The 57671-nt window shown below is 38.6% G+C and carries 59 protein-coding genes, 1 other RNA gene and 1 pseudogene (1 of these 61 running past the window's edge); 31 read left to right on the plus strand and 30 right to left on the minus strand.

The features are described 5' to 3' along the window. Window positions 1–190: 190 nt before the first annotated feature. Both istA and istB read left to right on the plus strand, forming a co-directional pair. Window positions 191–1225 carry an IS21 family transposase gene (gene istA / locus I6F53_RS06725; protein ID WP_197238983.1) on the plus strand — a complete coding sequence of 345 codons (1035 nt, stop codon included), beginning with the start codon at window positions 191–193 and terminating at the stop codon, window positions 1223–1225. After that, on the plus strand, window positions 1222–1995 hold the full coding sequence (istB, locus tag I6F53_RS06730) for an IS21-like element helper ATPase IstB (protein WP_089367648.1): 774 nt from the start codon (window positions 1222–1224) through the stop codon (window positions 1993–1995). Before istA ends, istB begins: the two co-directional genes overlap by 4 nt. 12 nt (window positions 1996–2007) lie before the next feature. Here the strand turns inward: istB and I6F53_RS06735 are convergent. Further along, window positions 2008–2387, minus strand: a pseudogene (locus I6F53_RS06735) (transposase domain-containing protein); the annotation flags it as partial. 307 nt (window positions 2388–2694) lie between these two features. On the opposite strand from I6F53_RS06735, the gene I6F53_RS06740 reads away from it, so the two are divergent. The 6 genes from I6F53_RS06740 to I6F53_RS06765 all read left to right on the plus strand — a co-directional run bounded on the left by I6F53_RS06740 (window position 2695) and on the right by I6F53_RS06765 (window position 6288). Beyond that, entirely contained in the window at window positions 2695–3375 is a 681-nt protein-coding gene (locus I6F53_RS06740) for a PspA/IM30 family protein (protein WP_166419383.1), read from the plus strand. Between the two features lie 10 nt (window positions 3376–3385). Then, window positions 3386–3592 carry a PspC domain-containing protein gene (locus I6F53_RS06745; RefSeq protein WP_166419382.1) on the plus strand — a complete coding sequence of 69 codons (207 nt, stop codon included), beginning with the start codon at window positions 3386–3388 and terminating at the stop codon, window positions 3590–3592. A gap of 11 nt (window positions 3593–3603) precedes the next feature. Next, window positions 3604–3930 (plus strand): hypothetical protein, encoded by a 327-nt coding sequence (locus I6F53_RS06750; RefSeq protein WP_010554260.1) that lies wholly within the window; start codon window positions 3604–3606, stop codon window positions 3928–3930. Window positions 3931–4009: 79 nt separating this feature from the next. Further along, complete coding sequence (locus I6F53_RS06755) at window positions 4010–4519, plus strand: copper chaperone PCu(A)C (protein ID WP_024590184.1); 510 nt, start codon at window positions 4010–4012, stop codon at window positions 4517–4519. 8 nt (window positions 4520–4527) lie between these two features. After that, entirely contained in the window at window positions 4528–5514 is a 987-nt protein-coding gene (locus I6F53_RS06760; protein WP_166419381.1) for a DUF2333 family protein, read from the plus strand. Between the two features lie 3 nt (window positions 5515–5517). Continuing rightward, window positions 5518–6288 (plus strand): TIGR04219 family outer membrane beta-barrel protein, encoded by a 771-nt coding sequence (locus tag I6F53_RS06765; protein WP_166419380.1) that lies wholly within the window; start codon window positions 5518–5520, stop codon window positions 6286–6288. A 33-nt stretch (window positions 6289–6321) separates the two neighbouring features. On the opposite strand, the gene I6F53_RS06770 is transcribed toward I6F53_RS06765, so the two are convergent. Together I6F53_RS06770 and I6F53_RS06775 are read right to left on the minus strand one after the other, a co-directional pair. Then, complete coding sequence (locus tag I6F53_RS06770; RefSeq protein ID WP_166419379.1) at window positions 6322–7209, minus strand: TIGR03899 family protein; 888 nt, start codon at window positions 7207–7209, stop codon at window positions 6322–6324. Further along, window positions 7178–7759, minus strand: a complete 582-nt coding sequence (locus I6F53_RS06775) for an SRPBCC family protein (RefSeq protein WP_166419378.1) — start codon at window positions 7757–7759, stop codon at window positions 7178–7180. Before I6F53_RS06775 ends, I6F53_RS06770 begins: the two co-directional genes overlap by 32 nt. A 448-nt stretch (window positions 7760–8207) precedes the next feature. Between I6F53_RS06775 and I6F53_RS06780 the strand changes: the two genes are divergently transcribed. Beyond that, window positions 8208–10385, plus strand: a complete 2178-nt coding sequence (locus I6F53_RS06780) for a YgiQ family radical SAM protein (protein ID WP_007580292.1) — start codon at window positions 8208–8210, stop codon at window positions 10383–10385. A gap of 457 nt (window positions 10386–10842) precedes the next feature. Here I6F53_RS06780 and I6F53_RS06785 read toward each other — a convergent pair whose 3' ends face one another. The 13 genes from I6F53_RS06785 to I6F53_RS06845 form a co-directional block, all read right to left on the minus strand. Continuing rightward, window positions 10843–11400, minus strand: coding sequence for a protein disulfide oxidoreductase (locus I6F53_RS06785; protein ID WP_197238986.1), 558 nt, complete (start codon window positions 11398–11400; stop codon window positions 10843–10845). 56 nt (window positions 11401–11456) lie between these two features. Beyond that, window positions 11457–12815, minus strand: a complete 1359-nt coding sequence (mgtE, locus tag I6F53_RS06790) for a magnesium transporter (RefSeq protein WP_010554268.1) — start codon at window positions 12813–12815, stop codon at window positions 11457–11459. A gap of 130 nt (window positions 12816–12945) precedes the next feature. Next, complete coding sequence (locus I6F53_RS06795) at window positions 12946–13218, minus strand: HPr family phosphocarrier protein (protein ID WP_002957937.1); 273 nt, start codon at window positions 13216–13218, stop codon at window positions 12946–12948. Between the two features lie 42 nt (window positions 13219–13260). Next, window positions 13261–14106, minus strand: coding sequence for an RNase adapter RapZ (gene rapZ, locus I6F53_RS06800; protein WP_010554269.1), 846 nt, complete (start codon window positions 14104–14106; stop codon window positions 13261–13263). An 18-nt stretch (window positions 14107–14124) separates the two neighbouring features. Then, entirely contained in the window at window positions 14125–14577 is a 453-nt protein-coding gene (gene ptsN, locus I6F53_RS06805; protein WP_024594001.1) for a PTS IIA-like nitrogen regulatory protein PtsN, read from the minus strand. A 4-nt stretch (window positions 14578–14581) separates the two neighbouring features. Beyond that, complete coding sequence (hpf, locus tag I6F53_RS06810) at window positions 14582–14869, minus strand: ribosome hibernation promoting factor (protein ID WP_197239024.1); 288 nt, start codon at window positions 14867–14869, stop codon at window positions 14582–14584. Window positions 14870–14895: 26 nt separating this feature from the next. Beyond that, on the minus strand, window positions 14896–16395 hold the full coding sequence (locus tag I6F53_RS06815; protein WP_197238987.1) for an RNA polymerase factor sigma-54: 1500 nt from the start codon (window positions 16393–16395) through the stop codon (window positions 14896–14898). A gap of 69 nt (window positions 16396–16464) precedes the next feature. Continuing rightward, window positions 16465–17190, minus strand: coding sequence for an LPS export ABC transporter ATP-binding protein (lptB, locus tag I6F53_RS06820; RefSeq protein WP_007580304.1), 726 nt, complete (start codon window positions 17188–17190; stop codon window positions 16465–16467). Beyond that, window positions 17187–17732, minus strand: a complete 546-nt coding sequence (gene lptA / locus I6F53_RS06825; protein WP_197238989.1) for a lipopolysaccharide transport periplasmic protein LptA — start codon at window positions 17730–17732, stop codon at window positions 17187–17189. The genes lptB and lptA overlap by 4 nt, the downstream gene beginning before the upstream one ends. After that, entirely contained in the window at window positions 17722–18276 is a 555-nt protein-coding gene (lptC, locus tag I6F53_RS06830) for an LPS export ABC transporter periplasmic protein LptC (RefSeq protein ID WP_149593485.1), read from the minus strand. Before lptC ends, lptA begins: the two co-directional genes overlap by 11 nt. Beyond that, window positions 18273–18824 carry a 3-deoxy-manno-octulosonate-8-phosphatase KdsC gene (gene kdsC / locus I6F53_RS06835; RefSeq protein ID WP_007580311.1) on the minus strand — a complete coding sequence of 184 codons (552 nt, stop codon included), beginning with the start codon at window positions 18822–18824 and terminating at the stop codon, window positions 18273–18275. Before kdsC ends, lptC begins: the two co-directional genes overlap by 4 nt. Then, window positions 18825–19796 carry a KpsF/GutQ family sugar-phosphate isomerase gene (locus tag I6F53_RS06840; RefSeq protein WP_197238990.1) on the minus strand — a complete coding sequence of 324 codons (972 nt, stop codon included), beginning with the start codon at window positions 19794–19796 and terminating at the stop codon, window positions 18825–18827. A 3-nt stretch (window positions 19797–19799) separates the two neighbouring features. After that, window positions 19800–20768, minus strand: coding sequence for a calcium/sodium antiporter (locus I6F53_RS06845; protein ID WP_197238992.1), 969 nt, complete (start codon window positions 20766–20768; stop codon window positions 19800–19802). Between the two features lie 255 nt (window positions 20769–21023). On the opposite strand from I6F53_RS06845, the gene I6F53_RS06850 reads away from it, so the two are divergent. Genes I6F53_RS06850 through murA form a run of 7 tightly spaced genes read left to right on the plus strand, consistent with a single transcriptional unit; the run spans window position 21024 to window position 25688 of the window. After that, window positions 21024–21839 (plus strand): ATP-binding cassette domain-containing protein, encoded by an 816-nt coding sequence (locus tag I6F53_RS06850; protein WP_182702878.1) that lies wholly within the window; start codon window positions 21024–21026, stop codon window positions 21837–21839. Then, window positions 21839–22618, plus strand: coding sequence for a lipid asymmetry maintenance ABC transporter permease subunit MlaE (gene mlaE / locus I6F53_RS06855; RefSeq protein WP_002957949.1), 780 nt, complete (start codon window positions 21839–21841; stop codon window positions 22616–22618). The genes I6F53_RS06850 and mlaE overlap by 1 nt, the downstream gene beginning before the upstream one ends. Window positions 22619–22631: 13 nt before the next feature. Next, complete coding sequence (mlaD, locus tag I6F53_RS06860) at window positions 22632–23180, plus strand: outer membrane lipid asymmetry maintenance protein MlaD (RefSeq protein ID WP_002957950.1); 549 nt, start codon at window positions 22632–22634, stop codon at window positions 23178–23180. 5 nt (window positions 23181–23185) lie between these two features. After that, window positions 23186–23866 (plus strand): MlaC/ttg2D family ABC transporter substrate-binding protein, encoded by a 681-nt coding sequence (locus tag I6F53_RS06865; RefSeq protein WP_197238994.1) that lies wholly within the window; start codon window positions 23186–23188, stop codon window positions 23864–23866. Beyond that, on the plus strand, window positions 23859–24152 hold the full coding sequence (locus I6F53_RS06870; RefSeq protein ID WP_197238995.1) for an STAS domain-containing protein: 294 nt from the start codon (window positions 23859–23861) through the stop codon (window positions 24150–24152). The genes I6F53_RS06865 and I6F53_RS06870 overlap by 8 nt, the downstream gene beginning before the upstream one ends. A 5-nt stretch (window positions 24153–24157) precedes the next feature. After that, entirely contained in the window at window positions 24158–24415 is a 258-nt protein-coding gene (locus I6F53_RS06875; protein WP_002957953.1) for a BolA family protein, read from the plus strand. A gap of 13 nt (window positions 24416–24428) precedes the next feature. Next, complete coding sequence (gene murA, locus I6F53_RS06880) at window positions 24429–25688, plus strand: UDP-N-acetylglucosamine 1-carboxyvinyltransferase (RefSeq protein WP_197238996.1); 1260 nt, start codon at window positions 24429–24431, stop codon at window positions 25686–25688. A gap of 258 nt (window positions 25689–25946) precedes the next feature. Here murA and I6F53_RS06885 read toward each other — a convergent pair whose 3' ends face one another. The 3 genes from I6F53_RS06885 to I6F53_RS06895 form a co-directional block, all read right to left on the minus strand. After that, entirely contained in the window at window positions 25947–27029 is a 1083-nt protein-coding gene (locus I6F53_RS06885; protein WP_165739993.1) for a trypsin-like peptidase domain-containing protein, read from the minus strand. Between the two features lie 103 nt (window positions 27030–27132). Further along, window positions 27133–28485, minus strand: coding sequence for a Do family serine endopeptidase (locus tag I6F53_RS06890; RefSeq protein WP_165739991.1), 1353 nt, complete (start codon window positions 28483–28485; stop codon window positions 27133–27135). Window positions 28486–28616: 131 nt separating this feature from the next. Continuing rightward, entirely contained in the window at window positions 28617–29060 is a 444-nt protein-coding gene (locus tag I6F53_RS06895) for a YhcB family protein (RefSeq protein ID WP_165739989.1), read from the minus strand. A 135-nt stretch (window positions 29061–29195) separates the two neighbouring features. Between I6F53_RS06895 and zapE the strand changes: the two genes are divergently transcribed. The 8 genes from zapE (at window position 29196) to I6F53_RS06935 (ending at window position 35721) form a co-directional block, all read left to right on the plus strand. Further along, the gene (gene zapE / locus I6F53_RS06900; RefSeq protein ID WP_197238998.1) at window positions 29196–30284 is read left to right on the plus strand and encodes a cell division protein ZapE; all 1089 of its coding nucleotides are present in this window, start codon (window positions 29196–29198) and stop codon (window positions 30282–30284) included. Between the two features lie 283 nt (window positions 30285–30567). Continuing rightward, window positions 30568–30996 carry a 50S ribosomal protein L13 gene (rplM, locus tag I6F53_RS06905; RefSeq protein ID WP_007378318.1) on the plus strand — a complete coding sequence of 143 codons (429 nt, stop codon included), beginning with the start codon at window positions 30568–30570 and terminating at the stop codon, window positions 30994–30996. An 8-nt stretch (window positions 30997–31004) separates the two neighbouring features. Then, window positions 31005–31397, plus strand: coding sequence for a 30S ribosomal protein S9 (gene rpsI / locus I6F53_RS06910; protein WP_024595789.1), 393 nt, complete (start codon window positions 31005–31007; stop codon window positions 31395–31397). A gap of 578 nt (window positions 31398–31975) precedes the next feature. Then, window positions 31976–32566, plus strand: coding sequence for a ubiquinol-cytochrome c reductase iron-sulfur subunit (petA, locus tag I6F53_RS06915; protein WP_197238999.1), 591 nt, complete (start codon window positions 31976–31978; stop codon window positions 32564–32566). Next, window positions 32566–33831, plus strand: coding sequence for a cytochrome b (locus I6F53_RS06920; protein WP_024609466.1), 1266 nt, complete (start codon window positions 32566–32568; stop codon window positions 33829–33831). The genes petA and I6F53_RS06920 overlap by 1 nt, the downstream gene beginning before the upstream one ends. After that, a complete protein-coding gene (locus I6F53_RS06925) occupies window positions 33828–34577 on the plus strand; it encodes a cytochrome c1 (protein ID WP_166419367.1) in 750 nt (249 codons plus the stop codon). Before I6F53_RS06920 ends, I6F53_RS06925 begins: the two co-directional genes overlap by 4 nt. Before the next feature lie 80 nt (window positions 34578–34657). Continuing rightward, complete coding sequence (sspA, locus tag I6F53_RS06930; protein ID WP_197179451.1) at window positions 34658–35284, plus strand: stringent starvation protein SspA; 627 nt, start codon at window positions 34658–34660, stop codon at window positions 35282–35284. Beyond that, window positions 35284–35721, plus strand: a complete 438-nt coding sequence (locus tag I6F53_RS06935) for a ClpXP protease specificity-enhancing factor (RefSeq protein WP_197175382.1) — start codon at window positions 35284–35286, stop codon at window positions 35719–35721. The genes sspA and I6F53_RS06935 overlap by 1 nt, the downstream gene beginning before the upstream one ends. A 58-nt stretch (window positions 35722–35779) precedes the next feature. Here I6F53_RS06935 and dolP read toward each other — a convergent pair whose 3' ends face one another. From dolP to I6F53_RS06955, 4 genes are read right to left on the minus strand one after another with little or no spacing between them, the layout of a single operon-like run. Further along, window positions 35780–36346, minus strand: a complete 567-nt coding sequence (gene dolP / locus I6F53_RS06940; protein ID WP_166419365.1) for a division/outer membrane stress-associated lipid-binding lipoprotein — start codon at window positions 36344–36346, stop codon at window positions 35780–35782. Then, window positions 36339–36932: an SIS domain-containing protein gene (locus I6F53_RS06945; protein ID WP_002957968.1), complete on the minus strand. Its 594-nt coding sequence runs from the start codon at window positions 36930–36932 to the stop codon at window positions 36339–36341. Before I6F53_RS06945 ends, dolP begins: the two co-directional genes overlap by 8 nt. 32 nt (window positions 36933–36964) lie before the next feature. Further along, a complete protein-coding gene (locus I6F53_RS06950; protein WP_166419364.1) occupies window positions 36965–37336 on the minus strand; it encodes a YraN family protein in 372 nt (123 codons plus the stop codon). Between the two features lie 24 nt (window positions 37337–37360). Beyond that, window positions 37361–39238, minus strand: a complete 1878-nt coding sequence (locus I6F53_RS06955) for a penicillin-binding protein activator (protein WP_197239001.1) — start codon at window positions 39236–39238, stop codon at window positions 37361–37363. 62 nt (window positions 39239–39300) lie between these two features. Between I6F53_RS06955 and rsmI the strand changes: the two genes are divergently transcribed. The 3 genes from rsmI to I6F53_RS06970 all read left to right on the plus strand — a co-directional run bounded on the left by rsmI (window position 39301) and on the right by I6F53_RS06970 (window position 42642). Next, a complete protein-coding gene (gene rsmI, locus I6F53_RS06960) occupies window positions 39301–40158 on the plus strand; it encodes a 16S rRNA (cytidine(1402)-2'-O)-methyltransferase (RefSeq protein WP_197239002.1) in 858 nt (285 codons plus the stop codon). Between the two features lie 42 nt (window positions 40159–40200). After that, an RNA gene (gene rnpB, locus I6F53_RS06965) (RNase P RNA component class A) lies at window positions 40201–40565 on the plus strand. Between the two features lie 124 nt (window positions 40566–40689). Continuing rightward, window positions 40690–42642 (plus strand): site-specific integrase, encoded by a 1953-nt coding sequence (locus I6F53_RS06970; RefSeq protein WP_197239003.1) that lies wholly within the window; start codon window positions 40690–40692, stop codon window positions 42640–42642. A 97-nt stretch (window positions 42643–42739) separates the two neighbouring features. Here I6F53_RS06970 and I6F53_RS06975 read toward each other — a convergent pair whose 3' ends face one another. Then, complete coding sequence (locus tag I6F53_RS06975; RefSeq protein ID WP_197239004.1) at window positions 42740–43312, minus strand: hypothetical protein; 573 nt, start codon at window positions 43310–43312, stop codon at window positions 42740–42742. A 204-nt stretch (window positions 43313–43516) separates the two neighbouring features. Here I6F53_RS06975 and I6F53_RS06980 point away from each other — a divergent pair, with 204 nt between their 5' ends. Further along, window positions 43517–44671: a hypothetical protein gene (locus I6F53_RS06980; protein WP_197239005.1), complete on the plus strand. Its 1155-nt coding sequence runs from the start codon at window positions 43517–43519 to the stop codon at window positions 44669–44671. A 73-nt stretch (window positions 44672–44744) separates the two neighbouring features. On the opposite strand, the gene I6F53_RS06985 is transcribed toward I6F53_RS06980, so the two are convergent. The 3 genes from I6F53_RS06985 to I6F53_RS06995 are packed head-to-tail and all read right to left on the minus strand — an operon-like array spanning window position 44745 to window position 48664. After that, on the minus strand, window positions 44745–46583 hold the full coding sequence (locus tag I6F53_RS06985; RefSeq protein ID WP_197239006.1) for an ATP-binding protein: 1839 nt from the start codon (window positions 46581–46583) through the stop codon (window positions 44745–44747). After that, on the minus strand, window positions 46583–47746 hold the full coding sequence (locus I6F53_RS06990) for an SIR2 family protein (protein WP_197239007.1): 1164 nt from the start codon (window positions 47744–47746) through the stop codon (window positions 46583–46585). The genes I6F53_RS06985 and I6F53_RS06990 overlap by 1 nt, the downstream gene beginning before the upstream one ends. Window positions 47747–47803: 57 nt before the next feature. After that, window positions 47804–48664 carry a hypothetical protein gene (locus tag I6F53_RS06995; RefSeq protein ID WP_197239008.1) on the minus strand — a complete coding sequence of 287 codons (861 nt, stop codon included), beginning with the start codon at window positions 48662–48664 and terminating at the stop codon, window positions 47804–47806. A gap of 163 nt (window positions 48665–48827) precedes the next feature. On the opposite strand from I6F53_RS06995, the gene I6F53_RS07000 reads away from it, so the two are divergent. The 3 genes from I6F53_RS07000 (at window position 48828) to I6F53_RS07010 (ending at window position 53775) form a co-directional block, all read left to right on the plus strand. Then, window positions 48828–49721 (plus strand): tyrosine-type recombinase/integrase, encoded by an 894-nt coding sequence (locus tag I6F53_RS07000; protein ID WP_197239009.1) that lies wholly within the window; start codon window positions 48828–48830, stop codon window positions 49719–49721. Next, on the plus strand, window positions 49718–51730 hold the full coding sequence (locus I6F53_RS07005) for an AAA family ATPase (protein WP_197239010.1): 2013 nt from the start codon (window positions 49718–49720) through the stop codon (window positions 51728–51730). Before I6F53_RS07000 ends, I6F53_RS07005 begins: the two co-directional genes overlap by 4 nt. Before the next feature lie 512 nt (window positions 51731–52242). Next, entirely contained in the window at window positions 52243–53775 is a 1533-nt protein-coding gene (locus tag I6F53_RS07010) for an anti-phage dCTP deaminase (RefSeq protein ID WP_197239011.1), read from the plus strand. A gap of 182 nt (window positions 53776–53957) precedes the next feature. Here I6F53_RS07010 and I6F53_RS07015 read toward each other — a convergent pair whose 3' ends face one another. From I6F53_RS07015 to I6F53_RS07025, 3 genes are all read right to left on the minus strand, one after another. Further along, window positions 53958–55361, minus strand: coding sequence for a sigma-54-dependent transcriptional regulator (locus tag I6F53_RS07015; protein WP_197239012.1), 1404 nt, complete (start codon window positions 55359–55361; stop codon window positions 53958–53960). Continuing rightward, a complete protein-coding gene (locus tag I6F53_RS07020; protein WP_197239013.1) occupies window positions 55358–57079 on the minus strand; it encodes a transporter substrate-binding domain-containing protein in 1722 nt (573 codons plus the stop codon). The genes I6F53_RS07015 and I6F53_RS07020 overlap by 4 nt, the downstream gene beginning before the upstream one ends. Before the next feature lie 305 nt (window positions 57080–57384). Further along, a protein-coding gene (locus I6F53_RS07025) for a putative porin (RefSeq protein WP_197239014.1) crosses the window boundary here: on the minus strand, window positions 57385–57671 show its 3' portion. It continues 775 nt past the right edge of the window; the window shows 287 of its 1062 coding nt (coding positions 776–1062); its start codon lies beyond the right edge, outside the window — the gene reads right to left on this strand; it ends in the stop codon at window positions 57385–57387.

Genomic DNA, 57671 nt, shown 5'->3' on the forward strand with positions numbered 1-57671 from the left:
CTCAGCTAGAGCCGGTGTATCAGGTGCACGAAATTGCGTTCCATCGACAGAAAATAACCGGAGTCCATACCACGTATCATCAGCATCTTCTTCTTGTGTCCAATGTGTTACCAGCAATGCAAAAATGATCCACTTCAACAATTGAAATCTGATCCAGTTAACTTAACACTGGTGCTTTTCGGTAAGCACCATGATTTCAAAAGAAGAGTTCATGAAAATAAAAGTCTTAGCCATGCAAGGCATGTCTCAACGAGCCACTGCTAAACAGTTAGGCATATCGCGTAACACCGTTAAAAAATACCTTCAAGGTGATTTTGACGAGCCGCATTATGCTACTCGTAAAACGGGTATTTCAAAATTAGAGGCCTTTAAACCGTATTTGCATTCTCGGTTAGCTAAAGCTGCTCCAATACACTTATCAGCCGTTGTTTTACTGAGAGAAATTAAAGAGCAAGGCTATACCGGAGAAATATCGTTACTACGTCAATACCTGCATCAATATCGAGGTAGCGTTGAACCCCAACCCATTATTCGCTTTGAAACCGAAGCAGGTAAACAAATGCAAGTTGATTGGGGGCAAATGCGCGGAGGAAAGTCACCTCTGCATGCCTTTGTCGCTGTTTTAGGCTATAGCCGTGCATTGTTTGTCGCGATTACTGACAACATGCGCTATGAAACGCTCGAAGCATGTCATCGCCAAGCCTTTGAGTATTTTCAAGGCATTCCACAGCAAATATGGTATGACAATATGAAAACCGTTGTTATAGAGCGTGATGCTTACGGTGAGGGTAAGCACCGCTTTAATCAGCATTTTTACCAATTTAGTAAAGAAATGGGATTCATTCCAAAGCTATGTAAACCCTACCGCCCGCAAACAAAAGGTAAAGTAGAGCGAATGGTACGCTATGTGCGCGATAACTTTTATCAGCCATTGGCCACTAAATTATCCGCCCTTGAACTTACTTTGGACGTTGAAACTGCCAATGTTGAAGTCATTAACTGGTTAAATACGGTTGCTAACCAGCGCATTCACGACACAATAAAAGTAAAACCTGCAGATAGATTAAAAGAAGAGCAAACATACCTGCAATCTTTACCCCCGCTCCAACCTGTTGCACCACCACAGCCGGCAGAAGTGAGCATGCCTTTATTTGATATGTCCTTCGAGACTCAACCGTTACATCATGATTTAAACATTTACGCGCAGTTTTCGGAGGCTTTATGAACTTACAATTAGCACGTTTGCATGAGCTAACAGAGGAGCTTCAACTCGCTGGTGTTGAAACGAACGCAACAGCGCTAGCGCAGCAAGCAGCAAAAGAAGAATGGGATTATTTACAGTTTCTAGAACGCATACTGCAAAGCGAGCAGAAGCACCGGCATCAACGTAAACAGGTTATGTTTACACGTATGGCTGGGTTTCCGTCATTAAAATCGCTCGAGGAGTTTGATTTTACGTTTGCCACTGGTGTGCCCAAAAAACAGGTTAACGAGCTTGCTACACTCTCGTTTATTGAACGAAAAGAAAACATCGTTCTGCTCGGGCCATCTGGTGTAGGCAAAACACATATTGCTAGTGCACTAGGTTACAAGGCAGTACAAGCAGGCTTGAAAACCCGCTTTATTAGCGCGTCTGATTTAATATTACAATTAACCACCGCTCAACGACAAGATAAGTATAAACAAGTGATGCAGCGGTCAGTTTTGGCACCCAGGCTACTAATAATTGATGAAATAGGTTATTTACCGTTTAGTGCTCAAGAATCCAAGTTATTGTTTGACGTCATTGCAAAGCGTTATGAAAAAGGAGCAATAATACTCACAAGTAATCTCCCATTTGGACAATGGGGAAGCATTTTTGCGAATGATACAGCGTTAACATCAGCGATGTTAGATAGAATTTTACATCACTCACACATTGTTCAAATTAAGGGGGAAAGTTATAGAATCAAAGAAAAGAAACAAGCAGGGTTAATGGAAAACCTTAATAAATAGTGGATCATTATTCAAATGGTGGAGTGGATCACTTTTCGGTTGTTGTTGACCCAATGGGCTGCACATAGGTGAAATAAGGCTTGGATGGGGTCGCTACTGAGGCGCTGTCTCGCTTGAGGAATAGCACTTGGAGCAACCGTATCGCCCAGGGTATCAGTGAGTGTTAAATCTAACTTCTCAACAACGTCACTAATAGAGCGGTCGCGAAAAAGACCCATTGCAATGATAAGCCAGACGACAAGCTCAGCAGGTAACTTACGTTTGCGAATACTTGCTTTATCGGTCTGCTCGAGCACATTAGAAATCCACTCAAGAGGGATATGTTTCTGAAATGTAGATAAAGAGTCAGGAGTGGCGAATATATCCGTATCAAGTAACCAATGACTAAGCATAAAAATACCCTCATAATCAAAAGATGATAAGGGTATTGTGAAGCAACCAAAAGATCGGTCAACCGATCAAAAATACCTTAACTGATCGGTGTTAACTTTCGAGTGGCTTTTTTGATCCTAAAAATTAGTCAAAAGCATAATTTATTGGCCAATTACACTCTATTATGTTCAGCTGGAAGTCACTAAGTTCTTAAGTGTTTTTAATTCATCTCATTGATATAAAATAGTTTATTTTAGTTTTTATGGACTTGGCACAACTCTTGGAATCCTCTTGTTGTAATCAATTAAAAATTAACAGGAGAATACCATGGGAATATTTAACCGCGTAAATGATGTTATTCAATCAAACATTGTCGCCATGCTTGATAAAGCAGAAGACCCTGAAAAGCTTTTAAACCTAATGCTTACCGACATGCAAGATGCATTAAATAAGTGTCGTACTACAGCTGCCGCTTTATTGTGTGAAGAAAAAATAATTAATCGTCAAATTGATACTAAAAAAATAGAATTAGCAGCTTGGCAAACTAAAGCAGAGCATGCGATTAAAAAAGGCAATGATGACCTTGCTAAGTCTGCCTTACTTGAAAAGCAACGTGTTAGCGAAAGCATTGTAAATAGGCAAACGCAATTAGAAACTTTGCAAGAGTCTATCGCAAAAATTAAAGCTGATTGCGAGCGCTTACAGCAAAAAATGACTATGGCTAAAACTAAGCAAGCTCAATTGATGCAGCGTCATAATGTTGTTATTGCTAGAGGGCGAATCAGTACACAATTACAAAGCGATAAAGTAGCTCATGCACTATCTCGATTTGATCAGGTAGAGCAGCGTGTAGAAAGTATTGAAGCGCAAATAGAAGCATATGAGTTAACTGACTCTGCAAATACGACGGCTTCACAAATTGAAACTTTAGTTAAAAATGAAAAAATAGATGCTGAGTTAGCCCAGTTAAAAACAAGTTTAAAAACTGATTTAAAACAGACTGCTTAAGGGGAATATTATGAATAGCTTTAATCGTCAACGAGGTTGGTATAAAGATACTCTGAATAAAAAAATATCGGGTGTTTGTAGTGGTTTAGCTCATCGATTGGATTTTCCTGTATGGGCAACACGTGTAGTTACTATTTTATTATTTTTGAGTTTTCCGTTTGCAATTGCACTTGGTTATTTTATAGCGCATTGCTGTCTTGAAGACAAAGTATATTAAGGAGTATCACCATGAAAGCCTTAGCTGTCTGCGTAATTATCTATTTATTACTGTTTACTGATTTAATAACGTTTGTGCAGATTGATTCTTGGCAGTTGCCGTTATGGATTGCTGATATTAGCTGGGCAGGGCTCGAGCTTGTAGGTGCTTTGGCCGCAATTGTTGCTGTGGTTGCGGTAGTGGCTTTAATTACTATGGGATTAGTTGGAGCGGGTGTTGTGGCATTAGCAGGGACTGTTTTAGCGCTTTTATTCGGATCTATAATGATTGCATGGCCGTTACTATTTGTTGCAGTGTTGTGTTGGCTTGTTGCCGATAACAAAAAAGTAGCCTCTTAATCCTTAATTTGACTGACTATTATAGGTTAACTATGTTAAATTTAGCCTGTAATTTAAAGTTTTTATAAGGATAAGAATGATGACGAAACTATGTTTTTCGATGGCTTCTGCATTAATATTTAGTTTTTTTTCGTCATCGTTGGCGGCGCACTCAGGGCACGATCATGGTTCTGATGTGGCTGTGCTCGAAGTAACTAACGCGCAAATTAGAGAGTTTTTACCTGGCAGTACTTCAACTGTAGGTTATTTAACGCTAATAAATCACAGTGGAGCCGCAGCAACTTTAACTAAGGCAACTATTGATGGCTTAGGCCGTGTTGAAATACACGAGCATTCACATGTAGACGGCATGATGAAAATGCAACAAGTTGAATCAGTTGAAATTAAAGCGCACGAAAGTGTCAGTTTTCAACCTGGCGGTTATCATTTAATGGTATTTGAACCACAAGAGCCATTAAAAGTAGGGCAAGAACGCAAACTCACGCTATATTTTAGTGACGGTAATCGCTTGTTCACTAATGCTCAAGTCGTATCGCTTGAAGCGCAAGCTACGCAGTCAAAACCATCTACTCAACACGCTCATCACTAGGAGTACACATGTCGCAACACAAAGGAAAAATAGCAGGAATAGTTGTTTTACTGCTTATTATATTTTACGCAATTGCTGTTTATTGGAGCACAGAGCCTGCACGTTTCGATGTTGTTGCAAACGCGAAAGAGCAAGCGCAGCTTCATAATGAAAAAATAGTAACGGGTTATGTAACTACATCAACGCTTATTACAGTTGCTAGCACTTTGCTTGATAAACCAGGTGGCTACTTATCAAATGATGTGATACCGCCAAGTATTATTATGGATGATATGCCAGCGTGGGAATATGGCGCACTTGAAATGGTGCGTGATTTATCGCTTTCTATGCGTAAAGATTTTAGTCGTTCGCAATCACAATCAACTGAGCATGAAGCACTTAAAAAGGCACAGCCACAGTTTAATATAAGCTCTGAAGCATGGGCGTGGCCAAGCGCTGAAGGTGAGTACCAAAAAGGTATTGATTATTTAATGGTATATCGTGGACAAATTGCTAATGAACATGAACGCGATAGCCAGTTTTACGCACGAGCAGATAACTTACGTAGTTGGCTTAAAGAAGCTGAAAAACGTTTGGGTAGCTTAAGCCAGCGTTTAAGTGCCAGTGTAGGCCAAGAAAAAGTGAATACCGATTTAGCGGGTAACTCATCTAATAAACAAGCAACTCTTGCGCCGTTACAGCAGCAAGTAAGAACACCGTGGTTAGAAATTGACGATGTGTTTTACGAATCGCGCGGCGCTACTTGGGCGTTACTGCATTTTTTACAAGCGATAGAGTATGACTTTAATGATGTGCTTGAAAAGAAAAATGCACGTGTAAGTGTTCAGCAAATTATACGTGAGCTTGAGGCAACCCAAGAAACAGTGTGGAGCCCACTTATTTTAAACGGGAATGGTTTTGGCTATGTGGCTAACCATTCTTTAGTTATGGCAAATTATATTTCTAGAGCCAATGCGGCTTTAATCGAACTTAGCGAGCTATTAGCTCAAGGATAAAAAATGAAAAAGTATTGTTTAGCAGCAGCCCTTTCAATGGCATGTTTAGCACCCGCAGCGCAAGCTGACACTCTACTAGGTTTATACGTAGGTGTTGATGGGTGGAAGTCAGATAACGATGGTCAATTTTCTTATAAAGATAAATCATCTCAAGATTTTGATTTTGAGGATGAGACTTTTGTAAGTTACTACGCGGCACTTGAGCACCCAGTGCCACTAGTTCCAAACATTAAACTAAAGTATACAGAGCTTGAGCTAAATGGTTCTGCACAGCTTACAGATACATTTAGCTTTAATGGCTCTGATTATGTTGTGGGTTCTACTGTAAATACAGTTAGTGATTTAACGCATATTGATTACATCTTTTACTACGAGATTTTCGATAACGATTTAATCTCGATTGACTTAGGTTTAAACGTTAAACAATTTGATGGTGATATTGTTGTAAGTGGCACTACCCAAAATGGTGGCACTGACTTTACCGAAACCAAAGACTTCTCTGGTTTTGTTCCTCTTGCATATGGCCGTGCTGAAGCAGGCTTACCGTTTACTGGTTTAAGTGTATTTTTTGAAGGTAGCTTTTTGGCTATTGACGATAGCAAAGTACAAGATTATCAAGTCGGCGTAGCGTATGAACTTATTGATAATTTAGCGGTAGATGTTGCAATTAAAGCAGGTTACCGCTCTATGATATTAGAACTTGATGATGTAGATGATATTACTACTGATATTGATGCATCTGGCCCATTTGCGGGTATTCAGGTTCATTTTTAATTAGTTACCTCTAATTGAACAAAGCGTGGCATATTATTTTATAGCGTGCCACGCTAAATCAAACTCTCCTTCCAACGCATTATTAATCAGTTGCTTATAGACCTTATTTACTGGGAAGTTAATAAGTTTAGATAGCTCATCACCTGTTTGAGTAAATTTGTAATAGCTTAATACCAAATCGCTACTCTTTGCTTTTAACGTTACTTTTTGCGATAAAAATGAAAGCGTAAGTTCTTGCCCTGCTTTAAGCACTGCAGATTCAATCTCTTTTCTATACAGTAAATTAAGATCCATGAGCGTTAAAATATCAGGAAAGCTAATACCTGTTTTTCCTAAATTTAGAGATACTTTATTGCCTTTTCGTAGTAAATCGAACAAAGATGGTTTTTTATAAAAGCCGAGTAAAATGAAGTGACTATCGTCTTTTTCGTTGTAACCTGAAAGCGAAACACACTTTTGTAAAGAGTCCGCTTCTCGCTGTGTCATGTGCTTTAACGTTTGCAGGCTTTTAATTGAAAACGTCCCCGGGTTAAGCGTTTCTCCCGTTAAAATTTTAGCCCATAAAGTTTGCATTGACTCATTTGAAGTATCTTCACACAGCGCTATAAAATGCTCTACCCAATCTACATCAGGTTGTTTACTACTTGCTACATCAGGGCAAAACCCCATAGCCATTGCTAAAATTGACTCTATATTTTGTTGCTGTTTTATTAGTAGCAAATCTTGGCGCTTTTGGGCGCGAGCTAAAACAGAGTTTTCACTGTTGATATGATAAAGCGGTTTAATTTGGCCTTTAATATCGTAACTTTGCTCGTTAGTAGGTAGCACGCCGTTACTTCCTACTTTAGTTATAGGATAGCCAAGTAAGGATTCAATGATGTTGGCAAGGTTAATTCTCGCTTGTGCTGTTTTGACTGTCATGACTTTGCATTATCCTTTGTGGATCACTAAGTTGTGCAACGGTTTGAAGGTTATTTAATCCCAGCGAAACTGTATTACGCAGCACATACTCGCTCAAAATTGCGGTGTAGCCAGATATCAAAGGAGCGGTTGTTTGCCCTTCAATATTACATATTAAAGTAACAATACCGTTTTGCTCACTAAAATTAAATGTTCCTCTGATAATATGTTCAGCATTTAAAAGTATGTTAAAGCTGACCTTATTTTGACTTATCGACGTTATGATCATTTCACCATAACCCCATTTCCCTTTCCAAGACTGATGAGCCCCTAAGCCAGAACTAGGTTCGCCTAGAGTAAAGCGTATGCTGGAGTCTACCTTTTCCCACGGAGACCATTTTTGCCATTGACTAAAGTCGGTGACAAGCGGCTTTACTACTTCTATATTTGCATTGATTTCAATTGTTTTATTCACACTATAACTTTGAGGGAGTATCAGTCCTATCAGTACGAGTACTAATAGTAATAACAGTACGCCTTTAATTAATATTTTTAATAGCTTAATAAGCACACCTTTATTCGTTTTTTGAGCTGAAATACAACAACTTTTATTAATGGACTATAGTATGAATTAGATTATAAACCAAAAATAATTTATTAATTGTTACTTAGTTGCATGAATACCGTTAGAGCTATATTTTTAATGAAGCTATAAAATAAATACACTTGTTGAAAGTTTTGATTCTACATTTCTTGGTTTTGTAAAATGAACCAATAAGATGTTGAAGCATAGAATCAGTAAAATTGCTTAAAGACTTGGGGAAGTGGAGAGTGTTTTATGTATGCATACTTATTTTAAAAATCGAACTTATAAATAAACGCTAAAAAAGATTAACTTATTATTATTTAAGATAATGAACGATTTAGAATTTAAGGCGCAATATGCTTTGACTACTTTGTATATATAAACAATTTAGTAGGGTATAATTCGCGCCTTTTGTTATTCTACGGCCACAATTATGAGCACTCTCAAAGCTAAGCGCGCCTTATTTTCATACCCTAAGTACTGGGCTGAATGTTATGGCACCGCGCCATTTTTACCAACTACACGTGAAGAAATGGATGCACTTGGCTGGGATAGCTGCGACATAATAATAATTAGTGGCGACGCGTACGTCGATCATCCTAGTTTTGGTATGGCTGTAATTGGCCGTGTACTTGAAGCGCAGGGTTTTAGAGTGGGTATTATTGCCCAGCCTGCATGGGATTCTAAAGACGCATTTATGGAACTCGGCAGGCCAAATTTATTTTTTGGTGTAACAGCCGGTAACATGGATTCGATGATCAATCGCTATACAGCTGAAAAGCGTATGCGCCACGATGATGCTTACACGCCAGATAACGTAGGCGGTAAACGCCCAGATCGCGCCGTAATGATCTACTCACAAAAATGCCGTGAAGCCTACAAAGGAATACCGATTGTTATTGGTGGTATTGAAGCTAGCCTTCGTCGTATTGCTCATTATGATTACTGGCAAGAAAAAGTACGTCGTAGTATTTTGTTTGATGCAAAAGCTGACATTTTAATTTACGGTAACGCAGAGCGCCCGTTAGTTGAAGTTGCACACCGCATTGCCGCAGGCGAAACAATGGATACTATTCAAGATATTCGCGGCACAGCTGTTATTCGAAAAGAGCCTTTACCGGGTTGGCGTGGTAGCGACTCTACCGCTATTGATAAAATTGGTAAAATTGATCCTATTCCAAATCCATACGGCGCTGATGATGTTGGCTGTAGTAAATCAGAGTTTAAACAAGCGGGTATTGATTTAAAAGCGGAAGCTGCAAAACCAATTATGGTTCAGCCTGCGCGTCCTAAGCCGTGGGAAAAAACCTATGTTAAGTTACCTGCTTATGAACAAGTAAGTGTTAACAAACCTTTATACGCCCATGCTTCACGTATTCTACATCAAGAAACAAACCCTGGTTGTGCAAGAGCGCTGTTTCAGCGACACGGCGATCGTTCTATTTGGGTAAACCCGCCAGCATACCCACTAGAAACACATGAGATGGATGCTGTGTTTGGTTTACCGTATCAGCGTATTCCTCACCCAAGTTACGGCGACTCTAAAATACCTGCTTATGACATGATAAAAACGTCGGTTAATATTATGCGCGGTTGTTTTGGTGGTTGTTCGTTTTGCTCAATTACGGAGCATGAAGGGCGTATTATTCAAAGCCGTTCGCAAGAATCAATTATTGAAGAAATTGAACAGATTAGAGATAAAGTACCGGGCTTTACTGGTGTTATTTCTGATTTAGGTGGTCCAACGGCTAACATGTATAAACTGCGTTGTACGAGCAAAAAGGCAGAGAGTACCTGTAGGCGTTTATCATGTGTGTATCCTGAAATTTGTAAGCACATGGATACAGACCATACACCAACAATAGACTTGTATAAAAAAGCACGTGAAGTTAAAGGTATTAAAAAGGTATTGATTGCTTCTGGTGTTCGTTACGACTTAGCTGTACGCGACCCGCGTTACGTTAAAGAATTAGTAACCCATCATGTGGGCGGCTACTTAAAAATAGCGCCAGAGCATACAGAGGACGGTCCATTATCAAAAATGATGAAACCAGGTATGGGCGCGTACGATCAATTTAAAGAATTATTTGATAAGTACTCTAAAGAAGCCGGTAAAAAGCAGTATTTGATCCCTTACTTTATCTCGGCTCATCCAGGGACAAAAGATGAAGACATGGTAAACATGGCTTTATGGCTTAAATCAAACGACTTTAAGCTGGATCAGGTGCAAAATTTTTACCCATCACCGATGGCTAATGCGACGACTATTTACCACACAGAAATGAACTCTTTACGTAATATTAAAAATAATACGGAAGTTGTTCCAGTACCTAAAGGTGCGCGCCAACGTAGATTACATAAAGCTATTTTACGCTACCACGATGCAGCTGGTTGGCCAATGATACGTGAAGCTCTACGTAAAATGGGTAAAGCTAATTTAATTGGTAAAGGGCCTAACTGTTTAGTGCCTGAGGAAGGGCGTGATGAAAAAGCAGGTAAAGGTGGCAGTAAAGGCGGACGTCCTGCACTAACGCGACATACTGGTTTTAGCCAATTTAAAAAGGCAAACACTAAACCAAAAGTAGGCGGTAATCGTCAAAGTACACGTTAGTGATTCAATCTAATAATAACTAGGGCGTGTTGATCTTTGGTGGGTTAATTTGCAGCAGTATGTTTGGTTTTTAGGCAAGGCGGAGCCTATGTAGTGTGGTTATTCCCCATGAATAGGCGATAACGCAGCATAAATACCAAACATGCGCTGCCCTTTGGGTTCTTTCTAGGGACGATTAACTCTTTGTTGCTCGGTTTTTACTTAGCCCACTAGGTTACAAACCTCGCGCCGCGATTTAATCGCCCCTAGATTGAACAAATTTCAATCCACAAAGATCAACACGCCCTAGTAGATTAGTTTAATTACGCTAAGGTTTTTTAAACCCTTTTAATGCGTAAATTAAGTAAACCTTGCTCTTTATTATCTATATTATTGTAGGTGATAAAGAGCGAGCTTTTAGAAACCCCTCTTGAGATAGCACGTATTTAGTGCCTATATACTTACAGTTAGTTTTTTCTTAAAACGTTGATGATAACCACAAACGCAACTTAAGTGACCATAGCGGCTGAATGCCTGTTAGCCCTTGCGTCATTTTATTATTTTTTAAGATTATATAGGATGGCGTGACTTGTCCTTGCCAATCGGTAAATATCTCACCGTGTTGATCGTTGACAGTGGTGAAACTGTAGCCATGCTCATTTAAATAATTATGTAGTTCTTGAGCTGAATCTGACTTTATTGCGATGGTGACTACGGGATAATTATTTTCTGCGGAGAGTTCGTTTATGGCAGGGGAGGTAATACTACAAATAGGACACCAAGTTCCCCAAAAATAGACAAGTGTTGGTTTATCATGGCTCATTGCTGCTAAATCAATGTTTTGCCCTTTATAATCTGTTAATTGCAATTGCAATTGCGGATTAGCTGGCATTACAGGTTGTCGCCACCAATTAACAGCAGTGTAAATAACGAAAAATATAGAGCCATATATCAACACACTTTTTAATATTGATAGGCCTTTTTGTTTTGGCGTTTTTTTAGGTGTGTCTTTTTTATTTTTGGTATCCGTTTTCATAGTTGCAGCTTTACCCTAAGTGTTTTTTACTTTAGTTATTTGCAAAAGTTTCTAATTTACACCAGCAACCAGGTAGCAGTACCTAAAAAGGCGAATATACCTACAATGTCTGTCACTGTAGTCAGTACTACACTACCTGCAAGCGCAGGATCTATATTCATTCTTTTAAGAATTATTGGAATACTTGCACCAGCAACTCCCGCTACAACTAAATTCATAAACATAGCGAAGGCGAGTACACCACCAAGCATAAAGTCCCATTGCCATAGGGCAATAACACCTGCAATTAACAGCGACCATAAAACGCCGTTTAGTGCGCCAATGGCAAGCTCTTTCATCATCAAGAAACGTTGGTTTGTTTGATTTATATGACCTACTGCAATACCACGGATAACAAGCGTTAACGATTGGCTACCAGCAACACCACCCATAGAAGGGACAATACCGTTAAGTACAGCCAAAATAGGGAGCACATCTAAAGTACCTTCAAAAAAGCTAGCTACAAAAGCAGCTGCAAGTGCAGTCAGCAAGTTAACACCTAACCAAACTGAGCGTTTTTTAGAGCTTTTTAGTACGGGAGCAAAAGTATCTTCTTCATCATCAAGACCGGCTAAGCCTAATAAACTATGCTCAGCATCTTCTCGAATTACGTCAACGATGTCATCGATAGTGACACGACCAAGGAGCTGATCGTTATCATCAACGACGGGGGCCGATATCCAATTATGACGCTCAAATAATTGAGCTACTTCACTTTCATCCATTGAGATTGGGATAGACTCACAATCTTCATCCATTAAATCGCGAACAATCTTTTCTGGTGGATTAGTTAATAATGTACTGAGTGATAAAGCGCCTATAAAGCAGTTATGCTTATCAACAACATATAAGTCATCGGTACCTTCTGGTAACTCGCCACGTAGCCTAATATATCGAAGTACAACATCAAGCGTAACGTCAGGGCGAATGGTCACCGTATCGGTGTTCATGAGCGCGCCAGCAGAACGCTCTTGATACGAAAGTGCTTGTGTTGCACGTTCACGGTCTTGAATGTCCATCGCGCTAACAACGTCTTTGTAAACGGTGTCAGGCAGGCTACGTAATACTTCACCTAAGTCATCATGGCCCATATCTTCGGTTGCGGCTGCAATGTGCTTAGGTTCCATTTGGGCAATAATGCCTAAACGTACATCTTCTGAGAGTTCTTCAAGAACATCGCCTTGCACATCAGGATCAACCAACTGCCAAAGGAGTCGGCGAATTTTATGTGGTGATGATTCTAATAATAATGCGGTATCACAAGGAGCTGTTTTTGCGAGCATGCGCCTAACTTGAACAAATTGACCACTATTGAGTGACTTAGTCACCTGTTTTAGTTGCTGTAGTGGGTAATCTTGTTCAAAAGCTTCAGGCATTGGCGTCCTTTATAAATTTTTATATTACTTTATGGGGAGAGGTGAGTTAACTGGCGTCACTAACCGTATTTATTTTATATATCTGTTTTAGTTGGGGCATTAGTAATGCGAGCATTATTTTTATAACTGTTTATTCTTGTTCATTAAAACGTTGTGCTATTAATTCTCCAACAGCATGTAAAGCTTGCTCAGAATCGGGGCCTTTACATACAACTTTTACTTCTTTGCCTTGGCTACTTTCAAGTAACATTAATGCAAGTACGCTATCGCCTGCAGCTTCTTTGTCATCTTGAAATAATGTAATTGTCGCATCAAACTGCACTGCTAATTGGGCAAGCACGGTGGCTGCTCTGGCGTGCAATCCTAATTTGTTTTTTATTAAAAAAGTGTCTTCACAATGCATAACTTACTCTACCTAAGCTGAACAGGTGATTATTCAGCTATATTATTTTTCTTGTTCGCGATGGCGAATTTTAACATTGGGATGTGTCATTGCAAAACTTTCACCGATAGTTTGCGCTAAATATACAGAGCGATGTTGTCCGCCTGTACACCCAATAGCAATGGTTAAATAACTGCGGTTATTTCGCTCTAAGTGCGGTAACCATGTTTGTACAAATGTCTGAATTTGCCATGTGAATTTTTGCACTATGCTGTGATTGGCCAAATAATCTTTAACGGGTTGATCTAACCCATTTAAAGGTTTTAATTCAGGTTCCCAATGTGGATTTGGTAAAAAGCGTGCATCAAATACGTAATCTGCTTCTTTTGGTATACCGTATTTAAAACCAAACGATTCAAATGTGACAATCAGTTGCTTATCTTTTTTACCTAAAATCTTTTCACGAATAGATTCAGCAAGTTGATGAACACTCAAATCAGTTGTATCTATCATAAAGTCGGCGCGGGTGATTAATACATCAAGTAATTCTTTTTCTTTTTTGATGGCTAAATCAAGAGGCAACGAGTCAATTGATAGTGGGTGTAATCTACGAGTTTCAGAAAAACGTTTGATCAATGTTTGGTCGTCGCTATCTAAATAAAATAACGTAGGTTTTGCAAAGCCAGGCAAGTATTCAAGAATATCGTTAAATTCATCTTGTTGTTTAGGGATGTTACGCACATCAATGCTAACAGCAATTTTATCATAGCTATCAGACACACTGCGAACTAATGAAGGAAGCAAGTTAACTGGAATATTATCTACGCAATAATAACCTAAATCTTCTACAACGCGTAAAGCAACCGACTTTCCAGAACCAGAACGGCCGCTTATGATAATTAACTCCATTTAACACCCTTTATAAAACTATGATTGATTGACAATAACTTGGTAAAGCTCAGCATCTGATTTTGCACTGCGTAACTGTTTACAAAAATCTTTGTTGTTTAGTTTATCAGCAATGGTTGCTAGAGTCTTTAAGTGCTGCTGGTTATCGCCATCTGGTACGATGAGTGCGACGAAAATATCAACAGGGCGATTATCGATTGCATCAAAATTTATTGGAGTTTCGCTAACGAGTACTAAAGCCAAAGGCTCTTCTGCACCGCTCATTCTTCCATGAGGAATGGCAATGCCACGCCCTATACCTGTACTACCCAATTTTTCTCTGCTCATTAAAGCATTAAGAATATCTTGTTGCGGTAAATACGGAAGTTTGTCGTGAGCAAGTTCGCTAATGAACTCTAAAATTCTTTTTTTGCTATTAAAAAGGACCGCAGCTTTGCTGCAGTCCTGGCATATAAGTGAGCTTAATTTCATCATATTAGTGTCGAGCAAGCTTCTCTTTGTGTTTAATTACTTGTCGATCGAGCTTGTCGATCAACGAGTCAATGGCGGCATACATATCTTGATGTTCTGTAGAGGCAAATAGCTCAGCACCGCTTACGTGTATGGTGGCTTCTGCTTTTTGATTTAATTTTTCTACATCGAGAATGACATGAACATTATTAATATGATCAGAGTGTCTTTCTAGCTTCGCAAATTTGGTATTAATATAGTCTCTTAGTGAATCGGTTAATTCTACCTGACGACCAGTTAAGTTTAGTTGCATAAGCATTACCCTCTTTTTTTTGCGTCTTAAATCAAACTTTTACGTTGATTTGACGGTGGAATAGCCAGAGATTCGCGGTATTTTGCGATTGTACGTCTCGCTACTTTAATTCCTTGCTCAGCCAATATATCCGCTATTTTGCTATCACTCAATGGTTTTGCTGAGTTTTCTGCTGCGATTAATTTTCGGATAAGCGCACGGATTGCTGTAGATGAACATTCACCACCGTTTTCGGTGCTTACATGGCTTGAGAAAAAATATTTAAGCTCAAATATACCACGGGGTGTGTGCATATACTTTTGGGTTGTTACGCGCGAAATTGTTGATTCGTGCATTTCTACCATTTCAGCAACATCATTTAAAACCATTGGTTTCATGGCTTCAGGACCGTGTTCAAAAAAGCCTTGTTGTTGCTTAACAATACAATTTGTTACTTTTAATAGTGTGTCGTTTCTACTTTCTAAGCTTTTAATAAACCATTTAGCTTCTTGTAAATGCGAGCGAATAAACTGGCTGTCACCACTGGATTTTACAGTGCGAGACATTGCCGCGTATTGGCTATTAACACGAATTTTAGGCATGCTGTCTGGGTTTAACTCAACAACCCAGCGGCCTTTAATTTTTTTAACTGACACATCAGGAATAACATACTCAGATTCTTCTCTTACAATAGTATCTGCAGGTTTAGGGCTAAGAGTATGTATTAATGTCATTACTTCCTTAAGCTCTTCTTCTTTGAGCTTAGTTTTCTTCATTAATGTACGATAGTCACGAGCAGCTAATAAATCAATATGCTCGGTTAAAATCATTTTTGTTTCATTAATGTAAGGTGTTTCTTTATCAAACTGGTTAAGCTGAATACACAAACACTCTTGTAAACTACGTGCAGCAATACCAACAGGATCAAACAGTTGGATGCGTTTTAATACAGCTTCAATTTCATCAAGTTCGACTTCGTTATCATCTTCGTTTTCTTGATTAAAGCTTTCTAAAATCTCTTCGCAGCTTAGTGTTAAAATACCTGAATCATCGACGGCTTCTACAATCGCAATAGCAATAGCTTCGTCTGTAGGGCTAAATGGCGTTAGTTGTAACTGCCACATTAAATACTCATGGAGCGTTTCAGTAGAGGCGCCTTGGTATATTGATTCGTCTTCAGGCATCGGACCCGATGATGCTGCTGGGGCGGCACTCATGTACTCATCCCAGCTAACATCCATAGCCATGTCGTCACTTAGCGTGTCTTTTGCAAGTGCTTCACCACTATCTTGTTCATATTCGCTTGGAACATCGTCGGCCGATGCGCTAACAGTTATGTCATCTGTATCTGCTTTTTGCTCGTTTTTACCTGCAGCGTCTTCGGAATAGTCTGGTTCTTCAACCTCTAATAGCGGGTTGCTGTCGAGAGCTTCTTGTATTTCTTGCTGGAGATCCAATGTACTGAGTTGCAACAAACGAATAGCTTGTTGCAGCTGTGGAGTCATTGTAAGTTGCTGGCCCATGCGCAGCTGTAGTGATTGCCTCATGTATCTCTAACAATCCTTTTATGTTGTTATAATTAATACTAGCAGATGCTTAAAGACATGGCGTAAATGTTACAGCCTAAATTGCTCGCCTAAGTAAACATCGCGTACTGTTTTATCATTTAATACGTGTTCTGGAGTACCTGATGCAATCAGCTCCCCATGAGAAACAATGTAGGCTTTTTCACAAACATCAAGGGTTTCTCTTACGTTATGATCGGTAATCAATACACCAATCCCACGATTTTTGAGATGTTCTATTATTTTCTTTATATCTAATACCGAAATTGGGTCAACACCTGCAAATGGTTCATCCAATAATATAAATTTAGGATCGGCTGCCAGCGCACGTGCTATTTCCACGCGGCGACGTTCGCCACCCGATAATGCCATACCTTGGCTATCACGAATGTGTTGTATGCTAAATTCATCTAATAATTTATCGAGCGTGTCTTCTCGGGCTTGTTTATTTAGCTCTTTGCGTGTTTCTAAAATAGCCATTAAGTTTTGATAAACAGTCAGCTTTCTGAATATTGAAGACTCTTGTGGTAAGTAGCCAATGCCTAATCTAGCACGACTATGCATAGGTAAAAGAGTAATATCGTTATCATCGATAGAAATTTTACCTTTGTCGCTAGGTACAAGTCCTACTATCATATAAAAAGTGGTAGTTTTACCTGCGCCGTTAGGGCCAAGTAAGCCAACAATACTGCCAGCTTTGACTTCAAGGCCGACGTTTTTTACAACTTCACGGCCTTTATAGCTCTTTGCTAATAGCTCTGCTTTTAATGTGCTCATGGTTGACCTTTGTCGCTTTTTTTACTTTTTTTAGTCTCGATTGGTACTAAAATTGTGTGAACGCGGTCAGTTGAGTTTTCATCTTTTTCGGCACTGATTAGCTGCTGCTCTATATCGTAGGTAATGCTTTTAGCATTTATTTTTTGTCCCGCTTGCGATACTTGTGCATTACCAACAAGCGTTAAAAAACGCTTAGATACATCATAACGTACTTCGTCAGCACTGGCGCTCATAGTCGTGCCATCTGATTGCTTTTCTTCAAAGTGCGCAGGGCTACCTGTAGCAATTAATAATTGTTTATTATCGCCAAGTTCATCGCGTTTATGTACTTCTAAGCGGTCTGCTGTAATTCGGCGATTACCATGAATAATCTCAACGTTTTTCTCAAAAATACCCACGTTAGCTTTTAATTGGCCTTCTTGCTTATCGGCGCTTATTGAAATTTGATTTGCAGCCGGTAGCGAGTTTTGCTCTGCAGCATTACTATTAAACGCCAGTATAAGTGCAGGAATAATAAGTGATTTTAATATTTTATTGGTCATAATATATGGTTCGCGTATGGTTAATTAGTTTTATCACTTCGGTTTTTAAGTCGGCTTCTAGGCCTTTACCAGTGATTTTTAAATTGGGTCCAGTAATGATAACGGGTTGCTCCGAGCGCATTGTTAATAGCTTTATATCTACCTGAATATTATCAGCATTGATTTTGTCTATCATGGCGTTATCGGTTAAGTTTTTGGCAACCACATTACCTTCTAAAATTAATTGTTTGTCTTCGTATAATGTTGCTTCGTCTGCATTTATTTGCCACGTTTGCTTTTCGTTATATAAAGTAAAAATGGGTTTTTCAAAAAATGTAAAACCTAATTGTTGGTATAGCTCCATTTTAGCAGCAGTTACTTTGTGGCTAATTTTACCTTGCTCGTCATAGGCTGTTTGTTTGAGTTCAATGGCTATGTAATCAGGCTTGGCAATAACTTCAGGCTCAGCCTGAGGTGCAACATTAGTTTGTGTAAAATAAGGGTACCAAAGCCAAACCATACAGCTAATGAATAAAACGCTTAATATTATGCGCGCTGCATTCATGAACTAGTGCCTTGTGTAGTCAATGCTTTACCATTTTCAAGCATGAGCAAGTCGGTGAGCTCTCTTACTGCACCAAAGCCGCCAGGCATTTGCGTTACATAGTGTGATAAACGTTTAATAAGTGGGTGGGCATCATTTACTGCAACAGCAAAGCCGACTAATTCCATAACGGGCATGTCAGGACCATCATCACCGATATAAGCAATTTGTTCATCGCTAAGGTTGAGTTTGTCTTTTAATTCTTGATAGGCAATGAGCTTATTTTCTTGGCCTTGATAAATATGCTGTACGGTTAAGCTGCTCATACGTTGTTGCACTATTTGTGAATGACGACCAGTAATTACAGCAACTTCAAAGCCACTGTTTATAAGCGCTTTAATGCCAAAACCATCTTTTGTATTAAACGCTTTTAGCTCTTCACCTTGATTGCCAAGATAAATACGGCCATCAGAAAATACACCATCAATATCGCATATAAGTAGCTTTACTTTTTTAGCGCGTGCTTTTGCATCATCGCTCAGCGGTTGATAGAGTTCTTCAAATTGCATTTATAACACTCCTGCTTTTAATAGGTCTTGCATGTTCAATGCGCCAATAGGCTGATTTAGCTCATTGACAACGATTAAGCCATTTATACGTTTGTGTTCCATAATATTAAGCGCTTCAGCGGCTAAAATATCTTGCGTAGCCGTAGTACATGACTTGGTCATAACAACATCTATTTGAGTTGTATGAATATCTATTCTTTGTTCTAAAATGCGGCGTAAGTCGCCATCAGTAAATAGTCCCACGAGCTGCTGATTTTCATCAACAATGGCTGTCATGCCTAAACCTTTAGCAGACATTTCAATAAGGGCGTCTTTAACTGTTTGTGAAACGTTAATAATAGGTGTATTTACGCCGCTGTGCATAACATCTTTTAAAGTGAGTAATAAGCGCTTGCCTAAACTACCACCTGGGTGAGATAACGCGAAGTCATCAGCAGTAAAGCCGCGAGCTTCTAATAATGCAACTGCCATGGCATCGCCCATCGCAAGCGTTGCAGTGGTACTTGATGTAGGAGCTAGACCCAATGAACAGGCTTCTTTTTCTACTTTAATACACACATGTACATTAGCAAGGGTCGCCATGGTTGATTGCGTATTGCCAGTCATCGATATCATTTTGGCACCAAGTCGTTTTAAAACCGGAATGATATTTAAAACTTCGCTGGTCTCCCCTGAATTAGAAATAAGCATAACCACGTCATTTTTAGTGATCATCCCTAAATCACCATGACTTGCTTCACCAGGGTGAACAAAAAATGCTGGACTGCCAGTGCTTGCAAGGGTTGCCGCTATTTTATTGCCAATATGACCTGATTTACCCATACCAATGACAATAATACGGCCTTCGCAGTCGTACATTAATTGGCACGCGTTATGAAAATTTTCATCTACATATTGTGCAATATCACTAAGTGCTTGGCGCTCAACATCTAAAACGCGAAGGCCTTGTTCAATAAAATTTAGCGTTGCCATCATTTACCCTACTTGACTAAAAATATACCCTTGGTAACCCAAAAACGCTATTAGCAATAAGCCGCCTTCTACTCTATTGATACGTTGGGTGCCTCTAAAGTTCAATGACATAATAATTAGGGCAAGTGTTGCGCCAATCATAATTAATACGTCTCGGCTTACTAATGATGGGTCAATGGCAGAAGGGTTAATAATACCGGCAAGTGGTAATACCGCTAGAATATTAAATATGTTTGAGCCAACAATATTACCTAGTGCTAAATCATCTTCATTTTTAAGTACACCTGCAATAGAAGCGGCAAGTTCTGGCAAGCTAGTACCAATGGCAATAATCGTTAAACCAATTACTAGGTCGCTTAAGCCGAAGTATTTAGCAATATCGACAGCCGAACCTATTAAAAAATGAGAGCTAACAGGTAGGAGTATCATGCCGACTACCAACCAAAATACGGCTTTTTTTGTAGGTACATTGCTAGGTACGTCGTCACAGGCTTCTGAGACAAATGGGTCATCTTGGTTTTTTGCACGCATAGATACAATAATTAGCCCACCGATGAATACAATAAAGCCAACTAAAAGCGCAACACCTTCATTAAATGAAAAGTAGTTATCTGAGAACACATACCAAGTAGCTAAAGATACGAGCATCACTAATGGCATTTCACGTTTTAATGTACTTGATGAAACTGAAAGAGGGCGAAATAAAGCTGTGATACCTAACACAAGTAAAATGTTTGTAATATTAGAACCAACAGCATTACCAACTGCTGTGTCGGTTTTATTAGCCAAAGCGGCAGAGGCTGAAACCATCATTTCGGGTGCTGAAGAGCCCATAGCTACCACGGTTAAACCAACAATAAGTGTAGGTACACCAAAGTTTTTAGCAAGAGCCGCAGCGCCATAAACAAACCTGTCTGCACTCCAAACAAGAGCTGCAAAACCAAGAATTAAAATAACAAACGAGGTAACCATTGTGTTAAGCCAGTTATACAAAATACGGATGGCGCGAATAGTAACAAAAGCCAAGATGAAAGTATAAATAAAAGAGTAAGGTCAACTACGTAACAATGCTGCTTTTAAACAGCTAATTTAAAAATTTAAGCCGGGGTTAAGCTGTTTTGAGCGAGTCTTATAATCCTTTTCATGGGTGTATTACAAAATCTTACGAATTGTTTTTTCCATCTTTGACAAAAAAGCTTTAAAATAGGTGCACTAGTGAACATTTTTATGGAGAGCGACTTGTCGCAATCAATAGTAGAAGTCAAGGATGTTAGCTTTTCGAGAGGCAATAGAACCATATATAAAAATATGAGTTTTAGCGTTCCTAAAGGTAAAATTACTGCGATCATGGGGCCAAGCGGAATTGGCAAAACCACTATGTTGCGTTTAATTGGTGGTCAGCTTAAACCAGATTCAGGTGATATTTTATTTGAAGGTGGCAGCATTCCTAAAATGTCTCGCAAAGAGCTATACGAAGCACGTACTAAAATGAGCATGCTTTTTCAAAGTGGTGCGTTGTTTACTGATATGTCGGTATTTGACAATATTGCGTTTCCTATAAGAGAGCACACAAAGCTAAGTGAAGACCTTATTCGATTAGTTGTATTAATGAAATTACAAGCGGTTGGACTGCGTGGCGCTAAAGATTTAATGCCCTCTGAGTTATCGGGTGGTATGGCAAGGCGTGCTGCACTTGCGCGCTCTATAGCGCTTGATCCTGAGCTAATCATGTACGATGAACCATTTGCAGGGCAAGATCCTATTTCGATGGGCGTATTGGTTAAGCTAATTAAATCGCTTAATGAGGTATTGGGTTTATCGTCTTTAATTGTGACACACGATGTGACGGAGGTAATGAGTATTGCCGATCACGTTATAATTATCGCCGATCAAGGGGTAATTGGTTGTGGTACTCCTGATGAAATGCGCAATCATGAATCTCCTTTAGTTCAACAGTTTTTAAAAGGCTTGTCGGATGGTCCAGTACCATTTCATTTTCCGGCTCAAGCTTATGCAGATGAACTGCTTGGAGAAAAAGCATAATGTTGGATTTATTTCAAAAGCTAGGGCATAAAACGCTAGGACGTTTTGCGGCTCTTGGCCGTTCGGCTTATATGCTGTTTAGTGCGCTAGCGCATGTTCCTAATTTTAAAAAAGGCACACCGTTACTTGTTCGCCAACTTTATATGGTCGGTTCGCAATCTTTGCTGATTATTATGGTGTCGGGTTTGTTTATCGGCATGGTGTTGGCTTTACAAGGCTACACCGTATTAGTTGGTTATGGCGCTGAGGATAGTTTAGGGCCGTTAGTGGCACTGAGTTTATTGCGAGAGTTGGGCCCAGTTGTTACTGCATTACTATTTGCAGGGCGCGCAGGTAGCGCATTGACTGCTGAAATTGGCTTAATGAAAGCAACAGAGCAACTTTCATCACTTGAGATGATGGCAATCGACCCGCTAAAACGAATTATTGCACCGCGCTTTTGGGCTGGCTTTATAAGCATGCCATTGCTTGCCTTAATATTTTCAGCCGTAGCAATCATAGGCGCTCACTTAGTGGGTGTAGATTGGCTGGGAGTTGATACAGGTAGCTTTTGGTCAATCATGCAATCACAAGTATCGTTTCAGCAAGACATACTAAACGGTATTATTAAGAGTTTTGTATTTGCCATAGTGGTGACCTGGATTGCACTTTATAAAGGATATGATTGTGTGCCGACCTCTGAAGGGATCAGCAAAGCAACCACCGAAACGGTTGTTCATTCGTCATTAGCAGTTTTAGGTTTTGACTTTATTTTGACAGCTGTAATGTTTACCAGCTAATAGGGTATAGATAATGAATTCACGGAAATTAGAAATTTTAGTTGGTTTTTTTGTAGCACTTGGCATTTTAGCGTTTGCGATGCTTGCACTTAAAGTTGCCAATTCAGGTATTAGTGGCTCTGGCGAAACATATACGCTTAATGCCAAGTTTGAAAACATAGGCTCGTTAAAAGCACGTGCACCTGTAAAAGTAGGTGGTGTTGTAATTGGTCGTGTTGAATCAATTTATGTTCACCCACAAGAGTTTTTACCCGTGGTAAATATGACCATTGATGCGCAGTACTTATGTCGTTTTTCAGACACAAGCTCAATCTCTATTTTAACGTCGGGTATTTTAGGTGAGCAGTACTTAGGTATTCACCCTGTAATTTCTCCAGATTCAGCTAAGCAACGTTGTTTAGGCGAAACAGTGACTGAAAACAAGCAAGATGAAGCAATTGACGATTTATTTGGTGTAGAAAGTAAAGCACTAGGTGATGGCGATTCAATTACTGATACTAAGTCTGCCATTGTACTTGAAGAATTAATCGGGCAGTTTTTATTCAACCAAGGTAGTGAGTAATTATTATGTTGAAAAAGTTTTTAGCTATTGTAGCAATTGGCACTATGACGCTAACTCAAAGCGTAAGTGCAGCAGATGTGAAATTAATCGATCCGAACAAAATGGTACGCCAAGTTGCCGATAATACATTCGCGCGCATTAAAAAAGATCAGCCATTAATTGTTAAAGATCAAGAGCATCTTCGCGTAATCGTTGAAGAAGAATTAATGCCTTATATTGATTACAAATATGCAGCACTTCGTGTATTAGGTAGCGAGGTATCTAAAGTACGTGCCATTACCGACGAAGCTGAAAAAGCCAAAGCAATTAAAGAAATTCAGCGCTTTATTGGTGTATTCAGAGAGTACTTAGTAGCTACTTATGCCGGTGTGTTTACTCAATATACAAACCAAAAAGTTGAGTTTAGTGCCGAGCAAACATTTAAAGGTAAAGATGTCGTTGTCGTTAAAACCAAAATTATTGAAGATGGTAAACCTGATATCAGAATCGATTTTAAAGTACGTGAAGACCGTGACGGTGAATGGCGCGCGTACGATATGATTGCTGAAGGCATTAGTTTACTAGATGCAAAACAAAGTGAACTACAAGGTATTTTGCGTCAGCAAGGTATTGATAATGTAAGTAACCTTTTAGAGCAAAAGAGTCAACTACCAGTTCAGTTTAGAGGCAGTAACTCGAATGACTAAATTGGCAATAAGCCAAGTTGATGGACAACATTTTCGAGTAAGCGGTGAGCTTACTCGAAATTCAATTGGCGATGAACAGCTTCTGAACAACAAGTTATTAACTAAGCATAAAATCATCTATTTTGACCTAAGTGAGGTATCTAGGGTTGACACAGCGGGCTTAGCTTGGTTAATTCACTCTTTTGCAGAATTAAAGCAGCAAGGCATTCGCCTTGAGTTGCAAAACCTACCTGAGCAATTGCAAAATTTAATGCAATTAGGCCAGGTTACAACCCTATTTGAGTGAGAGTTATGGAAACTAGCCAAGTCGAAACATTATTACGCGAAGAACTTCAATTAGCTGAAGTACATGTAAAAGCCAATGGTAGCCATTATGAAGTTGTTGCAGTAGGTGAATGCTTTGACGGTTTAAGCCGAGTTAAAAAGCAGCAGCTAGTTTATGGCCCATTAATGAATACAATTTCAGATGGCACAATTCACGCAGTATCTATTCGTGCATTTACTCCTGTAGAGTGGAAGCGTGAACAAAAATTTATTTTACCGCAATAAATAGGGCCTCTTAATGGATCAATTTGTAATTCAAGGTGGCACTTCACTTGCTGGTGAGGTGACTATTTCAGGCGCTAAAAATGCCGCACTTCCTATTTTGTTTGCTTCATTATTAGCTGATGGGAAAAGTACATTTTCTAATGTACCGCGCCTTCGCGATATAGTGACTACTGAAGCCTTATTAAAAACGTTAGGTGCTGATGTTAATTGGCACGGCGATACGCTAGTGATTGACGGCGCAACGGTTAATAAAACATTAGCGCCATACGACTTAGTAAAGCAAATGCGCGCCTCAGTGCTTGCGTTGGGTCCTTTGGTTGCACGTTTTGGTGAAGCTCAAGTGTCTTTACCTGGTGGGTGTGCTATTGGTGCTCGCCCTGTTGATATACATATTCAAGGTTTGGAGCGCATGGGCGCACAAATAAACGTTGAAAATGGTTATATTAATGCCAAGGTAAGCGGTCGCTTAAAAGGCGCTGAAATCTTTATGGAAATGGTAAGCGTAGGCGCTACCGAAAACCTATTGATGGCAGCAGCCCTCGCTGATGGTAAAACCATACTTGATAATGCTGCACGCGAGCCCGAAATAATTGATTTAGCTAACTGCTTAATTGCTATGGGCGCTAAAATTACGGGTGCTGGCACTAGCCGCATTGAAGTTGAAGGCGTTGAGCGTTTAGCAGGATGCGAGCACAGTATTTTGCCAGATAGAATTGAAACAGGTACGTTTTTAGTCGCAGCAGCAATGGCCGGCGGTGAAGTGCTTTGTAAAAATACTGACTTTCATTCCCTTGAGCCTGTGATTGAAAAATTACGTGCAACTAATGCACACCTAGAGGTGCATAACGACAGTATTTATCTTGATATGCGCGGTCGTGAACTTAGAGCCGTAAATATTAAAACAGCTCCACACCCAGGTTTTCCTACCGATATGCAAGCTCAATTTACAGCATTAAATGTAGTAGCAAATGGTAGTGCGACTATTACAGAAACGATTTTTGAAAACCGTTTTATGCATGTACCTGAGTTGCAGCGCATGGGTGCTAATATTCGTTTAGAAGGACATACCGCAATTTGTGGTGAGACTGAGAGCCTAACAGGTGCGCAAGTGATGGCAACCGATCTACGCGCTTCAGCTAGCTTAATCTTAACGGGTATAGTGGCACAAGGTGAAACGGTTGTTGACCGTATTTATCACGTTGATAGAGGCTATCAACGCATTGAAGATAAGCTAAGTGCGTTGGGCGCAAATATTAAACGTCGAAGTAGTTAAATAGATAACTAGTTAAGCTATTTTAAAAAGGTCGGATACGCAAATTGCTATCCGACCTTTTTATTGACGATTTATGCAGGTTGGTATTATACCAATTCCAATAAATAGCTGATCTATTTTACTTGCTAAAACAACCCATTTATTTGTTGTCAATTTCGTAAAGGGAACAACCATTTACATCAATTTACGCCTAGAACTGAATTGTTTTTTCGGTATAAAATTCAGATCACATACTTAATGGAATTGGTGTTTTTTTTATTAAAGCTTTGTTTCAAGCTCTGCGACAGTCACCATAATCTTTTCTATTTTACCATTCCGGTAAAGCTCAAATTCTATTTCTTTACCGGGCTCTGTATTACCTATTTCTTCAAGCACTTTTTGTGGATTTGCTACCGAAAGCCCTGCAATTTTAATAACAATATCTTGCTCTTCAATACCGGCTTGCCATGCAGGACCTAAAGGGTCTAAGTTCGTAATGCGCATGCCAGTAACCGGGGTTAGACTGTCGTTTACTTCTTTGCCTGTGCTATCTACTGCAGTGCCTTCAAAGCCTAAATAGCCACGTACAACGCGACCATGACGAATGAGTTTACTCATTACTTTTTTAGCAAGGGAGTAAGGCACCGCAAAGAATATCCCTTGAATATTTAAGTTTTCACGCGTTTTAAACTGCGCAGAAGTAATACCGACTAAATCACCATTGGAGTTAACTAATGCGCCGCCAGAGTTGCCCACGTTAATAGCCGCATCCATTTGTAATAAGTTATTGTACGGACTGTCTGTAATTTTTTGCTTACCCGTTGCGCTAATGATGCCTTGGGTGATTGTTTGGCCTAAGTTAAGCGGGTTACCTATAGCAAGTACCACATCGCCTACACTTGATACATAGCTATCGTTTACTGGAATTACCGGAAGGTGATCTGCATTTATTTTAAGTAAGGCTAAATCAGTAATGGTATCAAAACCAATTAGCTGCACATCAAAAAAACGTCGACCATCGGTTAAAATAACCATAATTTGATCTGCGTTATTAACAACATGGTAGTTAGTAAGAATATAACCGTCTTGCGACATGATGACGCCAGAGCCTAGCTCTTGTACCGTGTTTTTTCTTTTATAACGGGGTTCTTTGGAAATGCTTTCTGAAAAAATAGTAACCACAGAAGGGGCCGCTCGTTTAACAGCGTCAGAAAAGCTCAGATGACTCGCACTCATAGCGCTTGGTAGGGGAACATTTGGAAGTAAAGCTGCTCGCATATTAGGGCTGAAAAAAACCACTAAAAAAGCAATACTTAGGCCTGCAAATAAAGGGGGAAGAATAAATTTTATTAGTTTAAGCACGATTTTCTTATTATGTAAGTGAGCAATCTCTTTATGATGACATAAAAAAAATAACAGCGGCAAGTGCCACTGTTACTTTTATTACACTAAATAGTGCTATTTATTACTGAATTAAAATAAATATAGACTCACGACCACGTTGCACGCCAAGTACGATATTACCTTTTGTACTGTCGATGATTTTATTCATGTCGCGAATCGTTTCTACTCGTTGGCGATTCACTTGCATAATAATATCACCTTCTTCAAGGCCAACACGGGCAGAAGGTGAGCGAGGATCTACTGAAGTAATCTCAACACCTTTGTTACTGTTTTTTTGCACGTTTTCGAGCTCTGCACCTTGGAATGCGGGGTGTAGTTCTTCGCCTGTTGCTGTAACACCAGATGCGCCATCAAGCGTTACTTTTACTGTTTTAATTTTACCATCGCGGTAAATACCTAGTTTTATCTCACGGCCTTCACCTAGCGTAGCAATTTTGCTGCGTAGTTCGTGGAAACCACTAATATCGCCACCGTTAATACTAACAATAACATCACCAGCTTCAATACCAGCTTTACTTGCGGCAGTGTCATCCATTACTTGCATTACATAAGCACCTTGTTTCACATCAAGTTGCTGTGCTTTGGCAAGTCCTGCATCAAGTGGACGACCAGAAATACCCAGCGAGCCACGACGTACTTCACCATGCTCAATAATTTGATCAACTAGATTTTTCATCATATTAGATGGAATGGCAAAACCAATGCCCACGTTACCACCAGAAGCACCTAAAATAGCGGTATTAATACCAATCAACTCACCATTTAAGTTAACGAGTGCACCGCCAGAGTTACCTTGGTTAATAGCAGCATCGGTTTGAATGAAATCTTCGTAACCTTCAATGTTTAAACCACTACGACCAAGCGCACTAACAATACCAGAGGTTACTGTGTGACTAAGTCCAAATGGGTTACCAATCGCAACCGCGAAGTCGCCTACGCGTAAGCTATCGGAGTTTGCGAGTTTTATTTCAGTTAAGTCATCAGCGTCTATTTGTAAAAGAGCGATATCAGACTCTGTATCGGTACCAATTTTAGTTGCTTCAAATTCACGTCCATCTTCAAGGGTAACCACCATTTTTTCGGCGTCTTGAATAACGTGATTATTAGTCACTACATAACCTTCATCGGCATCAATAATAACTCCTGAACCCAGGCCACTAAATTGGCGTTTTTGGCTACGAGGCTGCTGTTGTCCAAAAAAGTATTCGAGTGGATCTGCACGGCGGCGTACTTCTTTAGAGCCTGAAACTTGGATACTGACAACACCAGGAGATATTTTCTCTAGCATAGGGGCTAGAGTGGGTAGTTGTTGACCATTTACTGCAATTGGCATTTTTGCATAAGATGCTACAGGGCTCATTAATAAGCTTGTAGATAAAATAGCTGCGCTGATAAGTGATAATTTCATTTTCATAGTCAGGGATAACTCCACTTAAGATAAAGCAAAAACCAAAAAGGGCTACTTTGCAGCAGCCCTTTTTGGTTTGTTAAGATAAAACAACAAAGCTGTTATATCTAAAGACTATGGGGTCTAAAAAAAGTTCATCAAGATGCTTTAGAATGTTCTGAAACTTTATTTTGACCAGCAAATAAACCAGATTCACCCGATACGTAATCAGCTGGTTGTGCTTCTGCAGAAGAACGGTCTGAACGACGCTCTTTTAAAGATGCTTGTAATTGTTCTGTTGTTTCTTTAGAGAAATAAGGTTCTGCTGGTGCTTTATTTCTATCTTCTAAAAGAAGCTGGTTTGTGTCCTCAACATGACTAAGCAGTTGGTCATAGTTCTCTTTCATCTTATTTACGAGCTTACCTGTATTCGCTAAATGATCAGCGACATCTTGGCGATACTGCTCAAGCGCGCTTTGTGCTTGTTCAGCTTGCTCTTTTAGTTCATCTTGCTTGAATTGTTTTTTAGTAACAAATGCACCAATAAAAAATGCTACAACAGCAACAATAACAATTAAACCTACCCACATAACTGTGCCCATAAAAACTACCCCTTTGGGAAAATAACTAACGAATGCTTGATTCAATTATAAATCATATTAAGTGTAATATACCCCGAGTTAAGATGCGTGTTAATATGCTTTACAAATTAAACTGCGTTTTTACTGTAAATAGATATGACTCCTTGGCAAACATACCAACAAGATTTGAAGCGAGATGACTTTGTACATGACGCAGCGCAAGAAAATGCTGTGCGCCATTTACAACGCCTATACGATGACTTAACTCAGGCAAAGCCAGCACCAAAAGGTTTTTTTGCTAAGTTATTTAACAATGATGAGCCAACGCCTATTAAAGGTTTGTACTTTTGGGGCGGAGTAGGGCGTGGTAAAACCTATTTAGTTGATACTTTTTACGAATCACTGCCGGGCACACGTAAAATGCGAGTGCATTTTCATCGGTTCATGCATCGAGTCCATAACGAGCTTAAAAAATTAAACAACATGGCTAATCCATTAGAAAAAATAGCCGACACTTTTAAAGCTGAAACAGACATCATTTGTTTTGATGAATTTTTTGTTCAAGACATTACCGACGCCATGTTACTTGGTGGTTTAATGGAAGCGCTATTTGCTCGCGGTATTGTACTTGTTGCTACCTCTAATATAGTGCCTGATGATCTTTACAGAAATGGCCTGCAACGTGCACGCTTTGTACCTGCTATAGAACTGGTTAAGCTTAATACAGAGATAGTTAATGTAGATTCAGGTATTGATTACCGGTTACGCACCTTAGAGCAAGCCGAAATTTTTCATAGTCCGCTGGATGAAGATGCAGATAAGAACCTATTTGAATACTTCGATAAGCTATCGCCAGAGCCTGGGCAATTAGATGAGCCTATAGAAGTAGAAGGACGCCTAATCAAAACACGCAAAGTAGCTAAATGCGTTGTAATGTTTGAATTTAGTGAGTTATGTGAAACGGCACGTAGCCAAGTAGATTACATGGAGATTAGCCGTTTATATAATACGGTTATTATTTCTAACGTAAAACAGTTAGGCCAAACTAATGATGACGCAGCTAGGCGTTTTATTGCTTTAGTAGATGAATTTTACGAGCGTCATGTAACTTTAATTATATCGGCCGAAAAGCCTATTACCGAACTTTATACTCAAGGTAATTTAAACTTTGAATTTAAGCGCTGTATAAGCCGCTTGCAAGAAATGCAGTCTTTAGAGTATTTAGCTAGAGAGCACTTAGTTTAAATAAGTAGGCAAAAGTGTAATAGGTCGGCCATTAAAAATAAGAAGTTTGTACATAGTACTTCTTATTTTAAAATTTCTTGTGGAAAAAACAACCGGGAGTAGCAATGTGTTTTAAGTGCTGGTATACTCCCGCGTCTGCCACGTTGCGTTCTATGCCCTCATATAGTCTAGCCACTTGTGAGCGGCGCAAAAGTCTAAAACTCGAAGGGGTTATAGCAAACTTAGAGCAGTAGTTAATATTAACTACTTGTGGTTTTAATTGAAAAACATTGGATTTTTATAAATGAAAACGTTTGTTGCTAAACCAGAAACAGTAAAACGTGACTGGTACGTAGTTGACGCTGAAGGTAAAACTTTAGGTCGCATCGCTACTGAAATCGCTCATCGCCTACGCGGTAAGCATAAAGTTGAATATACACCGCACGTAGATACTGGTGATTATATCATCGTTATCAACGCTGAAAAAGTTACTGTAACTGGTAACAAATTCAAAAACAAAGTGTACTATTCACACTCTGGTTTTCCAGGTGGTCTTAAGTCTACTACTTTTGATAAACTTCAAGCTGCAAAGCCTGAAATGATCATCGAGAAGGCTGTTAAGGGCATGTTGCCACGTGGTCCTTTAGGCCGCGCTATGTACCGTAAACTTAAAGTTTACACAGGTACTGAGCACAACCATGCTGCACAACAGCCTCAGGTTCTAGACATTTAAGGAGCACCATCATGGCAAATCAATACTACGGTACAGGTCGTCGTAAAAGTTCAAGTGCTCGCGTATTCTTACGCCCAGGCACTGGTAACATCGTAATCAACAAACGCTCTCTAGAAGAGTATTTTGGTCGCGAAACAGCACGCATGGTTGTTCATCAAGCTCTAGAGCTAGTTGATATGACTGAAAAATTTGACCTTTACATCACCGTTTCTGGTGGTGGTACAACTGGTCAAGCTGGTGCTATCCGTCACGGTATCACTCGTGCACTTATGGAGTTTGACGAGTCATTACGTCCACAACTTCGTAAAGCAGGTTTTGTTACACGTGATGCACGTAAAGTTGAACGTAAGAAAGTGGGTCTTAAGAAAGCGCGTAAGCGTCCACAGTTCTCAAAACGTTAATCTATACGTTATCAAGAATTCAAAAACCCAGCTTATGCTGGGTTTTTTGTTTTTAAATCAAAATGTTTACATTTGCAACTTAATGCGATTTTTCAATATCACTGCCATACTTGGTTATTGCAGCAATTAATGATGATCAAATTAATTAATAACTGCGTATTAATTAAACGAAAGTTAAAAAACACTCAGATAGCTGCAAAAAAGTTAAATAATTATCGTAATTAGTTTAAATCCATCAGTTAATTGGTGGAATTTTTTGCTACAATTGTCCGGTAAGTAAAATGAGCGGTTTAACAACACTATGTACAGTTTTTTACTGTTTCTTCTTAGTGGTGTTGATCTTGGTCAGTATATTGTTTTTACAGAAGCGTTATTATAGTCGTTCGGCTTTATTCTCGAGCTAGCTTAATCAAATTTTTGATCAAGTCAGATTTATGAGCATGGGGCTTTGAATAACCTTGTTTTAATCAAGGGTTTTAATTATGATCGCTTCTATTTTAAAAATTTCGAATAATTAACCTGCTGTAACTGATGTTCTCAATATAGCAAGTGTTGAGAATCATAGTGGAGATAAGTGGATGAGCAATGCGCCTGTAGACAATGGCCGACGTCGCTTTTTAACCATAGCTACCTCTGTTGTAGGTAGTGTTGGTGCGGCTGGGGCTGCTGTTCCTTTTATTGCGTCTTGGAATCCAAGTGAGCGAGCTAAATCTGCGGGTGCGCCTGTAGAAGTAGATATCAGCAAACTTGAGCCTGGACAATTAATACGTGTCGAGTGGCGTGGTAAACCTGTATGGGTTGTATCACGTACCCCAAAAATGCTTGAGCAAATGAAAGAACATGAAGGTCAACTTCGTGATCCGCATTCGCAAGAGCCACAACAATTAGAATCATCAACAAATGATTACCGTTCATTACGTCCAGAGATCTTTTTGGCTGTAGGTATTTGTACGCATTTAGGGTGTTCACCTGGCTTTTTCCAAGGTAACTTTAGTGAAAAAGTTGAAGGAACCGATGATGGCTTCTATTGCCCGTGTCATGGTTCTAAATTTGATATGGCTGGCCGTGTATTTCAATCGGTACCTGCTCCATTAAACTTAGAAATACCACCTTATACTTTTCTTGATGAGACCACTATTTTAGTGGGCGAAGAAAAAGGGGCAGCCTAATGTTTGGTAAGATTATTGGTTGGATCGACGACCGTATCCCAATGACACGTGTTTGGAACATGCATATTGCACAGTATCCAGCACCTAAAAACTTTAACTTCTGGTACTTTTTTGGCTCATTAGCCATGTTAGTACTAGTAAACCAAATACTAACTGGTATTTGGTTGACGATGAACTTTGTTCCATCTTCTGAGGGCGCATTCGCCTCAGTAGAGTACATCATGCGTGATGTACCATATGGCTGGTTACTACGTTACTTGCACTCAACAGGTGCATCAGCGTTTTTCATCGTTGTATATATGCATATGTTCCGTGGCATGATCTACGGTTCTTATCAAAAACCGCGTGAATTACTGTGGTTATTTGGTATGTTTATTTTCTTAGCGCTAATGGCTGAAGCATTCATGGGGTATTTATTACCATGGGGGCAAATGTCGTTCTGGGGTGCGCAGGTAATCATTTCATTATTCGGGGCGATTCCGGTAATTGGTGATGACTTAACACTTTGGATCCGTGGTGACTATGTAATATCTGGTGCAACGCTTAACCGCTTCTTTGCATTACATGTAATTGCACTACCACTGGTTATTGTAATCTTAGTTTTCTTACACATTGTTGCTCTACACGAAGTGGGTTCAAACAACCCTGAAGGTATTGAGATTAAGCGTAAAAAAGGCTCTGTAGCTGAAAAAGATAAGCCTAAATTTAAATTTCACGAGTATTACACTGACAAGAAAGATATTGTTGATGCGATACCGTTCCACCCTTACTACACAGTTAAAGATATTGTGGGTGTGGTTGGTTTCTTAATATTGTTTTGTTGGGTTGTGTTCTTTATGCCTGCGATGAATGGCTTCTTTTTAGAAGGTCCAAACTTCGAGGCAGCTAACCCACTTAAAACACCTGAGCATATTTTCCCGGTTTGGTACTTTACGCCATTCTATGCAATCTTACGTGCAATCCCTGATAAGTTAATCGGTGTTGCAGCGATGGGTGCATCGATTGTGGTACTTGCGTTACTACCTTGGGTAGACCGTGGTAGAGTTAAATCGGTTCGTTACCGTTGTGGTTTCCATAAATGGAACATTGCAGGTTTTGTTGTAACTTTCGTTCTTCTAGGTTGGGTGGGTGCAACTCCACAGACTGATCTGAAAACGATTATTTCTCAAATCTGTACTGTGACTTACTTTATGTTCTTCGTACTGTTATTTGTATACAGTAAGAACGAAAAAACTAAGCCATTGCCAGAGAGGTTAACGAAATGATGAAAAAGCTTATTATTGGTTTATTTGCTTTATCAGTAAACTTGTTACCTAACATGGTTATGGCAGCAGGTCCGTCGGTTCCTTTAATGGAAGCGAATAATGACCTTACTGATCAGGCATCTTTACAACGCGGTGCAAAGTTGTTCATGAACTACTGCCTTGGTTGTCACCAAATGCAGTATCAACGTTATGAACGTACTTTTCGTGATATCGGCATTCCAACAGAAGTTGGTTTAGAACAGTTGATTTTTGACGGTTCTAAAGTAGGTAGCCATATTACAAATGCGATTAAAAAAGACGATGCAGCAAAATGGTTTGGTGCGGCTCCGCCGGACTTAACACTAATTGCTCGTGTAAAATCACCAGATTATATTTACACGTACTTAAAATCGTTTTATAAAGATGAATCTCGCCCGTTTGGTGTTAACAATATTGTTTTCCCATCGGTAGGTATGCCTCACGTTCTTCAAGAACTACAAGGTTTACCAACGCCTATCACTAAAGAAGTAGAAGAACATGGTCACACTGTGACCAAAGTTATTGCTACTGAAACAGATGGTTCGGGTGAATTAAGCGTAGATGAATATGACCATGCGGCTCGTGATTTAACGAACTTCCTTGAATACGTGGGTGAACCTTCACGTCTTGAATCGGAAGCGCTAGGTATTAAGGTAATTGGATTTTTAATCATCCTATTTATCTTGGCATTTATGCTTAAGAAAGAATACTGGAGAGATGTTCATTAAGTTGAACATTTTTAAAGGTAATTTTGCAATAGGGGCTTAAGCCCCTTTTGCTGTTTTAGTTATTTAATGGAGGTATAGGCATGGCCGTAGCTGCCAATAAGCGCCCTGTAATGACCCTTTTTTCTGGTGCTAACTGTATGTATAGCCACCAAGTACGTATTGTACTTGCGGAAAAAGGTGTAAGTGTAGATATTCATTTGGCTGAAAAAGATAATTTGCCAGAAGCACTTCACGAAATTAACCCTTACGGTACAGTGCCAACACTGATTGACCGTGAGCTTGGTTTATACCAGGCAAACATCATCATGGAATACCTTGATGAGCGTTTTCCTCATCCTCCACTAATGCCTGTTTACCCGGTAATGCGTGGTCGTAGCCGCTTAATGATGCATCGTATTGATAAAGATTGGTACAGCCTAGCTGACAAAATCAGTAACAATGCATCAGATGCTGCTCAAGCTCGTAAAGAGCTAACAGAAGCATTACTTGCTGTAGCACCTATTTTTAGCGAAGCACCTTACTTTATGAGTGAAGAGTTTAGCTTAGTAGATTGTTATTTAGCTCCACTTTTATGGCGTTTACCAGAGTTTGGTATTGAGCTTAATGGTGCAGGTTCTAAAGAACTTAAAGAGTACATGATCCGTTTATTTGAACGTGAGTCATTCCAAGCCTCTTTAACTGAAGCTGAGCGTGAGATCCGTTTATAATGACGCCTAATCGTCCTTATTTATTACGTGCTTTTTTTGATTGGATAGTCGATAACGAGTGTACACCGCATTTAGTGGTAGACGCTGGATTTGCAAATGTACAAGTGCCAACACAATTTGTTCAAGATGGACAAATTGTTTTAAACATAAGTCCATCAGCGGTCACACAGTTTTCGTTAGACTTAACCCAACTTAGCTTCAATGCGCGCTTTGGTGGTCAGCCAATGCAAGTGTATGTACCTCTAGGTGCTGTGCTTGCAATATACGCGCGTGAAAATGGCGAAGGAACAGTCTTTACCGCAGATGAGTTTTTAGAGGACGAAGACGATTTTGTGCCAGAACTTGAAAGTGTTGATTCATCAGCTGAGTTTATTGATGAAACGCCACTAGAAAAGCCTGAGAAGAAAAAAGGCTCACATTTACGCGTTATTAAATAATAAGTAAATGCCAAAAAAAACCGCTTAATAAGCGGTTTTTTTATGTTTGTGTTTAACTTTACATATATTCAAACACTTTAATTACACGCTCTACGCCTGATACATTACGGGCTATATTTACCGCCTGGGTAGATTCAGAGTCAGATACTAAACCCATTAAAAACACTTCAGCGTTTTCTGTAACCACTTTAATATTATTACTGCTAATGTCTTTCGCTGTTAGTAGCTGAGCTTTTACTTTAGAAGTAAGCCAAGAGTCGTGAGTTTGTGTAGTAATGCCAATATTTGAGCCAATACGAATTTGGTTATGTATTTTACGAATGCCTGCAACGCCCTCAATGGTGCGCTGGGCTTCGTTTCTCATTTCTTCATTAGCAACTTGGCCAACAAGTAAAACAATACCATTAACGCTTACAGCGCTTATATTGGCAAACTTTTCAAGACGTTCTACTTCGCTAAGTGCAATACTGGCTTTTATTTCAATATTGTTGTCGTCAATTTGAGAGCCAATGGTACGGCGGTCGTTCGCTGCAGTTACTGCACTGGCTGTACCTGCAACAACAGCGGCTGCGCAACCTTGCAGTAATACAACAGTACCTAAAACAATAAGAGAGCGTTTAAACATAATTTTCATCCTGAGGGAAAAGCGTTAAATCAACCAGTTCGCTTAAACAATGTAAGTTAACTAAATGGGATTCGATAATGCGGCTAGGGCGTTTAGATGGAGATCTAATTTCAACATCATTAGGCCCAAGTAGGCCAACCAACTCGCCACCATCATCACCAACCATCACTATGACCTTCATATCTTTAGTTAGTGCAGCTTCAACGGCTGAAATAACATGTTTTTCGTTACCGTTAATAGCCAGTACCAGCAATAAATCGCCTTGCTGGGCAAAAGCGCGGACTTGACGAGCAAATGTATCGTGATCGTCTACCTGAGTACTTTGTCCAAGGTTAACGTTTTCTTGCGATAGAGCAATTGCAGGTAAGCAGGGGCGTTCGGTTTCATAATGATTAACCAATACACCGGCCATATGCTGTGCGAGCATGTGGCAATTTGCAGTACCGCAGCAAATGAGTTTATTTCCGTTGATCAGACTTTGTGCAATAGTAAATGCAGCTGACTCAAGTGCACTCGGTAGTACTTCACCCGCAGCGATTTGAACTTGAATGCTCTCTGTAAAAATTTCTTTAATTGTATCTTGCATAGCCTACCAATAATTTATCTTTGTATTTGTGTTTAAAATACATTTTTCAGCCAATTAATATTAGGAGATGCTTCTCCTGTAATGGCTACATAATCAATTCTTAGTGCTTGGTTAGTCAAATTTTTAGCTGCTAAGTAATGATAAATACTACGTTTTAATCGAGCTTGTTTTTGTGGACTAAGCGCATAGTTGGCGCCGCCCCTTGCATTATTTTTGCGAAACTTAACCTCAATAAATACAAGGGTGTTGCCTTCTTTCATAATGACATCAAGCTCACCAAAGGGGCAGTAATAATTACGTTCAATAGGCGTTAACCCTTGAGTAACTAAGTATTTTTGCGCTTCAAGCTCATAATACTGGCCTTTTTCGCGACTATTGTGCCATAGCTCTTTAAACCACGACATGCCGCCCCCTCAACTTAATTAAGTTTAATTTATAGTTTGCATCTCACTTGCTGATTGCATAAACAATGGCACAGGACGCTGTGTTTTTAATTGCACGGGTTCAATACGGCGATTTGTGTATTGAGCCCAGTCAAGCATACGCTCTATATGACCGCTTGTATTAACTGATAATTTTCCGCTTAAACCACTGTATTGATTACCTGGCATTACGCTTAACTGCCTAATATCAGGTAATATAGAGACTGCATCGTATGCCATAGCAAATAAGCGTTGGCTAATATCTACTTGTTCTGGCCATAACGAATCATATTGCTGGCGTAAATTATGCTGTTTAATTTGCGAATCGAGCATCCACGGCAATTCAGTGAAGTATAGGCCGTCTAAGTCGCCTTTGTCAGTACTGTCAATTTGTTTACTGTGGCTTTTAGAGCTGGCGTAAAGTGGAATGCGATCTGCAAATGTACTTACGTTTACATCAAGATAAGGTTTAATTAAGCGTGTTTCTATTGCATCACCTAAAATATAAATAACATCAATATCACTGCGTGAGCGCGTTTCATTTTCTACTTCTTGTCTAAATAATGCCTTAACCGTTTTTATGCGATCTTTTGATTTATCTACTTCCAGCAAGCTTGTAATCGTGTTTGGCATATCTTTTTTATCGTTATAAAAACCTATTTGCGGCTTAGTTTCGCTATAGCGTTGCCACTGCAAGTTAAAGTAATCAACAAGACGTTGCCCGTTAGCGTTATTAGGTGCAAGTAGCATCGGCTTTTGGTAACCCATTGCTAAAAAGTGCTCTAGGGCTTGTTCTACTTCGTGTTCAGGATTTAGTGCAAAGTAATAATGCTGAAGCGAAATGCGTTCACCATCAAAGGTGTTTAAATGTAGTACTGGCGTATCGATAAACGTTTGCGCATTAGCTAGTTTATCTATATTTGCTTTAAGTAGAGGGCCAATTACAAAATCAGGCTTTATTTCTTCAAGTTGTGCTGCAATTTCTTCTGTACTTAAGTTTTCATCAATAAAAATAGTGTCGTTGATATTTTGCGTATCAAGCGCAGCCAATACACCGGCTTTAAGCGCATCACCTAAACGTTCGTTAGGTCCTGACTGCGGGAACAATACAACTAAGCGCTCTATATTCAGAGGCGCAAATTCAGTAAGCATTTCATCTTGTTTAGGTAAAACACTAAAAGCGGGGTGCCCAATATAGCGTCTTCGCCAATTATTGATTGCTTGATCTAACTCTACACCGCTACCTGCATATACTTGATGGTATAACGCTAGGTTAGTCCAGCCTTGCTGAATAACCGAGCCACGGTTAAAGCGCTCAAGCGCATAAGAAGAGAGCTGTTTTAAGTTATCCCATAAACTTTGATTAAGCTGAGGGATTTCTATGTTGTTTTTTGCTGCTGTTTCAGAGGCTCTAAAAAAGTAGGGTGCTGCTTTTTTAGGAAAATTTTGTGATGCGTAAATAGTGGCAGTTAAAAACTGGTGCCATGCAAAATGCTCAGGTTGAGTAAGTTGTCCGTCTAGCGATTGTAAAATCACTAAGGCTTGGTCATTTTTATTTTGTTGTTTTTGTGCAAATGCAATATAAAGACGGTTTTGAATTTGATCAACACTTGCGGTTAATTCAAGCTCATTTCCAATTGTCTCTAATAAAGGCCAGTTTTGCTCACTAATTGCAGCATCACGTGCACTATACAGTAATTGTATTTTATCGGCACCTTGGCGGTTTTGCGCCAATTGATAGATAGATTGCGCACTGGTTGCCTGATTTTGCAGTGCATTAGTGCGGTTACTTACGTTATCGCTGTTTTTAGTTGGTTTTTCGGTTGTGCTACACGCCGATAACCCTGACAATATAATTAATAGACTAACTAGTTTAAGTCGCACAAATGATTTCCCAATACGTTAACGCGATTTGCTTATATTACTGACTGACGCAGGAGACCTCAATGTTAAATGAGGAGAATTCACAGAAAATTGGCACTCTTTACATTGTTGCCACCCCAATTGGCAATTATGACGACTTAACTCACCGTGCCATCGCGACATTATCGCAGGTTGACTTAATAGCTGCTGAAGACACTCGCCATACTGGCAAGCTACTTAGCCACTTTGGTATTAAGGCAAAAACGTTTGCATTACATGACCACAACGAAAAGCAAAAAGCACAGCAAATTATCGATCAACTAAATCAAGGTTTAAATATTGCTTTAGTATCCGACGCTGGTACACCGCTTATTAGTGACCCAGGTTATGCCGTTGTAAACTTATGCCGCGAACAAGGCGCTAATGTTACACCCGTACCCGGTGCATGTGCTGCAATTACAGCCGTATGTTGTTCAGGCTTGCCAACCGACCGCTTTCAGTTTATTGGTTTTACGCCCGCTAAAAGTAAAGCTCGCCAAGACTTTTTTACCGAAGCAGTTAACTCGGGCATTACTAGTATAATGTACGAAAGTACGCACCGTATTATGGCAAGCCTTGATGATTTAGCGCTAGCCCTTGGCGATGAGCAACAAGTTGTATTTGCTAAAGAGCTAACTAAAACGTTTGAAACATTTTTTAACGGTAGCGTAAGCGAGCTAAAACAGTTTTTGACGGATGATCCTACTAAGCAGCGCGGCGAAATAGTGCTGATGCTTCCAGGTAAACCAAAGCAGATAGACGATGTTCCGCCTGAAGCGCGCAAAATGCTGGCACTTCTTGAAAGTGAAATGCCAATGAAAAAGGCGTGTGGTGTGGTTGCTGAATACTTTGGTATGAAGAAAAACGCTTTATATAAAACAATTATTGAAGAAAAAGAGTAAATTTTACTGCGCTTGGTATTAGCCTCATGTATACTGCGCGCCGAGTCAGCCAAGATGATCGCTGCCTGTGACGAAAATGATCAGGGGGAGGAAAGTCCGGGCTCCATAGGGCAGAGTGCCAGCTAACGGCTGGGGGGCGTGAGCCCACGACAAGTGCAGCAGAGAGGAGACCGCCAATCTTCGGGTTGGTAAGGGTGAAAGGGTGCGGTAAGAGCGCACCGGGCCGCTAGTAATAGTCGGTTGCAAGGTAAACTCCACTCGGAGCAAGACCAAATAGGGTTCCTTATGGCGTGGCCCACGTTGGAACCGGGTAGGTTGCTTGAGCCATAGAGCGATTTATGGCCTAGACGAATGATTATCACTTTCTTCGGAAAGGACAAAACCCGGCTTATACGGCTGACTCATAAATTTCCATAACCGCCTGATTTTCAGGCGGTTTTTGGAAGCTTATTATAAGAAAAAGCAATTGTGACACCTAGTGTGCCACCGAGCTGTGCCACCGCAAAGCAACGACCTCACCAAGAGGCCATTATGAAATCAGTTGCAGGTGCCGAATATCTATATATTCGTAAAGGTACATTTTACTTTCGATATAAACTTCCAAAATCCTTCTTAAAAAAAGATATTAGAATTTCTTTAAATACCCAGAGTTTAAACCGTGCTCTTGTTCTTATTAAATATCTAACTCCTATCGTCAACAGCTTAATCTCTTTACCCCTATATCATAAAATGTCTGATAAACTACAAAAAGAACAAGTAATTAATGCGATTAAGCTGGATATGAAGAAACAACTTGAGCAGTATCATATAGATGAAATTTTAGCTTCTGAAGAGGTGGTTTTTAAAGATAACATAAATGTTACTAATGCTTTAAGTCGTGTCCAAATTACCTCGGACACTACAAGTGATCCAAGTATCAATACAATTGGCACAGAAACTAGGCAAATTTTCTTTGATTTGTGTCAGAAGTACGAAAATTTAAGCGACATGATACAAAACGAACCTATAGAGTCTAACCCTGAGTTACTCAGTTTGGTTGCCTATGTATCTAAATTATTTCTACTAGTGGATAAACGAAGCTTAAAAGAAGTTCATACCAATAAAAATATAGATGTTGAAGTACGTTATATGGCTCATATGATGTATCTATTCAATGGCGGCGAATTGAAAACAGACTATCCAAATAAAAGTAGCTTTAATCTCAATGATGACGATGAACTCTACTATGGGGGGACTGCTAAGGAGCAGAATAATACCTTTAAGATAGACCAATTAGCTAATAAATATGGGTTTGAAACTCCATTGAGCGCGATAAACTATAAAATATTCAATGAGAAGCTCATCAGCTCAGAACTATTGCTTAAAGAGTTAGCCGATGCTGTCTTTAGTAAAGATATTATTAAGGTCAGGAAGATTGAGGGGCTAATAAAAAGTAAAGTTATAAGCAACCCTATAATCTATCCTGAACAAGAGTTTACGCAGAATAAAAAAATCAAACTTTTTAGTAGTGTTTACCAAGAATTCTTAAACTTTAAAATCGAAAAAGAAAACCTTAGTGAAAAAATGCAAAAAGACTATGAGCGTTGTTACATTGTTTGGCAATTACTGACTGAAGATGCCGACATTGCTTCATATGAACCAAAGAATATCGGTATTTTTATTGATCAGTGTTTTGACTTGCCAAAAATGAATGTAGCTCCGTTTAATAAAATGACTATGTTAGAGCGTGTAACAGCAGATGTACCCGAAGATAAGCGAATAGCACCAAAATCAGTTCAGGGCTATTACAAGTGGTTGCAAAGTGTATTTTCTTTTGCTGGAAAAGACACAATTGGCTACATCGAGAAAACGCCATGTAGGATAAAGCGAGATTTTACACAAAATAAACGCGGTCCATTTACGAATACGGAACTAAAAAACTTTGAAGCATATGCATTAACAGAAGAGACTAGCTGGAAAAAATGGAGCCTGTTATTGGCAATATATACAGGGGCTAGGCGGGGGGAGTTGTTCCAATTACGAGGGGCTGATATTAAACAAGATTCAGATAGTAATCTTTTTTACATCTTAATTACAGATGAGCATGAGTCTCAAAAAATCAAAACAGAAAATGCTCGTAGGCGGATACCTGTTCACTCAAAACTAATTGAATATGGCTTTCTAGATTTAATAAGCACTAATAAGGGTCGTTTGCTTGATGGAATTGAAAATAGAAATACAATCACAGCTTGGTTTGGTCGATTAATGGAAAAAATGAATGTTAGTTCTGCGACAGAGCTTGCTCACATACGCTCTTTCCATAGTTTTAGGCATTCATTTATTACAAAAATTAGAAATGAAAGCCTAGAACCTATCGAACTATATATACTTCAGCAAGTTGTTGGTCATGAGCTCTCGAGTGGTGGGATTACTGATAACTATACTCACCATACAGCCCCAATAGCTAAGCTTAGTCGGGTGGTTGAAGGTTATAAGATAAACTGAGCTTAAACCAAATGGACAGATTGTAAAAATGGGTAACTGTTAATTCAAGTTTGACCTAGTACAATTTACGAATTAAACCTCGTGTTAAAGGGAAGGTCTATTTTTCTGATTTATTTTTAGAGGCCTTCATCTTCTTTATCTTTTTTTTCAGCTTCTTTAATTCGGCTGTATTTTGAGTCAATTGATCGAAAACCTTAATTAATGCCTCTTTAAAGTCAGCCCTACAGGCATCTTCTGGGCTGAACTCAAATATTTCATCAGAGGAGTCACCTTTGGGTAGTTTACTAATAAAGTTTGAAATACTATTTAAGGTATCATTATCTACAAAGATAGTTTTTCCATTTTTATTAGAAGCAAATTTACGACAGCTGTCTTTCCATTTTTTATATGAATCTTTAGGTAAGCTTAGGACTAGATCACGAAACTCTTCAAGGTAAGCTTCTAAAGCTTTCATATCGACTTTACCTTTTTTACGTATGCTATTTAGTACCATCTCGTCTTTTTTATTATAACTTTTTAAAGTGAATTTTTGTTTAATTTCCACTTTTTTAGTTAATATTTTCTCCAAAGATTTTACATGGGCTTCCTCCGAAGGTGAGCGCCTTAGTTGTTGTAGTAACTTCTCTGAGAAAAGTAATACATGTGCATATGGTACATTTCTTTTGCTCATAATAATCCTCGATTTATTTATTTAGTTTGTTCGACAGAATTCTATATTTATACAGATTAAAACACTAACTATTAGCTCATTATTTCATGTGGTGAATTCATGAGTGTTCACATGATTTCATGAGTTTTTAGCGTGAATTCATGAGTTTTAAGCTTTCATTTCAAAAAGTGTAAATATTACCTTTACTAACTAAAGATAATATTTATGAATCAAAAAAAAATAAACAATGATGATTTGTATAACATCATCATTAACAACACTAGTAATACATCAAGTAAAGAGAGTAAAGAGGATAGTATATTTAAGGCTCTCTTTACTTGTGTTGTTCAAGGCTTAGAGGGTGCTCTAAATAATAGCGGTGGCAAAATTACATCTTTTAAATCCTGTGGTGAAGTTGTTGAAGCATGTAATTCATTTAGCTCTATTGAACTACCTAATTTAAATTTAAGCGATGTACTAAAAGAATTCATAGCAATAGATAAGTTAAGCTTAACTTTAGCTTTAAAAGAGTCTGATTGTAAAAAACTTATAAAACAATTAGAGGCTAATGATAGAGCTAAAATTAAAAAGATTAAAAAACGAAGAAAAGGAAAATATAAAGATAGCTATCAGCTAACGACAAAAAAGGTAAAGAAGATTAAAGGTACTGTGTATATCGGAAGTTGTCCAACCTATTCAAAATTAAGAAATTTAAAAATAGAGTTTAATCCTTCGAATTCAAGAAAAGCTGTTACCCTTTTATTTAAAGAGTTATCGAGAGTTGTAGGTTGTAAAAAAGCTGAAAAACTGACGAAAGGAGCCAGAATAACAAGAGTTGATCTAGCTCTTGATATATATGGCTCTCATGTAAGAGATTTTTTACTTATAAAGCCAAGATGTAGATATCATGAAGCTTATTTAAGTAGTGTGGGGCTGAATACAACGTATCATGGGAAAAGGGGGGCATGTCGTGTAATTACATATGATAAGCGTACAGAAATGGGATTATCTCAAAATACTGATAAAGAAAATTCACTTAGCCATACTAGGATTGAGTCTCAGTTCCGGCCTTATCGTTTCCCCAAAACTTCCGAGGGAGTCAAACTTGAGAGTTACAAGAGACTACCTTCGTTACTTCAATTCATTAATATTTATAATATTAAAAATATGCCTAAAGGACAAAAGGATCTTTGTTTAATCATGCAGTTAACAGGTCATGCACTTGTGAGAAAGATACTGACTAGAGCTGAATGGCAGCAGTTTTCTAAGAGTTTAAAAGAATTTGAAGTTACACTCGATCATGTAGCCATAAAACAGTTACAAAATAAGCTTATAAAACGTGAATTAAAAAGGTTGATTAAATCAACTTCTGTAGCTTAAATTTAGAGTTAATCAAAAAGGTCATGTTAATCTCTATTAACATGACCTTTTTATATCTCGCATGAAAGAAAGCTTAATTATCAGTCATTCTCTTAGCTATCACCTCTAATTCATCTGGTGAAAGACGGCCATTAGACCAGCCTTGCGCAAATGGGATGGTGTTTGACGTCGGAAGCTGATCTGCACTTAGATCTCGGATTCTAATTCTTGAAGGCAGAGCCGCCCCTTCTCCAACAAATATGGCTTCTTGCTGTGATAAAATTGGTAAAGCACCTACCATGCCAGATAAACCATCAGGTAGGAAGCGGGCAACGTGCTGTTGATCTGCTGAATTAGTTAGGCGAAGTACTACCCATGTGCCACATTGAGAAATAACTGTGCTATCAACATCGGCAGGGCGCTGACTAACAAGCATCAATCCTATTCCATACTTTCTTCCCTCTCTGGCTATTCGGCGAATAGCCTCTTGAGCCGCAGCATATTGTGCTTCACCTTTATCAGGCACATACCTATGTGCTTCTTCACATACAAATAAAAGAGGATCTTTTTCTTTTTCATTCTGTGTTTGAAATACTTTGTATTGGAATAATAGGCGAGCAATTAGAGCTGTGAGTGGACCTGCTACTTCGTTTGGTAGCCCTGATATATCAATTATACGTATATCTTTTTTGGCCTCTTGTGGGGTGCCCACGAACTGGTTCAAAACTTCATACAGCTTTATTTCTTTATCGTCAGAGATCCAGTTTCTCATCATGAATGACAGTCTTGTATCTCTGCGAAGTACTTTTAACTTATCTAGTACCGACGGGACTGGTGACTTTGCTAGATCTGAAAGTGTAAGTGATTCATGCTTAGTTTTATTTATCCTACCACCTTGGATGTATTTAATATGATTGACGAATTCATCTAAACAAAACGGTCTAGGCTTATCCCTGTCAAATTCAAAGAGTTCGGATCTTTCATGCCCATCGCAAAGCAATGGTTCGTCTAAGCTTTCTAGGTTATTAAATACTTCAGTCCCAAACTCTGTTGGGGCTGGTTTAACTATACCAGCTGCTACCATTCGAGCATGAGCTAATGCCTTTTGTACAACATTATTCTGACTTGTAGCGCTATGTTCCGTTTTACCAATAATAAGATTAGTAAACTCGTCTGAGGACATCAGCCAATAAGGTAGCTTAATTTCTACTTGGTCATCTGTATCAGTAATTAATCCATAAGCACGATATAATACTGCCCGATCTTTAAAAGCAGAGCTATACTCTCCGTGTGGATCAATTATGATTATTTGGGGGGATAGCTCTGTCTTATTTACTTGATGGGACAGCACACTATGAATGATTGCAGCTACGGTTCCAGATTTACCTGAACCGGTTGAGCCTAGAACTGCACAGTGCATACCAAACATTTTATTGATATCAGCACGACAAGTTGTAGACTCAGAAGCACTATACGAAGCAAAAGGAACGAGAGGGCTGGCAATAAGGTTTGTTTCACCTTCAGCTGAGCTGTAGACATTACCAACTTCTTCGTTAGTTAGTAAGTAGACCCCCTGCTGAGGTAGTGGGTATGTCTTTATACCTCTCCTAAAAGATAACTTTTCTTCAGAACTATTCCAACTTCCTTCGGCTAATAACTGTACTTCCATTAACCTTTGATCAGCATCTGCACTAATCGGAGTTCCTAGCTCGAGCAATTCTTCAGATCTCATTCTCAACATTGTTACTAATCCGAAAATGACTTTTCTGCCATAGTGAATTTTTACCATACTACCTATTTGACCAATAGGATAAACTCGTCCGTTAAATGTTCTTGATAATTCTGCAACTTTGTTGGAAATTTCAACTTTTATCGTAGTCCCTGAAACCTCTACAACTTGACCGATTCTTAATTCATCATTTGGTATAAACATTAGACTTCACACCCATTCTTTAAGATTGATGTCATTCCATCAAATGTCCACCAAAAATCATCGCCTTCCTTTCGCTTAATAGGTGTATCGTTACCTACATATAAGCCTTTAGAAGATACTATCAAAACTCTTCGGCCATATTCCCTCGAGCGCCACCTATTCAAACATTCAGGAATTTCTGTTGAGCACTCGACGAATGCGACAATTACGGTTTTATTTGCTTCTTTGTTTAAGGCAAATTCAATTTCGTTATTTATATGATCATCACCAAAACTATACCCACAGATAGCTAAAACATTACTATTTTCTGAGTTTAGAGTTTTTCTAAATAAATCAAATTGTGTGGAGAATGGGTCTTGTTGTGTTGCAATATACTTGGTTGCTTGTGGGTAAATAAGTACTCTACGGGCTGTATTAGGGTAAGTGTCATTATCTCTAACACGCCACACATAACCTTTCTCACATAGGTACCAGTCGATTGAGCCATGCATTTTTATTAGGTGGGCTCTGTAGCCAGACAGCGGTAGATTATCTCCATACTTTAATGTTCGGTGAGCTACAGCCCCTCCAGAAAACCCATCCCAGTATGAGACTCTTTGTAAAGCTAGTGCATCTTCTATTAAAGTATCGTAGTTAGTAGTAAAAAGATTAATAGGTTTGCGTCGCTCGAATATTCCCGCAGATGAGTAATTAAATAGAGCATCGATAAAATTCCGGTGTGATGCAATACAAACTATAGGAGCAGAGGGAGTACCTTCTATTTTAGTATTACCATTTTCATCCTCGACATAGCCTGATTTTATTGTTTTAGAAATGCTCGAAATTATTAAGTAGTGAGCATTTTCTAAATCAGCAAGTTCTATTGCAACTCCATTTATATAGGCTTTTTTTTCTCTGTTTCTTTCAGCTAAAGCAGCATAATCACCTAGATGGCTTAATAAGTGCTCTATGTGGCTATTTTCTGGTAACTCATTTATTAATGGAACTAAGATGTCATCATAGACTTCCTTATTAAGTTCTTTTATCTCTTTTTTTACTTTATTTGTTAATGGGTACATCAATGGAAGATTGGCGTCGTAACTAATGCCGGCACCTAGTAACCAGTTAAATTCACTACATTTTAAATGATCTTCTAGTTGCAAGAGCATTTCATTTGTAACCATTTCTAATCCTTTTCTTTTTAATGACCGTTACTTTTATAAGAAGTGAGACATAAAAGTCTAGCTAGCTTTAAAGTTGTATTGTCTTAATACGATGTAATCCAATCCACTACACCAAATAACAGGCTTTCCTGTAGATGCTATATAACAATTACCTATAATTAATGCGTGGCAACCTTCTAGAAGCTCAAGTGATTCTTTAACCTTAAAATATTGTCTAAATTCATTTGTTATTTCAGGACTTATAGCAACGCTTAGCCCATCAGTTCTATTCCCTGCGTTGAGCCATAATCTCCCATCAGAGGTAAAACCAGCATCACTAATAAAGCCCCAATAGATGCGATTTTTATCATGTAAGTTATGGTTAACACTTTTAAAGTTAACGAATAGCTCATTAGCTGTTTGGGGCAGGCCCCTAAACGGTGTGTTAGGAATTGTGACTTTTGTCTTGGATGAGTAAAGCTTATCTGAACGAACTAGTTTATATAGGGTATTTTTCAATGATAGGTGTGCAGGAAAATCTTTACCATTAGAGTTAGTTACTTGAATTTTTGATGGTTTTTGGCCGCTAGGGGGATGATGCAGAGGTTCTGGTGCCTCAATATCAATCTTATAATCTTTCTCAGTGCCTAAGTTTAAGGTAATTCCACTATCGGGGCTTCTTGTTGGTTCAGTGCCATCGCCATCGCCATCGCCATCATCAATTAATTCATAACTAGTAGCTGCAATACAGTCTTCTAAGTGATGCGCACAAAAATGGGGTACTTTCTGCCCATAACTGGCTTTTCTAAACCAAGCATCTCCTCCGCAAGATATGCACTTTAGATTTCTTCGCATTGTTACGATATTTTTTTCACCAAGAGCTAAAAAATTATCTGCGTTCCATTCTTTATTATCAACTGTGCAAAGTGCGACTTCCATATTGTCACCTTAAAAATTCTATTTAATATAATCTAAATCATTGAATTTTTATAATCCACCTTTTTAGCTTTTATTTTAAGCATTTATACAAGGTGCAAAAAATAAGGTTAACTTTTAAAGTTTGTAAGTGCTAACTATATAACTCAATAAATTGGAGCTATATATGAAAAATACAAACCCAGTAAAAGTATATCTTAATAGATTGGCCGTTTCTGGTCGAAGATCAGCAATCTCTCAATTAAATGAAGCTAAAAAAGTATTTGAGTGGAATGACCCAATTGATTTACTGCCTTTTCATTTATTGACTTATGCGCAGCTTGAAATCCTAAAGCTGCATTTTAGTGAACAGGGTAAGTCTGCTAGAACGATAAATCATGCATTACAGATAATAAAAGGTGTTGCAGATACAGCATTTAAATTAGATGTGATTGAACATAAAGCCATGATGCGTATTAAGTCAGTGCCTAGTATTAAAGGTAAAGCGATTGAAAAGGGTAAGGCTCTTACCCATGCTCAGGCTAACTTATTATTAAGTAGCCTTTCAAAAATTATCTCAAAGGTTGGGGTAAGGAATCATGCTGTTATATCTATTATGCTCGCTACAGGCTTGCGCCGTTCAGAATTGTGTAGCCTTCATCTAAACAATTATTGCCCCGAATCCCACAGCATACTAATCGAAAAAGGTAAGGGGTCAAAGGGCAGACAGCAATTTTTGCCTGATTGGGCTGAGTCAGTCTTAAATAGGTGGCTTAGATTACGAGGCAACAAAAAGGGGCCTTTATTTACTAAGCAAGGCAAAGTTATTCAGCCCCTTACCTCAGGTGCCTTATATCTTATAGTTACTAAGAAAACGAAAAAGATTCTAGGCCAAGTTTTTACTCCCCATGACTTACGTCGGACTTTCATAACACGGTTATTAAGCTTAAATGTAGATCTTCTTACTGTAAGTAAAATGGCGGGCCATGCGAATGTAACTACTACACAGCTATATGACAAAAGAGGCATTGAAACCCAGAGGCAAGCTGCATTGGCTTTAAGCTATGGGTCATCATTATGAGTTTAGAGCGAGAATTATATGAATTAGGTTCGAACTTTTCGTTTAGGCTTTTGAATAGCTCATTATTTGATAAAGACGTATTGATAGGCTTGAAGCCTATTACGATTCGTAGCATCACTGGTAAGGCATTTAGCTATCCTCAAAGTAACTCACAAGAATACACCGAAGCGGTATATAAGCACTTTAAAAGTGTAAACTCTAAGGTAAGAGCTATGACATTGCTAGAGAAGAATTGTCATATATTAAGGAAGACGTTTCAGTTACCTAAAGAGTCTGTAAATCTTCTAGCCTTAATAGTAGTAAACAGCCTTAACCCTGCATTCAATGAATTATTGGAAACACACCAAGGCCTAAGCGACAACGTATTGCATCAGTTGCTCTCGGAGGCTTTAAATGTTGACTACCTTACATTGAAGAGCACTTTTGAAAATCTGGCTGAGAGCGGGTTATGGAGCAGTTCAATATACGATAGTGAAGACATGCTCCAAATGCATAGTGGTTTTGCAAAGGCATTAGCTTGTAAGCACGCCCGTAATTTTTCTGACTTGATTTCAAATGTCGTGTCGTTATCAAATAAGCCTAATTTAAGGATATCAGACTTCGAACATTTAGATTCTGATGTACCTTTTTCTTTCAGTCGCGGTATTGATGACATGCCTAAGAGTGGGGTAAATATTCTATTACATGGCGCTGCTGGTGTAGGTAAAACTCAATATGCCAAACTGCTAGTAAACCAGATAAATGCTAATTTATACGAAGTAAAAGCGAAAGGTGGAGATTTGAGTAGCCCTGACGATGAGCTAGACTCTCGCCGAAGCAGTACTCAGCTTAGACTACAGTATTTAAAGATGGCTTATCGTTTGTTTGAGTCACAAAGTGACGCTTGGCTACTTATTGATGAATGTGAAGATATTTTTGCATCATTTAGCCTAAGTACACGAATCTCAAAAGATAGGTTACATCAACTTCTTGAAGTTAATGCTGTGCCCACTATATGGATAACTAATCATCCTGAGAATATACCAATTAGTTGCTTAAGGCGGTTTAGTCTTATTGTTGAATTGCCTAACCTACCGACTAATGGGAAGCTTGATATGGTATCAAGTTGCTTTAAAGGATTGAGGTTATCCAAGGGATTTAAGGAAAAGCTAGCTAATTCAGAAGCCGCTACCCCTGCACTGTTAGATAATGCTGCAACGTTGTGTAAAATTTGTAATGTTAAAGGTACGGTTGCTGAAGAGTACACTAATACTTACCTAACAGAAGTTTTGAAGTTAACTAATGAGCCTTTAGAAGCCTTAGTTTATAAGCCCGAATTAGAGTTCGATCCAGCTTACTGTAATTTGAAAGGCGACCTTCACTCATTAACTGATATTACCAAAACGATTGAAAAACACCCCGAAGCTCGTATTTTATTATTTGGACCGCCAGGCACAGGCAAGTCAGCTTTTGTTGATTATGTATGTAAGGAGAACGATTTGGGCTTAGTAACAGTTAAGGCATCCGACGTGTTAGGCAAGTATGTCGGCGAGAGTGAAGGAAATATTGCTAGGCTTTTCGAAAAGGCTAGTAATGAAGGTAAGGCATTATTGATAGATGAAGCTGATAGTCTTTTAACGTCACGTGAGGGTGCTACTAAGTCATGGGAAGTGAGCCAAGTAAATGAGCTACTAATGCAGATTGAGCGATTCCAAAACCCTTTATTTATAGCTACTAATCATTTTAAGGCACTAGATAAGGCGTTGCTCAGGCGTATTGACTTTAAGATCGAATTACAGGCACTCAGGCATCAACAGGCTATTAGTTTGTTCGAGGAAGTAGTCGGAGTTAAGCTAGGCATAGGTAGTAAGAACCAATTAAAGGATATGGTAAATTTAACTGCTGGCGATTTTGCTATATTAGCGAGAAGGCTTCGCTTTAAAAGCAAAAATGTAGGTTCCGAGGAAGCACTCGGAATATTAGAGGTTGAAAGTGATCTAAAAACATCGAAAAGACGAATTGGTTTCTAATTATATAAATAATATTTTGATACTGTGTATATCTGTCGATGATGTTGAATATCCCAGAAGCCATAAGGCTGTGCATATCTCAATGGTATAACATCCATACTTTCAGTTGGTTAAATAGATTTAATATTCAATATATTTTTCGGTAACAAAAAAATATCATTTTTCTAACTTTAAATGTGTGAATTTCAGGCCTCTTATGCTACTAGTATAAGAGGGTAGGGTATTGCATTAGCCTACATATAATAATAAAATCCGCGCTGCTTCTGTGTGGGGCGAATAAATTTTAATAGGATTAATAGTGCTATGTATGTTTTTGATAAAAATATGACTCGGAAGGAATCCAGACCTCAACATGAAAGTGAGACTAAAAATGTTGTGTGTTTAAGCACCGTTATCAAAGAAAAAAAGTTATCGGAAGCAAGAGCTGCTGTTAGAAAAGCTGCAAAAAACTTGAACTGGTAAGACAATACAAGATAAAGTGGCCTAAGTTACCTAATTAAAAGGAATTACTCATGGCCGCAGAGCCCGCTAATATAGCTAAAATAAACCCCACAGATCCCACTATAGAAATAAGTAGCTCTAATAATGACGAGCCAATCACAGCTGTAAAAAACAGACGTTCAAATGAACTAATAATAGCTCTTTGTGGAGCTGTCGGATCAGGTGTAAGTGAATTAGAAGAAATCTTAGAAGAGCAGCTAGTACAAAAAGGCTATACTGTTGAGCATATCAGGCTAAGCGAACTAATAATTGCACAGCAAAGTACTGATAAGCATGATGATTTAAAAAAGTTGGTTGGCTACCATCGTTATAATGAACTCCAAAACTTAGGTGATATAATTCGTAAAGATAAAGGTGAAAGTAGGCTTTCAGCTTTAGCAATAGATGAAATCGCTACAAGAAGGCAGTACCTAAAAGATAATAATAAAATCAACTCTCACGAAGACTCTCCAAGAATAGCTTATATTATCAACCAGATTAAAAACCCAAAAGAAGTTGAACTCTTAAATGTTGTTTATAGAAACAACTTTTACATGTTAGGGCTTTTAAGAAATGAAGCTGAAAGAAAAGCAAACTTAGCTAGCAATCAAATGAATGATGTCCAAGTAAGTGAGTTAATAAACAGAGATAGGAAGGACATTGAAAAATTTGGTCAGCATGTTGAAAAATCTTTATATTTATCTGATTACTTCATAAGAAATATAGATGATACTAAAATATTAAAAGGCTCAGTTGAGAGGTTCATACATCTAATACATGGCACAGAGCATATAACCCCTACAGTTGATGAAACCGGTATATTCAGTGCTTTCTCTGCATCTCTTCGTTCTGCATGTCTATCTCGTCAAGTTGGTGCTGCTATATCAGATGAAAGTGGTAATATAATTACTACAGGATGTAATGATGTTCCTTCTTTTGGAGGAGGCCTTTATAACTCTAATAGTACGAGTGATAAAAGGTGCTTTAACTATGGGCGAGAGTGTCATAACGATAAGCATAAGTCCCTTCTCAAAAATGAAATGAAAGCTATATTAGAAGAGTCAAATATCGGAGATGCTGAAAATCTCGCAGATAAGCTTATAAATAATACCAAAGCTAAATCTTTAATTGAGTATTCAAGAGCCGTTCATGCTGAAATGGATGCAATAACTAGTTTAGCTCGGAGCTCTAATTCAAGTTCAGAGAATAAAGTATTATATTGTACAACTTACCCATGCCATGTATGCGCTCGTCATATCGTTGCCTCAGGTATCAAAAGGGTTGTATACATAGAGCCTTATGAAAAAAGTTTAGCTTTGCAATTACACAGTGACTCAATAACACACCCTGAAAATAAAAGTGATCCTACTAAGGTTTTATTTATTAATTTTGAAGGGGTTTCCCCACAAAGGTATGCAAAATTCTTTGGGTATGGGCAGCCTCGGAAAGCAAATGATGGCAAAGCAATAAGCTATTCAATATTAGAGTCTGGTCATGTTGATCCTCAATACTTAGATAGCTATCAAGATTATGAACTTAAAGTAATAAACTCCTTGGGTGAATGATTTAAGTTGGAGGTTGTAATGTGTGCCACCTAGTGTGACACTCACAGTTTAGAAATTACTTAAGTTGTTGTTTTTATTTAGGTGGAATATTTGCTTGTCAGCTTATACGGCTGACTCACTCATTCAATAAAAAGCCCGCAGTTAACACTGCGGGCTTTTTTGTGTCTCAATTTTCATTAAAATTACTGCATGTTCTTCAAACGCTTACTTAGCGCTGGCTGAGATATACCAAGTAACTGTGCTGCTAATGATTGATTTGAATTAGCACGCTTCATCGCTTCTTTAACGAGTAAATCTGCTGCTTTTTTCAACGTGGGTAAAGTGGCTGAAGCTTCAAATAAAGGCTTTTCTGGTTGAGCATGTATGTCTACATTGGGCATTGAGTCTAAAATGCCTTTAAATGCTTTCATTGATAGCTCGCCTGATTGATGTGTGCTCATTGCATCAAACGCCATTGCACGTAGCTCTCTAATATTTCCTGGAAAGCTGTAGTTTTCCAGTAAAACGAGTAGGCTCGAAGGAATAGATGCGAGTTCTTTATTAAACTCATTGGCGGCCAACGTTAAAAAGTGCTCAAGTAGAAGTGCAATATCTTCTTTTCTATCTCTTAGTGGTGGAATATTCACATGATGAATTTTTAATCGGTAATATAAGTCATTTCTAAATTGGCCGTCTTCTTTTTTTGTATGTAAGTTTTGATGAGTTGCAGCAATAATACGGGCATTTATTCTTTTAGGTGTATCGCTACCAACAGGGTAATACTCACCTTCTTGTAATAGGCGCAAAAGTTTTACTTGAGAGGCAAGGCTTAAGTCGCCAATTTCATCAAGGAATAAAATACCACCTGACGCTTTTTCTATCATGCCTTTACGCGCTTGATCTGCCCCTGTAAATGCCCCTTTTTTATGGCCAAATAAGGTGTCTGAAAATAAGTTATCATCAAGCCCTGCGACATTTACGCAGATTAACTCACCACTACAACTACTGGTTTCGTGTATGGCTCTGGCTATTAACTCTTTACCTACACCGCTTTCACCTGTGATCAAAATAGGTTGCTGACTGTTGGAGATAGACTCAATGTAATTAAATGCGCTATGCATTTGATGATTTACACTAATTATTTTAGAAAATGCAGGGTGTAAAATACTTTGCTTTTCGAGCATATGGCCGCGCATTGCTTGGTTTTCTAAATTTAGCTCTTGATAACGAATAACCTGCATTATGCTGTTACTTAATCTTTCGGGCTCTTCAGTTTTTACATGGTAGTCATATGCGCCCAGCTTTATACATTTGACTGCTGATTCAACCTGATTAATTCCGCTTATAATCACAACCGAAATATAGGGGTATAACTCGATTATTTTTGGGAGTAATTCATCGCCACTCATATGCGGCATATTTAAATCAAGTAATACAACACGTACATTACCTGAGGCTAATTGTGTAAGCACATCCCTACTATCACTACATTGAATAACATTACTAATGCCACAATAACGTTCAATTGCAAAAGAGATGCTACGTAAAAAGCGAGTATCATCATCACAAATTAAAACTTGGAAACTTGGGTACAAACTTGGGTTCATAGCTCATTCTCTTTTTGTATTAGTGGTAGTGAGAGCTTAACTTTAGTGCCCTGACCTAGGGTTGATTTGAATGTTATTTTACCTTGGTGATCTCTTACGATCCCAGCTGATACCGATAATCCTAAACCAGTACCGCCTGATTGGCGCTTAGTCGTGTAAAAAGGGTCAGTTAATTTGATTAAATTTTTAGCATCAATGCCTACCCCCTGATCTTCAATAGTAAATACTACGCAATCGTACTTAGCATGAAAGTAGGTTGTGATAGTGATTTTTTGACTTTTGTCCTCAAGCGCTTGGCATGCATTTAAAATGAGGTTAACAATCACCTGCTCAATTCTACTTCCCGAACCATAAAATGTAGGTAGCTTATTAGCGAGGTTGACTTCAACATTACTAGTTGAGTTTTTAAGTTGATTACTAACAAGACGCAAAGAGCGACTAGTTAACTCATTTAAATCAAGGCGCTCAGTTTTTTCGTGAGCGGTTTCGCCTTTTACGGCAAAACTCTTTAGATCTTCAACTATGCCTTTTACTTTGTTACTTGCTACGTGCATATCATCGAGTATTTCGGGGAGCATGTTTCTTAATCTGTTATAGCCAACGCCAGCAATTAAAAAATCACCATGTAGTGACTGATGCTCGTCGAGTACTTCTGCGGTTTGCTCAAACACTTCTTTAACAAACGGAAAGTTAAGCGTTAATATACTACATGGATTATTTATTTCATGAGCAACGCCTGATACCAGTACGCCTAATGAGGCCATTTTATCAGCGTGTAAAAGTTGTAATTGTTGTGCTTGAAGCTCGTTAGTGCGGCTTTCTACTTTTTTACGCAGCGCTTTATTCCAAATAATGACAATGGTACTTATAAATAACAGCACAACTATAAATATACCAATGGCAATACCGGCCTTTGACCAAGGAGAAACTTTTAATGGCCCAAACCACTTATCGTATATTTCTTGTTGTCGACCCGTATTTTTTAAAATAGCGAGGCCTTGGGCAAATTGCGAAATAAGTGCTTCGTCACCTGCTTTAGTGGCATATCCGTACAGGCGGTTTCTTTCTAGGCTAGAAATGGCGGTAATATTAGAAAGTCCTAATTTTTTACTTAGATACAAACCGGGTAAGTTAGACACAACAGCAAAGTCGTATCGGCCAGAGGACAGTAAACGTAGTGCATCGGCATGAGTCTCTACCTGTATAAGAATAATATTTAAATTGGATTCATTTAACATATCAAATGCAGAACCATTAGCCTGAACTATTACACGGTAGCCGCCAAGCTGGGTATAATCAGATATTTTTGGACTGTCGTCTCGTGCAAATATAGAGTGGTTAACATAAGTATGCGGACTAAAATTATAAATATCGGTACGCTCAGGCGTTGCTGCCATACCTTGTAAGATATCTATCTCACCTCGATCAAATTGATCGCGAATACTTTCCCATGCATCTAATTTTATTTTGATATTTAAGCCCATAACGGTTGCTATTTCTTGGCTTAATTCAACATTATAACCCGTGAATTTTCCGCTGCTATCAGTAAACTCGTATGGAGGGTAGTTGTAATCACCGCCAATTATAATTTGATTGTTTTTTGGTTCTGCTGATGGTAATTCGTAATCCTGTGCTTTGCATATAGATATGCTAAAACTCAATAAACCAATAAATAGCATTTCAAACGTACGATACTTTGTTTGATAAAATGAAAGCAAATTAATTAAACCTCTTCCTTCGTTATATATTTAAATGAGTTTGAACATACTTATTATTGTATGCAGGTGGACTATAATATCTATTTTCATTTTATAGAAATTAGGTACCCATACAAATATTTAGTTGATATTGCATAAATTAATTGTAAATAAATGAATATAAAGATAAAAATCTCTTTATATTGTTTATTCAGCGTTATTTAACCTTTTTGAGGGTGTTTATAATATCAGCAAGGTAAATTTTTATTGAAAAAAAAGCGATTTAAATTAAAAATTCAAATCGCTTGGTTAACAGTATGTAAATATTAGAACTTCATATTAAGGTTGACCTGTATACGGTCACGCCCTTCGTTATTTGTAGCAATATCTTTATTAAGATTATCGACGCTATACCACCTTAAATCAGCATTCAAATTGTCAGCTATTTTATAATCGAGCTGTACACGTGTTCCTTTAATATTGGTGTATGAACCGGGTGTATTTGTTTGTGTAAATGCACCATTCATAGGTAATGCGTAAGCTTCTGTGTGTAGTACATAAAAACGTACACCAAACTCTTTATTTATTTGATAACGAGCATGAACGGTATAAG

The organism is Pseudoalteromonas sp. SWN29 (genome assembly GCF_015864465.1).
In the GTDB taxonomy this organism is placed as follows: domain Bacteria; phylum Pseudomonadota; class Gammaproteobacteria; order Enterobacterales; family Alteromonadaceae; genus Pseudoalteromonas.

Bases quoted from the DNA above. Each gene is read 5' to 3' on its own strand.
- lptA (WP_197238989.1), bottom strand. From the start codon at position 17,732: ATGACCAATAAAATATTAAAATCACTTATTATTCCTGCACTTATACTG.
- I6F53_RS06745 (WP_166419382.1), top strand. From the start codon at position 3,386: ATGAATAGCTTTAATCGTCAACGAGGTTGGTATAAAGATACTCTGAAT.
- mlaE (WP_002957949.1), top strand. From the start codon at position 21,839: ATGTTGGATTTATTTCAAAAGCTAGGGCATAAAACGCTAGGACGTTTT.
- I6F53_RS06770 (WP_166419379.1), bottom strand. From the start codon at position 7,209: ATGACAGTCAAAACAGCACAAGCGAGAATTAACCTTGCCAACATCATT.
- I6F53_RS06870 (WP_197238995.1), top strand. From the start codon at position 23,859: ATGACTAAATTGGCAATAAGCCAAGTTGATGGACAACATTTTCGAGTA.
- I6F53_RS06755 (WP_024590184.1), top strand. From the start codon at position 4,010: ATGACGAAACTATGTTTTTCGATGGCTTCTGCATTAATATTTAGTTTT.
- I6F53_RS06760 (WP_166419381.1), top strand. From the start codon at position 4,528: ATGTCGCAACACAAAGGAAAAATAGCAGGAATAGTTGTTTTACTGCTT.
- I6F53_RS07010 (WP_197239011.1), top strand. From the start codon at position 52,243: ATGGCCGCAGAGCCCGCTAATATAGCTAAAATAAACCCCACAGATCCC.
- I6F53_RS06750 (WP_010554260.1), top strand. From the start codon at position 3,604: ATGAAAGCCTTAGCTGTCTGCGTAATTATCTATTTATTACTGTTTACT.
- I6F53_RS06945 (WP_002957968.1), bottom strand. From the start codon at position 36,932: ATGCAAGATACAATTAAAGAAATTTTTACAGAGAGCATTCAAGTTCAA.
- petA (WP_197238999.1), top strand. From the start codon at position 31,976: ATGAGCAATGCGCCTGTAGACAATGGCCGACGTCGCTTTTTAACCATA.
- rplM (WP_007378318.1), top strand. From the start codon at position 30,568: ATGAAAACGTTTGTTGCTAAACCAGAAACAGTAAAACGTGACTGGTAC.
- hpf (WP_197239024.1), bottom strand. From the start codon at position 14,869: ATGCAACTAAACTTAACTGGTCGTCAGGTAGAATTAACCGATTCACTA.
- I6F53_RS06895 (WP_165739989.1), bottom strand. From the start codon at position 29,060: ATGGGCACAGTTATGTGGGTAGGTTTAATTGTTATTGTTGCTGTTGTA.
- rapZ (WP_010554269.1), bottom strand. From the start codon at position 14,106: ATGGAGTTAATTATCATAAGCGGCCGTTCTGGTTCTGGAAAGTCGGTT.
- I6F53_RS06980 (WP_197239005.1), top strand. From the start codon at position 43,517: ATGAATCAAAAAAAAATAAACAATGATGATTTGTATAACATCATCATT.
- dolP (WP_166419365.1), bottom strand. From the start codon at position 36,346: ATGTTTAAACGCTCTCTTATTGTTTTAGGTACTGTTGTATTACTGCAA.
- lptC (WP_149593485.1), bottom strand. From the start codon at position 18,276: ATGAATGCAGCGCGCATAATATTAAGCGTTTTATTCATTAGCTGTATG.
- istB (WP_089367648.1), top strand. From the start codon at position 1,222: ATGAACTTACAATTAGCACGTTTGCATGAGCTAACAGAGGAGCTTCAA.
- I6F53_RS06780 (WP_007580292.1), top strand. From the start codon at position 8,208: ATGAGCACTCTCAAAGCTAAGCGCGCCTTATTTTCATACCCTAAGTAC.
- I6F53_RS07015 (WP_197239012.1), bottom strand. From the start codon at position 55,361: ATGAACCCAAGTTTGTACCCAAGTTTCCAAGTTTTAATTTGTGATGAT.
- mgtE (WP_010554268.1), bottom strand. From the start codon at position 12,815: ATGCCTGAAGCTTTTGAACAAGATTACCCACTACAGCAACTAAAACAG.
- I6F53_RS06865 (WP_197238994.1), top strand. From the start codon at position 23,186: ATGTTGAAAAAGTTTTTAGCTATTGTAGCAATTGGCACTATGACGCTA.
- I6F53_RS06975 (WP_197239004.1), bottom strand. From the start codon at position 43,312: ATGAGCAAAAGAAATGTACCATATGCACATGTATTACTTTTCTCAGAG.
- kdsC (WP_007580311.1), bottom strand. From the start codon at position 18,824: ATGCAATTTGAAGAACTCTATCAACCGCTGAGCGATGATGCAAAAGCA.
- rsmI (WP_197239002.1), top strand. From the start codon at position 39,301: ATGTTAAATGAGGAGAATTCACAGAAAATTGGCACTCTTTACATTGTT.
- I6F53_RS06950 (WP_166419364.1), bottom strand. From the start codon at position 37,336: ATGTCGTGGTTTAAAGAGCTATGGCACAATAGTCGCGAAAAAGGCCAG.
- I6F53_RS06840 (WP_197238990.1), bottom strand. From the start codon at position 19,796: ATGGCAACGCTAAATTTTATTGAACAAGGCCTTCGCGTTTTAGATGTT.
- zapE (WP_197238998.1), top strand. From the start codon at position 29,196: ATGACTCCTTGGCAAACATACCAACAAGATTTGAAGCGAGATGACTTT.
- sspA (WP_197179451.1), top strand. From the start codon at position 34,658: ATGGCCGTAGCTGCCAATAAGCGCCCTGTAATGACCCTTTTTTCTGGT.
- I6F53_RS07000 (WP_197239009.1), top strand. From the start codon at position 48,828: ATGAAAAATACAAACCCAGTAAAAGTATATCTTAATAGATTGGCCGTT.
- ptsN (WP_024594001.1), bottom strand. From the start codon at position 14,577: ATGAAATTAAGCTCACTTATATGCCAGGACTGCAGCAAAGCTGCGGTC.
- mlaD (WP_002957950.1), top strand. From the start codon at position 22,632: ATGAATTCACGGAAATTAGAAATTTTAGTTGGTTTTTTTGTAGCACTT.
- I6F53_RS07005 (WP_197239010.1), top strand. From the start codon at position 49,718: ATGAGTTTAGAGCGAGAATTATATGAATTAGGTTCGAACTTTTCGTTT.
- I6F53_RS06985 (WP_197239006.1), bottom strand. From the start codon at position 46,583: ATGTTTATACCAAATGATGAATTAAGAATCGGTCAAGTTGTAGAGGTT.
- I6F53_RS06815 (WP_197238987.1), bottom strand. From the start codon at position 16,395: ATGAGGCAATCACTACAGCTGCGCATGGGCCAGCAACTTACAATGACT.
- I6F53_RS06970 (WP_197239003.1), top strand. From the start codon at position 40,690: ATGAAATCAGTTGCAGGTGCCGAATATCTATATATTCGTAAAGGTACA.
- I6F53_RS06785 (WP_197238986.1), bottom strand. From the start codon at position 11,400: ATGAAAACGGATACCAAAAATAAAAAAGACACACCTAAAAAAACGCCA.
- lptB (WP_007580304.1), bottom strand. From the start codon at position 17,190: ATGAGCACATTAAAAGCAGAGCTATTAGCAAAGAGCTATAAAGGCCGT.
- I6F53_RS06995 (WP_197239008.1), bottom strand. From the start codon at position 48,664: ATGGAAGTCGCACTTTGCACAGTTGATAATAAAGAATGGAACGCAGAT.
- I6F53_RS06935 (WP_197175382.1), top strand. From the start codon at position 35,284: ATGACGCCTAATCGTCCTTATTTATTACGTGCTTTTTTTGATTGGATA.
- I6F53_RS06875 (WP_002957953.1), top strand. From the start codon at position 24,158: ATGGAAACTAGCCAAGTCGAAACATTATTACGCGAAGAACTTCAATTA.
- I6F53_RS06850 (WP_182702878.1), top strand. From the start codon at position 21,024: ATGGAGAGCGACTTGTCGCAATCAATAGTAGAAGTCAAGGATGTTAGC.
- I6F53_RS06740 (WP_166419383.1), top strand. From the start codon at position 2,695: ATGGGAATATTTAACCGCGTAAATGATGTTATTCAATCAAACATTGTC.
- istA (WP_197238983.1), top strand. From the start codon at position 191: ATGATTTCAAAAGAAGAGTTCATGAAAATAAAAGTCTTAGCCATGCAA.
- I6F53_RS06845 (WP_197238992.1), bottom strand. From the start codon at position 20,768: ATGGTTACCTCGTTTGTTATTTTAATTCTTGGTTTTGCAGCTCTTGTT.
- I6F53_RS06990 (WP_197239007.1), bottom strand. From the start codon at position 47,746: ATGGTTACAAATGAAATGCTCTTGCAACTAGAAGATCATTTAAAATGT.
- I6F53_RS06890 (WP_165739991.1), bottom strand. From the start codon at position 28,485: ATGAAAATGAAATTATCACTTATCAGCGCAGCTATTTTATCTACAAGC.
- I6F53_RS06765 (WP_166419380.1), top strand. From the start codon at position 5,518: ATGAAAAAGTATTGTTTAGCAGCAGCCCTTTCAATGGCATGTTTAGCA.
- I6F53_RS06920 (WP_024609466.1), top strand. From the start codon at position 32,566: ATGTTTGGTAAGATTATTGGTTGGATCGACGACCGTATCCCAATGACA.
- murA (WP_197238996.1), top strand. From the start codon at position 24,429: ATGGATCAATTTGTAATTCAAGGTGGCACTTCACTTGCTGGTGAGGTG.
- I6F53_RS06795 (WP_002957937.1), bottom strand. From the start codon at position 13,218: ATGCATTGTGAAGACACTTTTTTAATAAAAAACAAATTAGGATTGCAC.
- I6F53_RS06925 (WP_166419367.1), top strand. From the start codon at position 33,828: ATGATGAAAAAGCTTATTATTGGTTTATTTGCTTTATCAGTAAACTTG.